This is a genomic window from Lentzea sp. NPDC051208 (genome assembly GCF_040682435.1).
GTDB classification, from domain to species: Bacteria; Actinomycetota; Actinomycetes; order Mycobacteriales; family Pseudonocardiaceae; genus Lentzea; species Lentzea kristufekii.
Genome location: NZ_JBFBAW010000017.1, coordinates 112,942 through 168,098, shown reverse-complemented (window position 1 = coordinate 168,098; position 55,157 = coordinate 112,942). Strand labels below are relative to the sequence as shown.

64 protein-coding genes and 2 pseudogenes (2 of these 66 only partly in view) are annotated in these 55,157 nt (G+C 70.2%); 44 read left to right on the top strand and 22 right to left on the bottom strand.

Annotated features, from left to right (window positions below):
• Positions 1-1,805, bottom strand: partial view of a glycoside hydrolase family 95-like protein gene (locus tag AB0M48_RS34675; protein WP_363849895.1) — the 5' portion only. The gene continues 322 nt to the left of window position 1, outside the view; the window shows 1,805 of its 2,127 coding nt (coding positions 1-1,805); the start codon lies at positions 1,803-1,805; its stop codon lies beyond the left edge, outside the window.
• A gap of 269 nt (positions 1,806-2,074) precedes the next feature.
• On the opposite strand from AB0M48_RS34675, the gene AB0M48_RS34670 reads away from it, so the two are divergent.
• From AB0M48_RS34670 to AB0M48_RS34655, 4 genes and pseudogenes are all read left to right on the top strand, one after another.
• On the top strand, positions 2,075-2,761 hold the full coding sequence (locus tag AB0M48_RS34670) for an energy-coupling factor ABC transporter permease (protein ID WP_363849894.1): 687 nt from the start codon (positions 2,075-2,077) through the stop codon (positions 2,759-2,761).
• On the top strand, positions 2,758-3,039 hold the full coding sequence (locus AB0M48_RS34665) for a PDGLE domain-containing protein (protein WP_363849892.1): 282 nt from the start codon (positions 2,758-2,760) through the stop codon (positions 3,037-3,039). The genes AB0M48_RS34670 and AB0M48_RS34665 overlap by 4 nt, the downstream gene beginning before the upstream one ends.
• A pseudogene (cbiQ, locus tag AB0M48_RS34660) lies at positions 3,039-3,677 on the top strand (cobalt ECF transporter T component CbiQ); the annotation flags it as partial. The gene AB0M48_RS34665 and the pseudogene cbiQ, both read left to right, overlap by 1 nt.
• Positions 3,666-4,454 carry an ATP-binding cassette domain-containing protein gene (locus AB0M48_RS34655; RefSeq protein WP_363849919.1) on the top strand — a complete coding sequence of 263 codons (789 nt, stop codon included), beginning with the start codon at positions 3,666-3,668 and terminating at the stop codon, positions 4,452-4,454. The pseudogene cbiQ and the gene AB0M48_RS34655, both read left to right, overlap by 12 nt.
• Here the strand turns inward: AB0M48_RS34655 and AB0M48_RS34650 are convergent.
• Positions 4,433-4,945, bottom strand: coding sequence for a helix-turn-helix domain-containing protein (locus AB0M48_RS34650; protein WP_258950395.1), 513 nt, complete (start codon positions 4,943-4,945; stop codon positions 4,433-4,435). The genes AB0M48_RS34655 and AB0M48_RS34650 overlap by 22 nt on opposite strands.
• Before the next feature lie 73 nt (positions 4,946-5,018).
• On the opposite strand from AB0M48_RS34650, the gene AB0M48_RS34645 reads away from it, so the two are divergent.
• Positions 5,019-5,435, top strand: a complete 417-nt coding sequence (locus tag AB0M48_RS34645; RefSeq protein ID WP_363849891.1) for a nuclear transport factor 2 family protein — start codon at positions 5,019-5,021, stop codon at positions 5,433-5,435.
• On the top strand, positions 5,432-6,337 hold the full coding sequence (locus tag AB0M48_RS34640; RefSeq protein WP_363849889.1) for a phosphotransferase: 906 nt from the start codon (positions 5,432-5,434) through the stop codon (positions 6,335-6,337). The genes AB0M48_RS34645 and AB0M48_RS34640 overlap by 4 nt, the downstream gene beginning before the upstream one ends.
• On the opposite strand, the gene AB0M48_RS34635 is transcribed toward AB0M48_RS34640, so the two are convergent.
• Positions 6,334-7,065, bottom strand: coding sequence for an RDD family protein (locus AB0M48_RS34635; protein ID WP_363849887.1), 732 nt, complete (start codon positions 7,063-7,065; stop codon positions 6,334-6,336). The genes AB0M48_RS34640 and AB0M48_RS34635 overlap by 4 nt on opposite strands.
• Positions 7,066-7,084: 19 nt before the next feature.
• Between AB0M48_RS34635 and AB0M48_RS34630 the strand changes: the two genes are divergently transcribed.
• A complete protein-coding gene (locus tag AB0M48_RS34630; protein WP_363849885.1) occupies positions 7,085-8,092 on the top strand; it encodes a stage II sporulation protein M in 1,008 nt (335 codons plus the stop codon).
• 16 nt (positions 8,093-8,108) lie between these two features.
• Here the strand turns inward: AB0M48_RS34630 and AB0M48_RS34625 are convergent, their stop codons facing one another.
• The 6 genes from AB0M48_RS34625 to AB0M48_RS34600 all read right to left on the bottom strand — a co-directional run bounded on the left by AB0M48_RS34625 (position 8,109) and on the right by AB0M48_RS34600 (position 13,662).
• Positions 8,109-9,398: a DUF58 domain-containing protein gene (locus AB0M48_RS34625; RefSeq protein WP_363849883.1), complete on the bottom strand. Its 1,290-nt coding sequence runs from the start codon at positions 9,396-9,398 to the stop codon at positions 8,109-8,111.
• A 1-nt stretch (position 9,399) separates the two neighbouring features.
• The gene (locus tag AB0M48_RS34620) at positions 9,400-10,362 is read right to left on the bottom strand and encodes a MoxR family ATPase (protein ID WP_363849881.1); all 963 of its coding nucleotides are present in this window, start codon (positions 10,360-10,362) and stop codon (positions 9,400-9,402) included.
• Positions 10,359-11,390 carry a DUF4350 domain-containing protein gene (locus AB0M48_RS34615; protein WP_363849880.1) on the bottom strand — a complete coding sequence of 344 codons (1,032 nt, stop codon included), beginning with the start codon at positions 11,388-11,390 and terminating at the stop codon, positions 10,359-10,361. Before AB0M48_RS34615 ends, AB0M48_RS34620 begins: the two co-directional genes overlap by 4 nt.
• A complete protein-coding gene (locus AB0M48_RS34610) occupies positions 11,387-11,986 on the bottom strand; it encodes a DUF4129 domain-containing protein (RefSeq protein ID WP_363849878.1) in 600 nt (199 codons plus the stop codon). The genes AB0M48_RS34615 and AB0M48_RS34610 overlap by 4 nt, the downstream gene beginning before the upstream one ends.
• Positions 11,973-13,013, bottom strand: a complete 1,041-nt coding sequence (locus AB0M48_RS34605; protein ID WP_363849876.1) for a glycerophosphoryl diester phosphodiesterase membrane domain-containing protein — start codon at positions 13,011-13,013, stop codon at positions 11,973-11,975. The genes AB0M48_RS34610 and AB0M48_RS34605 overlap by 14 nt, the downstream gene beginning before the upstream one ends.
• Before the next feature lie 70 nt (positions 13,014-13,083).
• Positions 13,084-13,662: a uridine kinase gene (locus AB0M48_RS34600; RefSeq protein WP_363849874.1), complete on the bottom strand. Its 579-nt coding sequence runs from the start codon at positions 13,660-13,662 to the stop codon at positions 13,084-13,086.
• Positions 13,663-13,699: 37 nt separating this feature from the next.
• On the opposite strand from AB0M48_RS34600, the gene AB0M48_RS34595 reads away from it, so the two are divergent.
• Both AB0M48_RS34595 and AB0M48_RS34590 read left to right on the top strand, forming a co-directional pair.
• The gene (locus tag AB0M48_RS34595) at positions 13,700-15,049 is read left to right on the top strand and encodes a replication-associated recombination protein A (protein ID WP_363849873.1); all 1,350 of its coding nucleotides are present in this window, start codon (positions 13,700-13,702) and stop codon (positions 15,047-15,049) included.
• 88 nt (positions 15,050-15,137) lie between these two features.
• A complete protein-coding gene (locus AB0M48_RS34590; protein ID WP_363849871.1) occupies positions 15,138-15,773 on the top strand; it encodes a maleylpyruvate isomerase N-terminal domain-containing protein in 636 nt (211 codons plus the stop codon).
• Here the strand turns inward: AB0M48_RS34590 and AB0M48_RS34585 are convergent.
• Complete coding sequence (locus tag AB0M48_RS34585; RefSeq protein WP_363849869.1) at positions 15,770-16,348, bottom strand: GNAT family N-acetyltransferase; 579 nt, start codon at positions 16,346-16,348, stop codon at positions 15,770-15,772. The genes AB0M48_RS34590 and AB0M48_RS34585 overlap by 4 nt on opposite strands.
• A 134-nt stretch (positions 16,349-16,482) precedes the next feature.
• Here AB0M48_RS34585 and AB0M48_RS34580 point away from each other — a divergent pair, with 134 nt between their 5' ends.
• The 8 genes from AB0M48_RS34580 (at position 16,483) to AB0M48_RS34545 (ending at position 23,341) form a co-directional block, all read left to right on the top strand.
• On the top strand, positions 16,483-16,977 hold the full coding sequence (locus AB0M48_RS34580; RefSeq protein WP_363849867.1) for a DinB family protein: 495 nt from the start codon (positions 16,483-16,485) through the stop codon (positions 16,975-16,977).
• Between the two features lie 93 nt (positions 16,978-17,070).
• Positions 17,071-17,463, top strand: a complete 393-nt coding sequence (locus AB0M48_RS34575) for a DUF948 domain-containing protein (protein WP_363849865.1) — start codon at positions 17,071-17,073, stop codon at positions 17,461-17,463.
• The gene (locus tag AB0M48_RS34570) at positions 17,460-17,729 is read left to right on the top strand and encodes a hypothetical protein (protein WP_266034646.1); all 270 of its coding nucleotides are present in this window, start codon (positions 17,460-17,462) and stop codon (positions 17,727-17,729) included. Before AB0M48_RS34575 ends, AB0M48_RS34570 begins: the two co-directional genes overlap by 4 nt.
• A gap of 59 nt (positions 17,730-17,788) precedes the next feature.
• A complete protein-coding gene (gene alaS, locus AB0M48_RS34565; protein ID WP_363849864.1) occupies positions 17,789-20,458 on the top strand; it encodes an alanine--tRNA ligase in 2,670 nt (889 codons plus the stop codon).
• The gene (gene ruvX / locus AB0M48_RS34560) at positions 20,445-20,933 is read left to right on the top strand and encodes a Holliday junction resolvase RuvX (protein ID WP_363849862.1); all 489 of its coding nucleotides are present in this window, start codon (positions 20,445-20,447) and stop codon (positions 20,931-20,933) included. Before alaS ends, ruvX begins: the two co-directional genes overlap by 14 nt.
• On the top strand, positions 20,930-22,159 hold the full coding sequence (mltG, locus tag AB0M48_RS34555) for an endolytic transglycosylase MltG (protein WP_363849860.1): 1,230 nt from the start codon (positions 20,930-20,932) through the stop codon (positions 22,157-22,159). The genes ruvX and mltG overlap by 4 nt, the downstream gene beginning before the upstream one ends.
• Complete coding sequence (locus AB0M48_RS34550) at positions 22,159-22,980, top strand: shikimate dehydrogenase (protein WP_363849858.1); 822 nt, start codon at positions 22,159-22,161, stop codon at positions 22,978-22,980. The genes mltG and AB0M48_RS34550 overlap by 1 nt, the downstream gene beginning before the upstream one ends.
• Before the next feature lie 235 nt (positions 22,981-23,215).
• Entirely contained in the window at positions 23,216-23,341 is a 126-nt protein-coding gene (locus tag AB0M48_RS34545; RefSeq protein ID WP_363849856.1) for a hypothetical protein, read from the top strand.
• Here the strand turns inward: AB0M48_RS34545 and AB0M48_RS34540 are convergent.
• From AB0M48_RS34540 to AB0M48_RS34530, 3 genes are read right to left on the bottom strand one after another with little or no spacing between them, the layout of a single operon-like run.
• Positions 23,338-23,733: a hypothetical protein gene (locus AB0M48_RS34540; protein WP_363849854.1), complete on the bottom strand. Its 396-nt coding sequence runs from the start codon at positions 23,731-23,733 to the stop codon at positions 23,338-23,340. The two genes, AB0M48_RS34545 and AB0M48_RS34540, sit on opposite strands and share 4 nt — an antisense overlap.
• Complete coding sequence (locus AB0M48_RS34535; protein ID WP_363849852.1) at positions 23,730-25,076, bottom strand: ATP-binding protein; 1,347 nt, start codon at positions 25,074-25,076, stop codon at positions 23,730-23,732. The genes AB0M48_RS34540 and AB0M48_RS34535 overlap by 4 nt, the downstream gene beginning before the upstream one ends.
• The gene (locus AB0M48_RS34530; protein WP_363849850.1) at positions 25,073-25,747 is read right to left on the bottom strand and encodes a response regulator transcription factor; all 675 of its coding nucleotides are present in this window, start codon (positions 25,745-25,747) and stop codon (positions 25,073-25,075) included. Before AB0M48_RS34530 ends, AB0M48_RS34535 begins: the two co-directional genes overlap by 4 nt.
• A gap of 57 nt (positions 25,748-25,804) precedes the next feature.
• Between AB0M48_RS34530 and AB0M48_RS34525 the strand changes: the two are divergent.
• Positions 25,805-26,341 (top strand): annotated as a pseudogene (locus AB0M48_RS34525) (phosphatase PAP2 family protein); the annotation flags it as partial.
• A 198-nt stretch (positions 26,342-26,539) separates the two neighbouring features.
• On the opposite strand, the gene AB0M48_RS34520 reads toward AB0M48_RS34525, so the two are convergent.
• From AB0M48_RS34520 to AB0M48_RS34510, 3 genes are read right to left on the bottom strand one after another with little or no spacing between them, the layout of a single operon-like run.
• Positions 26,540-26,806 (bottom strand): HPr family phosphocarrier protein, encoded by a 267-nt coding sequence (locus AB0M48_RS34520; RefSeq protein WP_363849918.1) that lies wholly within the window; start codon positions 26,804-26,806, stop codon positions 26,540-26,542.
• A gap of 29 nt (positions 26,807-26,835) precedes the next feature.
• Entirely contained in the window at positions 26,836-28,122 is a 1,287-nt protein-coding gene (locus tag AB0M48_RS34515; RefSeq protein WP_363849848.1) for a PTS transporter subunit EIIC, read from the bottom strand.
• Positions 28,119-28,874: a GntR family transcriptional regulator gene (locus tag AB0M48_RS34510; RefSeq protein ID WP_319983009.1), complete on the bottom strand. Its 756-nt coding sequence runs from the start codon at positions 28,872-28,874 to the stop codon at positions 28,119-28,121. Before AB0M48_RS34510 ends, AB0M48_RS34515 begins: the two co-directional genes overlap by 4 nt.
• A gap of 111 nt (positions 28,875-28,985) precedes the next feature.
• Between AB0M48_RS34510 and AB0M48_RS34505 the strand changes: the two genes are divergently transcribed.
• The 7 genes from AB0M48_RS34505 to aroQ all read left to right on the top strand — a co-directional run bounded on the left by AB0M48_RS34505 (position 28,986) and on the right by aroQ (position 33,480).
• Entirely contained in the window at positions 28,986-29,222 is a 237-nt protein-coding gene (locus AB0M48_RS34505) for a PTS glucose/sucrose transporter subunit IIB (RefSeq protein WP_090005969.1), read from the top strand.
• Positions 29,219-29,674, top strand: a complete 456-nt coding sequence (locus AB0M48_RS34500) for a PTS glucose transporter subunit IIA (RefSeq protein WP_363849845.1) — start codon at positions 29,219-29,221, stop codon at positions 29,672-29,674. Before AB0M48_RS34505 ends, AB0M48_RS34500 begins: the two co-directional genes overlap by 4 nt.
• A 106-nt stretch (positions 29,675-29,780) precedes the next feature.
• Positions 29,781-30,233, top strand: a complete 453-nt coding sequence (locus AB0M48_RS34495; RefSeq protein ID WP_363849843.1) for a prepilin peptidase — start codon at positions 29,781-29,783, stop codon at positions 30,231-30,233.
• A 13-nt stretch (positions 30,234-30,246) separates the two neighbouring features.
• A complete protein-coding gene (gene aroC / locus AB0M48_RS34490) occupies positions 30,247-31,446 on the top strand; it encodes a chorismate synthase (protein WP_363849840.1) in 1,200 nt (399 codons plus the stop codon).
• Entirely contained in the window at positions 31,443-31,949 is a 507-nt protein-coding gene (locus AB0M48_RS34485; RefSeq protein ID WP_363849839.1) for a shikimate kinase, read from the top strand. The genes aroC and AB0M48_RS34485 overlap by 4 nt, the downstream gene beginning before the upstream one ends.
• Complete coding sequence (gene aroB / locus AB0M48_RS34480; protein WP_363849837.1) at positions 31,946-33,055, top strand: 3-dehydroquinate synthase; 1,110 nt, start codon at positions 31,946-31,948, stop codon at positions 33,053-33,055. Before AB0M48_RS34485 ends, aroB begins: the two co-directional genes overlap by 4 nt.
• On the top strand, positions 33,052-33,480 hold the full coding sequence (gene aroQ, locus AB0M48_RS34475) for a type II 3-dehydroquinate dehydratase (RefSeq protein WP_363849835.1): 429 nt from the start codon (positions 33,052-33,054) through the stop codon (positions 33,478-33,480). The genes aroB and aroQ overlap by 4 nt, the downstream gene beginning before the upstream one ends.
• Here the strand turns inward: aroQ and AB0M48_RS34470 are convergent.
• Positions 33,470-34,024: a Long-chain-fatty-acid--CoA ligase gene (locus tag AB0M48_RS34470; protein WP_363849833.1), complete on the bottom strand. Its 555-nt coding sequence runs from the start codon at positions 34,022-34,024 to the stop codon at positions 33,470-33,472. The two genes, aroQ and AB0M48_RS34470, sit on opposite strands and share 11 nt — an antisense overlap.
• A gap of 178 nt (positions 34,025-34,202) precedes the next feature.
• Here AB0M48_RS34470 and AB0M48_RS34465 point away from each other — a divergent pair, with 178 nt between their 5' ends.
• A complete protein-coding gene (locus AB0M48_RS34465; protein ID WP_363849831.1) occupies positions 34,203-34,568 on the top strand; it encodes a VOC family protein in 366 nt (121 codons plus the stop codon).
• A gap of 19 nt (positions 34,569-34,587) precedes the next feature.
• Positions 34,588-35,196, top strand: a complete 609-nt coding sequence (locus AB0M48_RS34460; RefSeq protein ID WP_363849829.1) for a hypothetical protein — start codon at positions 34,588-34,590, stop codon at positions 35,194-35,196.
• Here the strand turns inward: AB0M48_RS34460 and AB0M48_RS34455 are convergent.
• Positions 35,180-35,590: a B-4DMT family transporter gene (locus AB0M48_RS34455; RefSeq protein WP_363849827.1), complete on the bottom strand. Its 411-nt coding sequence runs from the start codon at positions 35,588-35,590 to the stop codon at positions 35,180-35,182. The two genes, AB0M48_RS34460 and AB0M48_RS34455, sit on opposite strands and share 17 nt — an antisense overlap.
• 35 nt (positions 35,591-35,625) lie before the next feature.
• Here AB0M48_RS34455 and AB0M48_RS34450 point away from each other — a divergent pair, with 35 nt between their 5' ends.
• The 3 genes from AB0M48_RS34450 to nusB are packed head-to-tail and all read left to right on the top strand — an operon-like array spanning position 35,626 to position 37,722.
• A complete protein-coding gene (locus AB0M48_RS34450) occupies positions 35,626-36,702 on the top strand; it encodes a Xaa-Pro peptidase family protein (protein ID WP_363849825.1) in 1,077 nt (358 codons plus the stop codon).
• 31 nt (positions 36,703-36,733) lie between these two features.
• Positions 36,734-37,303, top strand: coding sequence for an elongation factor P (gene efp / locus AB0M48_RS34445; RefSeq protein ID WP_319983021.1), 570 nt, complete (start codon positions 36,734-36,736; stop codon positions 37,301-37,303).
• On the top strand, positions 37,303-37,722 hold the full coding sequence (gene nusB / locus AB0M48_RS34440) for a transcription antitermination factor NusB (protein WP_363849823.1): 420 nt from the start codon (positions 37,303-37,305) through the stop codon (positions 37,720-37,722). Before efp ends, nusB begins: the two co-directional genes overlap by 1 nt.
• Before the next feature lie 48 nt (positions 37,723-37,770).
• Here the strand turns inward: nusB and AB0M48_RS34435 are convergent, their stop codons facing one another.
• Both AB0M48_RS34435 and AB0M48_RS34430 read right to left on the bottom strand, forming a co-directional pair.
• A complete protein-coding gene (locus AB0M48_RS34435; RefSeq protein ID WP_363849822.1) occupies positions 37,771-38,400 on the bottom strand; it encodes an HD domain-containing protein in 630 nt (209 codons plus the stop codon).
• A gap of 12 nt (positions 38,401-38,412) precedes the next feature.
• Positions 38,413-39,114, bottom strand: coding sequence for an NAD(P)H-binding protein (locus tag AB0M48_RS34430; RefSeq protein WP_363849820.1), 702 nt, complete (start codon positions 39,112-39,114; stop codon positions 38,413-38,415).
• Positions 39,115-39,202: 88 nt separating this feature from the next.
• Between AB0M48_RS34430 and AB0M48_RS34425 the strand changes: the two genes are divergently transcribed.
• Entirely contained in the window at positions 39,203-40,012 is an 810-nt protein-coding gene (locus tag AB0M48_RS34425; protein ID WP_363849818.1) for a sigma-70 family RNA polymerase sigma factor, read from the top strand.
• A 34-nt stretch (positions 40,013-40,046) separates the two neighbouring features.
• Here the strand turns inward: AB0M48_RS34425 and AB0M48_RS34420 are convergent, their stop codons facing one another.
• A complete protein-coding gene (locus tag AB0M48_RS34420) occupies positions 40,047-41,210 on the bottom strand; it encodes an MFS transporter (protein ID WP_363849817.1) in 1,164 nt (387 codons plus the stop codon).
• Positions 41,211-41,312: 102 nt separating this feature from the next.
• Positions 41,313-41,801 (bottom strand): transcriptional regulator, encoded by a 489-nt coding sequence (locus AB0M48_RS34415; protein ID WP_030471611.1) that lies wholly within the window; start codon positions 41,799-41,801, stop codon positions 41,313-41,315.
• A gap of 257 nt (positions 41,802-42,058) precedes the next feature.
• Between AB0M48_RS34415 and pyrR the strand changes: the two genes are divergently transcribed.
• The 13 genes from pyrR to AB0M48_RS34350 all read left to right on the top strand — a co-directional run.
• A complete protein-coding gene (gene pyrR, locus AB0M48_RS34410) occupies positions 42,059-42,631 on the top strand; it encodes a bifunctional pyr operon transcriptional regulator/uracil phosphoribosyltransferase PyrR (RefSeq protein WP_319983026.1) in 573 nt (190 codons plus the stop codon).
• Positions 42,628-43,560 (top strand): aspartate carbamoyltransferase catalytic subunit, encoded by a 933-nt coding sequence (locus AB0M48_RS34405; RefSeq protein ID WP_363849814.1) that lies wholly within the window; start codon positions 42,628-42,630, stop codon positions 43,558-43,560. Before pyrR ends, AB0M48_RS34405 begins: the two co-directional genes overlap by 4 nt.
• On the top strand, positions 43,557-44,837 hold the full coding sequence (locus AB0M48_RS34400) for a dihydroorotase (RefSeq protein WP_363849813.1): 1,281 nt from the start codon (positions 43,557-43,559) through the stop codon (positions 44,835-44,837). Before AB0M48_RS34405 ends, AB0M48_RS34400 begins: the two co-directional genes overlap by 4 nt.
• Complete coding sequence (locus tag AB0M48_RS34395) at positions 44,834-45,340, top strand: transporter (protein WP_363849811.1); 507 nt, start codon at positions 44,834-44,836, stop codon at positions 45,338-45,340. The genes AB0M48_RS34400 and AB0M48_RS34395 overlap by 4 nt, the downstream gene beginning before the upstream one ends.
• Positions 45,289-46,449, top strand: a complete 1,161-nt coding sequence (gene carA / locus AB0M48_RS34390; protein WP_363849809.1) for a glutamine-hydrolyzing carbamoyl-phosphate synthase small subunit — start codon at positions 45,289-45,291, stop codon at positions 46,447-46,449. Before AB0M48_RS34395 ends, carA begins: the two co-directional genes overlap by 52 nt.
• Positions 46,449-49,751: a carbamoyl-phosphate synthase large subunit gene (carB, locus tag AB0M48_RS34385; RefSeq protein ID WP_363849808.1), complete on the top strand. Its 3,303-nt coding sequence runs from the start codon at positions 46,449-46,451 to the stop codon at positions 49,749-49,751. The genes carA and carB overlap by 1 nt, the downstream gene beginning before the upstream one ends.
• The gene (pyrF, locus tag AB0M48_RS34380) at positions 49,748-50,560 is read left to right on the top strand and encodes an orotidine-5'-phosphate decarboxylase (RefSeq protein ID WP_363849807.1); all 813 of its coding nucleotides are present in this window, start codon (positions 49,748-49,750) and stop codon (positions 50,558-50,560) included. Before carB ends, pyrF begins: the two co-directional genes overlap by 4 nt.
• A gap of 293 nt (positions 50,561-50,853) precedes the next feature.
• Complete coding sequence (mihF, locus tag AB0M48_RS34375) at positions 50,854-51,171, top strand: integration host factor, actinobacterial type (protein WP_030481817.1); 318 nt, start codon at positions 50,854-50,856, stop codon at positions 51,169-51,171.
• Positions 51,168-51,764: a guanylate kinase gene (gmk, locus tag AB0M48_RS34370; protein WP_363849805.1), complete on the top strand. Its 597-nt coding sequence runs from the start codon at positions 51,168-51,170 to the stop codon at positions 51,762-51,764. Before mihF ends, gmk begins: the two co-directional genes overlap by 4 nt.
• A 3-nt stretch (positions 51,765-51,767) precedes the next feature.
• Positions 51,768-52,052: a DNA-directed RNA polymerase subunit omega gene (gene rpoZ, locus AB0M48_RS34365; protein WP_090069070.1), complete on the top strand. Its 285-nt coding sequence runs from the start codon at positions 51,768-51,770 to the stop codon at positions 52,050-52,052.
• Between the two features lie 272 nt (positions 52,053-52,324).
• On the top strand, positions 52,325-53,578 hold the full coding sequence (gene coaBC, locus AB0M48_RS34360) for a bifunctional phosphopantothenoylcysteine decarboxylase/phosphopantothenate--cysteine ligase CoaBC (RefSeq protein ID WP_363849803.1): 1,254 nt from the start codon (positions 52,325-52,327) through the stop codon (positions 53,576-53,578).
• 39 nt (positions 53,579-53,617) lie between these two features.
• A complete protein-coding gene (gene metK, locus AB0M48_RS34355) occupies positions 53,618-54,820 on the top strand; it encodes a methionine adenosyltransferase (protein WP_363849801.1) in 1,203 nt (400 codons plus the stop codon).
• Between the two features lie 138 nt (positions 54,821-54,958).
• Positions 54,959-55,157 carry the 5' end (the start) of a hypothetical protein gene (locus AB0M48_RS34350; RefSeq protein WP_363849800.1) on the top strand. It continues 2,690 nt past the right edge of the window, so only the first 199 of its 2,889 coding nucleotides appear in the window; its start codon is at positions 54,959-54,961; its stop codon lies off the right edge, out of view.

Here is a 55,157-nt window from a genome sequence, read left to right as displayed (position 1 = left end):
GTGGACGAAACAGACGGGAAGACGCGCACGACGTCGTTGTGCGACTGGACCATCATCTCCAGCACGGCCTGGCCGGACATCAACGGCGACTCGATCGCGAGGTTGCCTCCCTCGCGGTAGAAGGTGTTCTCGGTCAGCACGGCGTTCGAGCCGACCTGCTTGCGGTCGAGGAAGTGGCGCAGGAACGACAGCGCCTCCTCCGGCCGTCCCATCGCCGACGCCATCGCGGACGCGGCGCCGTAGCTGTACCCGGCCCACGCCTGCTGCCGCGACACCCAGTGGTCGAACGTCCTGTCGATGAGCGCGCGGTGTTCCGGCATGTCGTAGGTGAGTTCGCGCAGCGGGTAGAACCACAGCATGTGCGAGAAGTGGCGGTGCGAGTCGTTGAGCGAGACGTCCTTGCCGATCAACGCGCCGTTCGGGCCCAGGTGGTACGGCACGAGCCGGTTGGCGATGTCACGCCAGCGCGCGTTCTCCTCGATGGTCAGCAGCGTGCGCACGCCCCAGCGGATCAGCGAGAGGTCGTACGTCGTGTCCGTGGCGTTCGCGTACTCCGGTGAGCGCGTCTCCGGCAGGTGCAGCTTCCCGTCCGCGCCCTCGACGAGGAACCGCGCGTAGTAGTTGACCGCCTTCGTCAGGATCGGGAAGAGGACGTCCTTGAGGATCTTCTCGTCCATCGTGTGCCGGTAGCCCAGCCAGACGTTGTGGCAGGCCCACAGAAGATTGCCCGTATGGTCGTTCGGCGCGACTCCCGGAACGCCGCAGTAGCGCGGCCCGGAGCGCAGCGTGCGGTCGCCGGGGTGGCAGATCGCGTACGAGTTGCCGTCGCGGTAAGCGGGGTTCACGTTGAGTTCGAGGTTGTGCTCGAACCGCTTCAACGTCGTCGTCACCGCGTCGAGCTCGTGGTGGTTCGAGCCGTTGACCAGCGGATACGAGATCTGGACGTTGAGGTTCCACCACACGGCCGTCCAGCTGTTGCCCTGCTCGGGGAACCACGGGCCCCACTCGGAGATGACCGGCGCGTCCGCGCGGGTCGCCGCCGCCATCTTGTAGAGCTGCAACCAGTAGAAGCGCTGCACGAGCTTGTCCGGCACCGAGACCAGCGACTTCGCGAAGTAGGCGTTCCACCAGCGGCGGTGCTGCAGCGTCAGCACCTCGAACGGGATCGCCAACGCCTGACGCACCTCGCGGATCGCGTCGGACGTGTGCGTGTTCGCAGGGTGTGTGTACGCCACGTGGGCCGCGAAACGGCCGTTGCGAGTCTGCCAGGCGGTTGTGTAGCCACCGCCCGCGAGCAGCGGCTGGGCGGCGTAGGAGACGCCGTTGGCGGTGCCCGGAGTCGGCGCCGGGTTGGCCGTGTAGTCCGCCGGCCTGCGGATCTGGCGGGTCGTCGACGACTCCAGCGGCTGGAAACCCCAGGTCACCTCACCCTTCACGGAGGCGAGGAACGTGCTGCGCGAGTTGTGCACGAGCATCGTGAACGTGGCGCTGCCCTGCGTGGTCGTCACGGAGCCGGTGAGCTCGGCGTTCCACAGGTCGAGGGTCCAGTCGACGGCGGTGATCGCGCCGGCGAACTGCAGGGTCAGGTAGCCGATCGGCAGCCGGGACAGGCCGACCGCCGCCTCCCAGTGCTCGCGCTGGTCCTGCACCTCGGAGTGGCTGAGCATGAGCTTCAGCTCGTTCGCGGTGCGGCCCGCGTAGACCTGGACTCCCAGGAAGCCGTTGGCGAGGAACGGGCTGTCACCCCAGTTCTGCGGCAGTCTCCGCCACTCCATGCGGGCGTCGCGGACGACGTCCCGGTGCACGTTGTGACCCGATGTTTCCGATTCCGCGACCGCGGTGCCCACCCCGAGTGCGGAGGCCCCGACGGCCGCGCCCGTCCCGTACAAAAAGGTTCTACGCGACAGCTCTGTCACTGTTCGTCCCTCCGTGCCGTGGCGGCGGCGGAACGGATCTAACCGCAGAAGTCATCCGATGACTAGCGGGCGCTGTGACGATCACCGCCTTCTTGCCCGCACATCGTTGTTGCAACGTTCTAGCCACAGCCGAGGTCCGGCAATTAGCGTGACTGCTCATGTCACCTGTTGCCATGCACATGAGCGACGGTCTGCTGAACGCGCCGGTGTCGGTCGTCTTCCTCGTCATCGCGGCGGCGGGCGTCGGGTTCGCGTTGGTCAAGGCCCGTGTGGACCTCGACGACCGCACGGCGCCGATGGCCGGCCTGGTGGCCACCTTCATCTTCGCCGTCCAGATGATCAACTTCCCGATCCTGCCCGGCGCCTCCGGGCACCTGCTGGGCGGTGCGCTCGCGGCGATCCTGGTCGGCCCGTACGTCGGCGCGCTGTGCGTGACGATCGTGCTCGTCGTGCAGGCGCTGCTGTTCGCGGACGGCGGCCTCACCGCGCTGGGCGCCAACGTCACCAACATGGCGCTGATCGGCACCGCGAGCGGGTTCCTCGTCGCCGTCGCGCTGCGCAAGGTCGCCGAGCGCGGCAAGGGCGGTCTCGCGGCCGTCGCGTTCGTCTCCGCGTTCGTGAACACCCTGCTGGCCGCCACCGGCTTCGTCGTCGAGTACGCGATCGGCGGCGCGGGCGGCGTGGAGATCGGCAAGGTCGCGTTGCTGATGTGGGGCCTGCACGCGCTGATCGGCATCGGCGAGGGCCTGATCACCGCCGTCACGGTCACCTCGGTCGCGTCGATCCGTCCCGACCTCGTGTACCTGCTCAAGGGCAGCCGCAAGCCGCTGGAGGTCCGGTCGTGAAGAAGTTCTTCATCGGGTTCGCGTTCGTGTCACTGCTGATCGCGGGAGTGCTGTCGTACTTCGCGTCGGGCGACCCGGACGGCCTGGACAAGACCGTCGAGGACACCGGCATCGCCGAGCACGCCCAGGAGCACCCGTTCTCCGGCAGCACGTTCGCCGACTACGCGTTGGGCGGTGACGACAAGTTCACCGGCCTCGCGGGCGTGCTCGGCGTGGTCGTGGTGCTGGCCATCTCGTTCGGCCTGTTCTGGGTGCTGCGCAAGAAGTCCGACGCGTAGTGAGCGGCGCCCACGACGTCCTGCACCACGCCGGCGACTCGCCGGTGCACCGCCTCGCGCCGCACGTGAAGATCCTCGTGGCGTTCGGGGCGGTGCTGGGCGTCGTCGCGACCCCGCGCACGATGTTCCCGCTGTTCGGCCTGTACCTGCTGCTGATCGTCGCGGCGTGGTTCGTGGCGCGGGTGCCCGTGCTGTGGTTCGTGAAGCGCGCGGTGATCGAGGTGCCGTTCGTGGTGCTCGCGTTCCTGCTGCCGATCTTCGGCACGGATCCGCGCACCGGCTTCCTCGGCTTCTCCGTGTCGGTCGAGGGTTCCCTGGCGGGCTGGAACATCCTCGCCAAGGGCACGCTGGGCGTCCTGGTCAGCCTGACCCTGGCCGCCACGACAGCGCCGGCGGACCTGCTGCGCGGCCTGCAGACGTTGCGGGTGCCGGCGCCGCTGATCATGATCGCCACGCTGATGCTGCGGTACGGCGAAGTCGTCGTGGGCGAGGCGAAACGCATGAGCGTCGCCCGCGTCTCCCGTGGTGACGACCCGCGCTTCCTGTGGCAGGCGGGCGCGGTGGCCCGGTCGGTCGGCACGTTGTTCATCCGGTCCTACGAACGCGGAGAGAGGGTGCATCTCGCGATGGTGTCGCGCGGCTGGACGGGCAGGCCGGGAGGCTCGGCGACGATCGTTCCCGAGACCCCTGCCGCCGCTGCCCTGGAGGTCTCGAAGCTCGCCTTCGCCTACCCGGACGGGCACCAGGCGTTGTTCGGCGTCGACCTGCGCGTCGAGCACGGCGAACGCGTCGCGGTGCTCGGCCCGAACGGCGCCGGCAAGACCACCTTCGCGTTGCACCTCAACGGAGTCCTCGGCGGCGGCTCGGGGTCGATCTCGGTCGCCGGGCTCGAGGTGCGCAAGCAGAACCTGCGGGAGATCCGGCGCCGCGTCGGGCTCGTCTTCCAGGACCCCGACGACCAGCTGTTCTCCCCGACCGTGGGGGAGGACGTCGCGTTCGGGCCGCGCAACTTCGGCATGTCCGATGTGGACGCCCGTGTGCAGGAGGCGTTGCGGTCGGTGGGAATGGAGTCCGTCGCGGACCGTTCGCCGCTGCACCTGTCCGGCGGTCAGCGGCGCCGGGTCGCGCTGGCCTCGGTGCTGGCCTGCTCGCCGGAGATCCTGGTGCTGGACGAGCCGTCGGCGAACCTCGAACCGGTGGCCCGCCGCGAACTCGCCGAGCTGCTGCTCTCGTTGGCCCCCACCATGCTGATGGTCACGCACGACCTGCCGTTCGCGCTGCAGATCTGCCCCCGCAGCGTGCTGATCGACGACGGTGTGGTCGTGGCGGACGGACCGACGCGCGAGATCCTCGCGGACTCCGCGCTGCTGGCCCGCCACCGCCTCGAACTGCCCTACGGCTTCCGGCTCGACTGAAGCCCGCTCAGCACGATCTCCAGCAGCACGGCCGGATTCGCGCCCTCGTGCATGCTCTGCAGCATCCCCTTCATCAACGCGACGAGGTCCTTCGTCGTGATGTCGGCGCGGACGGCCCCCGCCTCCTGGGCCCGGGCCAGCAGCCCGCCGAGGGTGGCGTGCAGGCTGTCGCGCAGCTCTGAGGGCACCGCGATCGCGTCGGACATGTCCCGCTTCGCCGTCGCCTCGTCCGCCATCTTGCCCAGGAACGCGAACAGGTCCGCGCCGGCGTCGGCCGACGGTTCCGCCGACGCGATCATGGCCGACACGCGCGCCTCCGTGACGGCCTGGAACAGCGCCTGCTTCGTCGGGAAGTGCCGGTAGACCGTGCCGGGGCCGACGCCCGCCTTCGCCGCGATCTCGTCCAGCGGTACGTCGAAGCCCTGTTCCGCGAACAGCTCCCGTGCCGCTACCAGCACCTTCTCACGATTGCGCGCGGCATCGGCCCTCATCGTTGCCAACCGGGGCGTGCGTTCCGCATGTTGCTAACCGGGGTCACCGTTCCAATTCTACGAGGGGCACACCATGACACGCACACCAGCACAGATCGTGGAGCACGTCCGGCGCCAGGTGGCGGGGGAGCAGGGCCACGACTCGTTCGCCGACCTGTTCACCGAGGACGGGGTGATGGCCTACCGCTTCCCCGCGCCGTTCCAGGAGCCGGAGATCAGGGGCAGGGCCGCGATCCGCGCCTACTTCGACAGGATGAGGGGCGCCCGCGTCCGCGAGAAGATCGAGGTCCAGCACGTGGAGGCGATCACCAGGCTCACCGACGACCCGGACGTCGTCGTCGCCGAGTTCACCCACCGCGGCTGGTCGAAGGTGAAGCAGGACTACTACACGTTCACCGCCGTCGGGATCATCCACTTGCGCGACGGCGAGATCGTCCGCTACGACGACTACATGAACCCGTTGCTGCTGCAGGAACTCCTCGGCGCATGACCTTCGGCCTGTCCGCCTGGTGCTCGTCGGAGCTGGGAAGTCCCGTGGCCGAGATCCTCTGCGAGAGGGTGTCGATCTCCACGGTCTCCGGCGTGCGCCTGGCCGACGGCCGCGAGGTCTACGTGAAGGCCCGCCCGGACGACGGCCGTGCCGCGTCGTGCGTGGCCGCGCAGGCGTCGCTGGCGTCGCGGGGGTTCCCGTGCCCCCGTCCGCTGACACCGGTCGTGGTCGCGGACGGGCTGGCCGTGCACGCCGAGGAACCGTTGCCCGGCGGGGAGATGCTGCCCGGCTCGACCCCGGAGGTCGCTCGCCGCTACGCGGCCGTGTTCGCGCGGCTGATGGCCCTGCTGGCCGACATCTCCGTCCCGCCGCCACTCCCGTCACCGCGCTGGGCCCGCTGGGACCACACCGATCCCGGTCTCTGGCCGGCGATCGACTTCCTCGACGCGCGGGACCAGAGCGTGGTGCCGTCCCTCGTCTCGGAGACGGCCTCCCGCGTGCGCCAGCGGTTGCTGGCCACCTCGCTGCCGTGCGTGCTGGGCCACGCCGACTTCGAGGCGCAGAACCTCCGCTGGCAGGACGGCGAGGTGCTGGCCGTGCACGACTGGGACAGCCTGGCGTGGCAACCGGAAGCGGCTCTGGCCGGTGCCGCGTCCGGCGCGTTCGCCAACACGCCGCCGCCGGGTCTGGTGCCGGTCGAGAGCTCGGCGGCGTTCCTCGAGACCTACCAGCACGTCCGCGGACGGGCGTTCTCCGCGGAGGAGGTGGAGATCGCGTGGGCCGGGAGCATGTGGACCGCCTTGCACAACGCGCGGTGGGAGGTCCTGCACGGCTCGGGCACGCCGTCAGGTGACGCCGTGCGCGAGCAAGCGGCCGAGCGCCTTCGTCTGGCGAACGCTTAGGCGGCCGCGCGGCGCCGGCGCTCCGCAAGCACCGCCGACAGGTACGGGTGCGGATGCGTCTGCTCGACCCGCGGCGACCGGATCGCCGCGCCGACATCGGCCGACAGCCGCGACCCCAGGTCCCACCGCGCCTGCTCGTTCAGCTCGCCATAGCGGCTCAGGTACTGCCGCGCCGCCAGCACCAGCTCCTCCGGCAGCTGCGACAGGTCGAGCCCCGACGCCCACTGCGCGAGCTGCGGCGGCATCGTGGCGAGCTCCACCTCCTGGTGCGGCACGCGGGTGTGGATCACCACGGTGCCGGCCAGGTAGTCGCCGACCCGCTTGCCCTGCGGCGAGAAGAGCGAGACGAACAGCGCGATCGAGCCGCCCAGGCCGAGGACCCAGAAGTCCACGATGAACCCGGTGAGCGAGCGCACCAGGGCGTGGCGGAAGCGGATCGCGCCGCCGTCGTCGCGCACCACGCGCAGGCCCATGGCGAGCTTGCCGAGCGAACGGCCCCGCGTCGCGGTCTCCATCGCCGTCGGAAAGCCGATCATCACGGCTATCAGCAGCGTGAGCGCGAGCGCGTCCTGCAGCGCGTTGTCGAGTTCGATCGGCGCGATCAGGAACAGGACGAACAGCAGGCCCAACTGCACCGCCACGTCGATCGCGTACGCGACCGCCCTGCTGGCGAGTTGTGCGACGCGCAGGTCCAGAACTACGGCTTCACCGGTGACGAGGTCCCCCACGCGGATAGTGTGACTCATCGTGGATCTGGACGTCTTCATCGATCGCCACCGCGAGTCGTGGCAGCGGCTCGACCACCTGGTCAGGCAGTCCGGGAAGCTCAGCGGGGCCGAGGCCGACGAGCTGATCGAGCTCTACCAGCGGGTGACGACGCACCTGTCGGTCGTGCGCAGCCAGATGCCGGACCCGGCCACGGTCGAACGGCTCTCGGCGCTGGTCGCCCGGGCGCGGTCGGTGCTGACGGGCACGCACACGCCGGCCTGGCGGACGTTCACGCGCTTCTTCACGCACCGGCTGCCCGCCGCGATCTACCTCGGCTGGCGGTGGTGGGTACCGGCCGGGGTCGCGTTCTACCTGGTCACAGGCATCATCGCGGCGTGGATCGCGTCCAGCCCGGACGTGCAGGCGAGCATCGCCGCGCCGGACGAGATCCGGGAGATGACGAGGGTCGGCGGCGGGTACGAGTCCTACTACTCCAGCGACCCCGCCGGCTCGTTCGCGGCGAAGGTGTGGACGAACAACGCCTGGGTCGCCGCGGCCTGCCTGTTGCTCGGCGTGCTGTTCGCGATCCCGCCGGTCTACCTGCTCTTCACCAACGCCCTCAACGTGGGCGTCGGCATCGGGCTGATGTTCGGTGCGGGCCGTGGAGGAGTGTTCCTCGGACTGTTGGCGCCGCACGGGCTCTTGGAACTCACGGCCGTGTTCGTCGCGGCGGGCATCGGCATGCGGCTGGGCTGGCAGGTGATCGACCCCGGCAAGCGCACCCGCGCCCAGGCCCTCGCCACGGAGGGGCGGTCGGTCGTCGCGGTCGCGCTCGGGCTGGTCGTGGTGTTGCTCGTGTCCGGTGTGCTGGAAGGGTTCGTGACGCCCTCCGGGCTGCCGACGTGGGCCCGCGTCGGCATCGGTGTGGTGGCCGAGATGCTGTTCCTGTTGTACGTCTTCGTGATCGGACGCCGGGCCGCGCGGCAGGGCGAGACCGGTGACATGGACGCGAGCGAACGCGAGGACGTCGCGCCCGTCGCCGTCTAAGCTCCCCTCATCAACCTCAGAGCTTGCCGGCGGCTTTCAGCGCGAGATAGCGGTCCGCGAGAGCGCGTGGCAGGTCGTCGGGCAGTGCGTCCACGACGTCGACACCGTGCCGTGCGAGCAACGCGGTGAGACGCCGGCGTTCGGCCAGAGTGCGTTCCGCGGCGGCGGCCCCGTACACGGCCTCCAGGTCGCCCCGTCCGGCCGCCATCGCGTGCACGGCCGGGTCGGACACCGACGCGATCAGCAGGTGGTGTCGCGTGGCCAACGCCGGCAGCAGCGGCAGCAGGCCGTGCTCGATCGACGGCTCCAGCGCCGTCAGCAGCACGACCAGCGAGCGGCGACCGGCGCGGCGGAGCACCTCGGCGACGGCACCGCGGGCGTCGAACTCGACCAGTTCGGCCTCCAGCGGTGCCATGGCCTGCACCAGGACGGGCAGCTTGGCCCGCGGTACCGAGGCACGCACCTGCTGGCTGAACGCCAGGAAGTCGACCTGATCGCGGGCCTGCGATGCCAAGGCGGACAACAACAACGCGGCGTCCATCGCCGTGTCGAGGCGCGGCAGGCCGCCGAGAGCGCCGTCCACGCGGCCCGCTGAGGTGCGAGCGGTGTCGAGCACGATCGTCACCTGCCGGTCGCGTTCGGGCCGCCAGGTGCGCACCACGACGTCCGACGAGCGAGCCGACGCCCGCCAGTCGATCGAGCGCACGTCGTCACCGATGACGTACGAGCGCAGCGAGTCGAACTCCGTGCCGGCGCCACGGATCAACGAGGCGCGGCGGCCGTCGAGTTCGCGCAGGCGTTCCAGCAGGGGAGGAAGGTGACGGCGGCTGTGGAACGGCGGCAGCGCGCGCACCGTCCACGGCACGACGTGTGAGCCCTGCCGTGCCGCGATGCCCAACGGGCCGTGGGAACGCACGGTCACGCGGTCCGCAACGCGATCGCCACGTCGCACAGGCCGTAGTTCGAAAGACAGCACACGCGAACCACCAGCGGGCACGTCGACCGCGACCCGATCGACGACCACACCGGCAGAAGGCGCCCATGCGTCACGAAGAACGCCACGCAGCCGACGGCCAGGGTTGTGCACGGTCAGCTGCACCACACACGGCTCACCTGTGCGCACCGAGGTCGCCCCCGCGCGCGAGAACGTCAACTGCCGCACACCGGCCGCCAACACCAGGTCGACGGCCACGCCCAGCACCAGAAGGCCGAACAGGACGAGAATCCCTTGCCACGACGGCAGGAGAAGCCCGACGACGAGAACCCCGATGAGCGCGAGCAGTCCCGCGCGGCCCGTGAGCGCCACGTCAGCGCGGCACCTGAACAGCGCCGAGCACGCCGTCCAGCACGCCGTCCGCCGTCACGCCCTCCAGTTCGGCCTCCGGGCGCAGCTCCAGCCGATGCCGCAACGCGGGCCGTGCGAGAGCCTTCACGTCGTCCGGCGTCACGTAGTCACGGCCCGAGAGCCACGCCCACGCGCGTGCGGCAGCCAGCAGAGCCGTTGCGCCACGGGGAGAAACGCCCAAACGCACCGCCGGAGACTGACGGGTCGCACGGCACACGTCGACGACGTACGCGATCACCTCAGGAGCCACGGTCAACGCGCGCACGGCCGCCGTTCCCGCCTCCAGGTGTGCCGCGCTCGCGACCGGGTTCAACGAGGACAGGTCACGCGGGTCGAAGCCGGAGGCGTGCCGCGTCAGCACGTCGATCTCGTGCTCCCGTGCCGGGATCGGCATCGTCACCTTGAGCAGGAACCGGTCGAGCTGCGCCTCGGGCAACGGGTAGGTGCCCTCGTACTCCACCGGGTTCTGCGTCGCCACGACGATGAACGGCGCCGGCAGCGGCCGGGTCTTGCCGTCGGCGGAGACCTGCCGTTCCTCCATCGCCTCCAGCAGCGCGGACTGCGTCTTCGGCGGCGTCCGGTTGATCTCGTCGGCGAGCAGCAGGTTCGTGAACACCGGGCCCTCGCGGAACGAGAACGCCGCGTTGTGCGAGTCGTAGACCAGCGACCCCGTCAGGTCGCCGGGCATCAGGTCCGGCGTGAACTGCACACGCGTCGTGGACAGGTCCAACGCGCGCGCAAGAGCACGCACGAGCAACGTCTTCGCGACGCCCGGAACACCTTCCAACAGCACGTGTCCCTTGCACAGCAACGCGAGGATCAACGACGTCACGGCGGCGTCGTTGCCCACCACGGCCTTGCCGATCTCCGCGCGCAACGCCACCAGCGCCGTACGGGCTTCCTCGGTGGTGACCACTGCCGTCATGCCTTGCGCACCTCGTTCTCCAGAGCATCGAGCGAGTGAGCCAGTGCGACCAACCCCCGGTCGTCCACCGGCTCCTTGTCGTAGAGCAGCGCCCGCACCGAAGTGACGGGACGCGAAGTCCTGCGGGCGATCTCCTCGGACGGATCGTCGCCGTGCGGCACGCCCAGCAGCGGTGCCAGCCGGTCCCGCGTGGCCTGCCGCAGCACGGAGGCGGCGTGCGGGGCGGCGTGCGAGCGGCGGTACAGCCGCGCCCTGCCCTCCACGGTCTCGGCGGCGCGCACCACGACCGGAAGCGGTTCGGGCACCACGCGGCCGAGCCTGCGCGCCCGCCACAACGCGATCAGCACGGCCGCGACACCGAGTTGCAGGGCGCCGTACTTCCAGCCGTCGGGGATCAGGTCGGTGAACGACTTCTGCTGCGACCGGTCCGCGGCCGACGGCACGTACCAGACCAGCCGTTCGTGCTGGCCCAGCAACGACAACGCGAGTGCCGCGTTGCCTTCCTCGTCGATGTCGCGGTTGGTGAAGATCCCGCCGTAGCCGATCGTCGTGACGGTGCCGGTGCGGACCAGCGTCGAGTCGTAGCAACTCTGCTCGCCCTCGTAGGTGAACCCGCCCATGGTCGCCGGACCGGCCCTGTCCGCCAGCGGGCAGCCGGGCTGACGGGTCTCGGGCTCCAGCCGGCTCGTCCCAGGAGCGGGCGCGAGGAGCACGGTCGCGGAGGCCCGGCGGCTCAGGTCCGCGAGCCGTTGCGGGTCGATCAGGTTCGGCTGCGTCACGAACAGCGTCGCACCGTCCACAGCGGACGCATTGTCGGTGAGCTCGACGCGCACGCCGTTCTGCTCCAGCAGCCGGGCGACCGCGTGGCTGCCCTCCGGCCGGAACGACCGGGGGTCGAGCGCGCCGCCCTCGCCGGCGCCGCGCAGCAACGTGATGACGATCGCCGCGAAGAGGATGATCACGCCGATCAGCACGGGTCCGCGCGCCGCGGTCCAGATCCTCGGGGCGTCGGGGGAGACCGCCGTCATCCGCGCACCTTGCCGTCCACGGAGACCACCCTCTGATACCCCTCCACCGTCGCGGGCCTGCCGCCGTACCAGACGTCGTCGAACTGCACCGCCGCGCCGCGCAGGTCGTCGGCGAGCACCGGAAGTGCCTGGCCCGCTTCGAAAGCGACCTCGTCCACGGTGCGACCGGCCCGTGCGTCGAGCACGCCGCGTTGCTCCAGTTCGCGCACCACCGCGCGGAAGCGTTCGCGCACGGCCTCGGCCAGATCACCGGCCGCCGCGGCCTTCTCGGCGGCGGCCCGGTGCTCCGCCGCGGTCATGGTGGTCGAGCCGAACACGGAGCCGTCCGGCCGCAGAGCGCGGGCGGTGGCCCCGACCCGGAGCCGGATGACGATCACGGCCAGCACCACCACGGCCACGACGACCGTGATCGCGGTGATGCCGCTCATGCCACCCGCCCCGGCGAACAGCTCGCCGAGGCGGGTCAGCACCCAGTCGATGGCGCGTTCGAGCGGGTTCAGGTCGTCGGAGACGTACGCCGGGTCGCGGAGCTCCCGGACGGCCGCCTCCCTCGCCTCGTCGCGGCCGAGATCTACCGGTACGTCAGCTGCCGCCATGCCCCGCGGCCCGCTGGAGTTCGATGTCCATGCCCTCGGACCTCATCCGCCTGTCGACGTAGACGAGCACGCTGACCGCGGAGCTGAACGGGAGCGCGATCGTCGAGGCGATGATGGAGCCCAGCGTGATCATGATCAGGTAGCCCGCGCTCACCAGGGCGGCGGGGTCGGTGTCGAAGCCGGTGGTCGCCCGGCCCAGCAACTCGAACGGCAGGCCGATGATCCAGCTGATCACCGCGGCGATCAGGCCGGCGACCAGCAGGATGCCGAAGGTGCGCCACCACGCGCCGGTCACGAGCTTCCTGGACCGGCCGAAAGCGGTGCCGACGCCGCAGCGCTCCAGCACCAGCGCGGGCGTGACCAGGGAGAACAGCACCCACAGCCACACCGCCAGCAGGAAGGCGACCAACAGGCCGAGAGCGAGCGCCCAGCCGGAGTCCGCCAGCACGCCGAGCAGGCCCAGCACGACCGGGGCGGCCATGATCAGGAGGCCGTAGAGCAGCGTCGCGCCGAGCAGCGGGAGCAGCCGGGGCTTGAACTCCTCCCAAGCCTGGGCGAACGTCACCTGCCTGCCCAGCACGGCGTGGCCCGCGACGACCGTGATGAAGCCCGACAGGAACACCGTGCCGACCAGCTGGAACACGACGCCGAGCAGCGTGCCGCCGAGAATGCTGGCGAAGACGCCGAGCACCTCGTCCCGCGACGGCGCCGCGTTCGGGTCGAGCGCGGTGGAGAGGTCGGCGAGGAACGGCAGCTGCACGAGCAGGGCGACGATCTGCGTGACGGCGGCGACGACCGCGGCCGCGCCGATGATCAGCTTCGGATAGCGCCGCATCGTCGTGACGGCACCGTCGATGATCTCGCCGAGCGCCAGCGGGCGCAGCGGGATGACGCCGGGCTTGATCGTCGGCTGCGCGGGAGGCAGAGGGGCGTTGTAGCCGTACTGCTGCTGCCCGTGCTGGGGCTGCTGCTGCTGCGGCTGGTTCTGCGGCTGGTCGGGTGAAGACCAGCCCGGCGTCTCGGACATCTCGGCTACCCCCGGTAGTGGTGTGAGCGGCATCCTGCCAGATCAGGGCCACCGGCACCGGGCAACCCGATCACGAAACGAGCTCGGTCCGCGCCCTGGCCGGCGTCGTGCGCCGCATGCCCGCGCTGACGCATCTCTTCACGACCTGCGGCTGCTCGCGCATGAGCCGAAGGCCGCGCCTGACCAGCGTCGGCACCGGCTTGCGGGCCTCGGCCACATCACGCGCGAACCGGCGCACGAACGTGACGGGCGGGCTCGGCGCGAGCACGATCGCGTCCCGGAGCACCCCGGCCTCTCTCGCGCCCTGGACCAGCAGGTCCGCGAACAGGCCCTCCGCGATGAACGCGGGCGCGCCGCCGAGCTCGATCGTCTGGGTGCCGACCGCGCGGTCCTCGCTGATCGAGTAGACCGGCGCCTCGACCCTGCCCGTGTCCGACAGCTCGATGACCGCCCGCAGCGCCTTGCCGGCGTTCCACGAGCCGACGTCGTCCCAGTCGGCCCTTCCGTGCTCGTCGCGGGGGAGCAGCGGGTCGTCGCCGTCGCGGTAGAAGTCGTCGAGGCGCAGCACCGGCCAGCCGAGGTGGGCGGCGAGTGTCGACTTGCCTGAGCCGGAGGGTCCGGCGAGCAGCACGGCACGAGGGATGGGCACGGAACGCGATCCTCGCACATGTCCTAGGCTCGAACGCATGAGCGAAGGTCTGTTCGACGAGGGCCTCTTCGGCGCGACCGACGAGGAGAAGGCCCAGCGCATCGCGGCCAACGCCCCGCTGGCCGTGCGGATGCGTCCGGCCACGCTGGACGAGGTCGTCGGCCAGGACCACCTGCTCGGGCCCGGCGCCCCGCTGCGCCGCCTGGTCGAGGGCGCCACACCGGCGTCCGTGATGCTCTACGGCCCTCCCGGCACCGGCAAGACGACGCTCGCGACCCTGGTGTCGAAGGCGACCGGCCGCCGGTTCGTCGCGTTGTCGGCGCTGTCTGCCGGGGTCAAGGAGGTGCGGGCGGTCATCGACGAGGCCCGCCGCCGCCTGGTCCGGTCCGGCGAGTCGACGGTGCTGTTCATCGACGAGGTCCACCGGTTCTCCAAGACGCAGCAGGACGCCCTGCTGGGCGCGGTCGAGGACCGGATCGTGCTGCTCGTCGCGGCCACCACGGAGAACCCGTTCTTCTCGGTCGTGTCACCGCTGCTGTCGCGTTCGCTCGTGCTGCAGCTCAGGTCGCTGACCGACGACGGCGTGCGCGCGGTGATCCAGCGAGCGGTGTCCGACGAACGCGGCCTGGGCGGGTCCGTGGTGCTGGAACCGGACGCGGAGGACCACCTGATCCGCCTGGCCGGTGGTGACGCCCGCCGGTCGCTCACGGCGCTGGAGGCCGCCGCGGACTCGGCGCTGGCGTCGAACGACGGCGTGATCACGCTGGAGCTGCTGGAGTCCACCGTGGACAAGGCGGCGGTGCGCTACGACCGCGACGGCGACCAGCACTACGACGTGACGTCGGCCTTCATCAAGTCGATCCGCGGCTCGGACGTCGACGCGGCCCTGCACTACCTCGCGCGGATGATCGAGGCGGGGGAGGACCCGCGCTTCATCGCACGGCGGCTGGTGATCCACGCCAGCGAGGACGTCGGCATGGCCGACCCGACGGCGTTGCAGACGTGCGTCGCGGCGGCACAGGCCGTGCAGCTCATCGGGCTGCCCGAGTGCACCCTGAACCTCGCGCAGGCCACGATCCACCTCGCCACCGCGCCGAAGTCCAACGCCGTGACCACCGCGATCTACGCCGCCATCGAGGACGTGCGCAAGGGCGCCATCGGCTCCGTGCCCGCGCACCTGCGGGACGGGCACTACGCGGGCGCGGCGAAGCTGGGCAACGCGCAGGGCTACCGGTACCCGCACGACGTGCCCGAGGGCGTGCTGACGCAGCAGTACGCGCCGGACGACCTGGTGGGGCGCGACTACTACGAGCCGACCGGGCGCGGCAACGAGCGCGCCGTGGCGGAGCGGCTGCCGCGGCTGCGCAGGGTGATCAGGGGCGAGTAGAACCGCTTGGCGGTCCGCGCGTGATCGACGTACACGCGTGCAGCGATTTCCGGCGACCAGCGCCCTCGTCACGAGTAACTTCGGCCAGGTGACGATCAGAGAAGACTTCCTGACCTCGGCCCGCATCGCCCTGGAACTCCTGCGCCACCAGCAGGTCGCGCGGCACTGGGACCAGCCGAGCGCCCTGCCGGAGTTCGGCGTGAGCGGCCTGGCCGGGCACGTGGCCTACCAGGCGCTGCCGTTGCCGGGCATGATCGCGACCCCGCCCGGTGACGAGCCGGTCGTCTCCCTGATGGAGCACTACGACCGGGCCAAGTGGACCGACCTCGACGTCGACTCCGAGTTCCACACCCGCATCCGCGCGGGCGGCGAGAAGCTCGCGGCGGAGGGGCACGGCGCCCTCTGCGACCGGTTCGAGCAGACCCTCGACGAACTCGCGAAGTCGTTGCCCACCATGGAGAACCGGGGCGTTCGCATGCCGCACTGGGGCCCCTGGGCGGTGCCGCTGGACGACTACCTCGTCAGCAGGCTGATGGAGTTCGTCGTGCACTCCGACGACCTCGCGGTGAGCGTCGGGCTGGACACGCCCGAGTTCCCCCGCCACGTCAGCGAAACGGTCATCGACCTGCTGACCCGCATGGCGCTCAACAAGCACCGCGCGATCGACGTGGTGCGTGCTTTGAGCCGCAAAGAGCGTGCACCGCAGGACATCACTGCTTTCTAACGCTTGCAGACCATCAGCAGTGCGAGCTTGCCGGGCAGCATGATCTCGTCCGCGGCCACGAACCCGCCGGCCTCGAACGAGCTGATGGCCCGTGTGTCGCGCACGTCCGGTTCGAGCACGATGCGCGTGCAGTGCGGGTCGGCCTCGAACAGCGCGTCGGTGAGCCTGGGGAGCAGCGACCGCACGAGTCCGCGGTCGGTCATCGCCAGCTCGCCGACGGCGAGGTCCAGCCCGAGGTCGTGCGGCCGCGCCTGGTAGCAGCGGGCGACGGCGTGCCTGGCCGCGCGGTAGATCTCGGTGTAGATCACCGGACGGCCGTGCCAGCCGATCAGCACCGGCCGGACGTCGTCCCCCGCCAGCAGTTCCGCCAGCCGGCGCTCCCACTGCGGCAACGTCCACGCCTGCCGCCGGAACGCCGCCACGTGCGGTGCCTGGTTCCAGCGGTGCACGAGGTGCAGGTCGTACCCGTCCGGCCGCGCCACGCGGGCGTCCCACGGCATCGGCAGGTCCGGGACCGGCGGGGCGTCCGCCATGAGCTGGAGCCGATAGGAGTCCAGGTGCGACACCGGCTTCACGAGGCCTCCTGCGCGGATCAACTTAGGATTGCCTAACTTCCATTGGCAAGGCCGCCGCTGTCAAGCCATGGGTGACGGGTATTTCACAGGCTGTGACGGCCGTGCGTCAATGAGCGGTCCCGTACGTTCTCGTCATGCAGGAGACCCAGCGCGAGCCGGTGCCCCGTGTCGACACCGGCGAACTCGACACCGCGCGCGCGTTCCTCACGTTCCAGCGGCACTGCATCCTCAAGAAGACGGAAGGCCTCACCGACGAGCAGCTGCGCAGGCCGCTCGTCGCCAGCGGCACCTCGATCCTGGGGCTGGTCCAGCACCTGGCCGGAGCCGAGCGCTACTGGTTCGCCCACACCCTTGCCGGTGGAGAGGATCCCGGGGACGACGCCCTGAGCATGACCGTGCCGCGGGACAGGCCGGCGGACGAGGTGGTCGGCGACTACCGCGCCGCCATCGCGGACAGCGACAGGGCGATCGAGGCCGCCGCCCGTCCCGAGGCCCCGACGGCGGTCCCGATCGACGGCGCGCCGAAGTCGCTGAGGTGGGTCGTCGCGCACATGACCGCCGAGACCGCCCGGCACGCGGGCCACGCCGACATCCTCCGCGAGCAGATCGACGGCACCACAGGTCGTTGAAGATCAACGACTGGTGCCGCCCAGCCGGGTGTCGGACCCACCCGGTAATCTCACCCGCAACCAAGCCCGAACGCCTGTTCACCAGGAGGATCCGTGTCGCCAGGGTGGCTCGCCGCCGGTGCTTTCGTGCTGCTCGTGCTCATCGTCGGGGTCGTGGCGATCAAGGCCGCGCGCTTCTTCGACGAGGCCACGATCGCGATGCGCAAGGCGCATGAGAACACGGACCCGTTGTTCACCGAGGCCAACACGACGCTCACACACGTGAACACGCAGCTCGAACGCGTCGACGGCATCACGGCCAACGCGCGCGCCGTCACGGGCAACGTCTCGGCGCTCACCAGCCTGTTCACCGCCACTCTCGGCGGTCCGCTGGTCAAGGCCGCCGCGCTGTCCTACGGCGTGAGCAAGGCCGTCAAGGCGCGCCGCAAGGCCGCCGAACAGCCGAACAAGCACTCCAAGCGCCGCCCCAGGCAAGGTGCGAAGTGAGCCGTCTCTTCTGGTTCGGACTGGGCGCCGCGGCAGGGCTGTTCGCCGCGAAGAAGGCCTCCGAGGTCACTAAGCAGGCGACTCCTGCCGGCATCGGCGCTAACGTGGGTGAAGGCCTGCGCGAACTCGCCGGCGCCATCGGTTCCTTCGGGGCCGAGGTGCGCGCGGGAATGGCCGAACGGGAACAGGAGTTGCAGGACACCGTGGAACGTCAGACGGGATTCACGCCGGGGCGCCGAGCGCCCAGGGCGAACGGGAAGCACTAGCACCGTTCGCCTCGTGACCATGCCCTGACTATTCCCCAGCAACACACAAGGAACTTCCCGTGCAGACCCACGAGATCATCAAGCGCTTCCGCGAGCACTTCGAGAACGCCGGGCACAAGTACATCCCCAGCGCCTCTCTCCTGCTCGACGACCCGAACCTGCTGTTCGTCAACGCCGGCATGGTGCCCTTCAAGCCGTACTTCCTCGGTGAGGCCCCGCCGCCCGCCCCGCGGATGACGAGCATCCAGAAGTGCGTGCGCACGCCCGACATCGACGAGGTCGGCAAGACCACGCGCCACCTCACGTTCTTCCAGATGGCCGGCAACTTCTCGCTCGGCGACTACTTCAAGGAAGACGCCATCCGGCTCGCCTGGGAGCTGATCACCAAGTCCCAGGACGAGGGCGGCTACGGCTTCGACCCCGAGCGCATCTGGGTGACGGTCTACCTGGACGACGACGAGGCCATCGAGCTGTGGCAGAAGGTCGCCGGCATGCCGCTGGAGCGCATCCAGCGCCGCGGCGTCGAGGACAACTTCTGGTCGATGGGCGTCCCCGGCCCGTGCGGCCCGTGCTCGGAGATCTACTACGACCGCGGCCCCGAGTACGGCAAGGAGGGCGGCCCGGTAGTCGACGAGGACAGGTACCTGGAGATCTGGAACCTCGTCTTCATGCAGAACGTCCGCGGCGAGGGCGGTGCCAAGAAGGACTACCCGGTCCTCGGTGAGCTGCCGTCGAAGAACATCGACACCGGCATGGGCGTCGAGCGCGTCGCCTACCTGCTGCAGGGCGTCGACAACGTCTACGAGACCGACCTGGTCCGCGCCGTCATCAACAAGGCCGAGGAGCTCTCCGGCCGCAAGTACGGCACCAACGAGGTCGACGACGTCCGCTTCCGCGTCATCGCCGACCACGCCCGCAGCGGCGTGCTCCTGGTCGGCGACGGCGTCACGCCCGGCAACGAGGCCCGCGGCTACGTGCTGCGCCGCCTGCTGCGCCGCATCGTGCGCAGCAGCCGCCTGCTGGGCGTGAACGAGCCGGTGCTGCAGCAGTTCGCCGAGGTCGTCCGCGACTCGATGGGCGAGGCCTACCCCGAGCTGGTCAGCGGGTTCGCCCGCATCCAGCAGGTGCTCAAGGCCGAGGAGGACACGTTCCTGCGCACCCTCGACGCCGGTTCGCGGATCTTCGAGGGCGCCGCCGCCGAGGTGAAGTCCGACGGCCGCGCCACGCTGCCCGGTGACAAGGCCTTCCAGCTGCACGACACGTACGGCTTCCCGATCGACCTCACGCTGGAGATGGCCTCCGAGGCCGGCCTGTCCGTGGACGAGGACGGGTTCCGCAAGCTGATGGCCGAGCAGCGCGCCCGCGCCAAGGCCGACGCCGCCGGCAAGAAGACCGGCCACGGCGACCAGTCGGTGTACCGCGAGCTGCTGGAGCAGGGCCCGACCGAGTTCACCGGCTACACCGAGCTCGCCTCCGAGGCCACGCTGCGCGGCATCGTGCTGAACGGCCAGCGGGTGAAGTCGGCTCGCGAGGGCGACATCGTCGAGGTCGTCCTCGACCGCACGCCGCTCTACGCCGAGTCCGGTGGCCAGGAGTCCGACGCCGGCAGCATCGTCACGGCCAACGCCGAGCTCGAGGTGCTCGACGTGCAGAAGGTCTCCCGCAAGCTGTGGGTGCACCAGGTGCGCGTCCGGTCCGGCGAGATCAGCGAGGGCGAGCACGTCGAGGCCCGCGTCGACCCGGAGTGGCGCGTCGGTGCCCGCCAGGGCCACTCGGGCACGCACGTCGTGCACGCCGCCCTGCGGCACGTGCTCGGCCCGTCGGCCCTGCAGAGCGGTTCGTACAACAAGCCCGGCTACCTGCGCCTCGACTTCGCCTGGACCGGTGGCCTGTCCGCCGAGGCCAAGAGCGAGATCGAGGAGGTCTCGAACCTCGCCGTGCGCAAGGACCTGCCGGTCAGCGTCGTCTACACCGACATGGCCGGTGCCCAGGACATGGGTGCCGTCGCCCTGTTCGGCGAGACGTACGACGAGACCGTGCGCGTCGTCGAGATCGGTGGCGAGTGGTCGCGCGAGCTGTGCGGTGGCACCCACGTCGAGCACTCGTCGCAGATCGGCCCGATCACCCTGCTGGGTGAGTCCTCGGTCGGTTCCGGCGTGCGCCGCCTGGAGGCCTACGTCGGCATCGAGGCCATGCGGTTCCTGGCCAAGGAACGCGCCATCGTGCAGAACCTCTCCGACATGCTCAAGGTCGGCTCCGACGGCCTGCCCGAGCGGATCGAGTCGCTGGTCGAGCGCCTGAAGTCCGCCGAGAAGGAGCTGGAGAAGGTCCGCGCCGCCGAGCTGCTGGGCAACGCCGGCGCCCTCGCCGACAAGGCCCTCGACATCCGCGGCCTGTCGCTCGTGGCCCTGGGCCTGGAGGGCGTGCCGGGCAACGACCTGCGCACGCTCGGCGGTGAGGTCCGCAACCGCTTGGGCAGCAAGCCCGGTGTGGTGGCCCTGTTCTCGGTCGACGGCGACAAGGTCAGCTTCGTGGTGGCCACCACGGCCGCCGCCCGCGACCTGGGGCTCGCCGCCGGCAAGCTCGTCCCGGTGTTCGGCCCGGCCATCGCCGCCCGCGGTGGTGGCAAGCCTGACCTCGCCCAGGGCGGCGGCACCAACCCGGCCGGCGTCACCGACGCCATCACGGCCCTGACGAACGAACTGGACAAGGTGCTTGAACAGCGCTGATGTTCCCGGTGTCGACGATCCGGGCCTCGGACGGAGGCTCGGCGTCGACGTCGGATCGGTTCGCGTGGGGGTCTCCCTCAGCGATCCGGCACCGTTCCTGGCGACGCCGCTGGTCACCCTGCAACGCGACCAGAAGAACGGCTCGGACCTCACGGAACTCGTACGTCTCGTGGCCGAGCATGAGGTAGTGGAGGTCGTGGTCGGCCTGCCGAAGACATTGGCCGGCAGACACGGCCCCGCGGCGGAGGCAGCGACGGCGTACGCTGCGGCCTTGGCCGGACGCATCGCCCCGGTGCCGGTGCGGCTCTGCGACGAACGCCTGACGACGGTCGTGGTGAGCCGGGTGCTGGCACAGCGCGGTGTGAAGGGCAAGAAGCAGCGAGCCGTGGTCGACCAGGCTGCTGCTGTCGAGATCCTGCAATCTTGGCTGGACGCACGGGCACGTTCGGTGCCCGCCCGAAAGGACGAGGCGTGAGCGGCGACGATCTCGGGTTGTTCACCGACCCCGAAGCTGATGAGCGGAGGCCGGTCAGGAAGCGCGAACGCGAGCGTGACAACGCCCGCGCCAAGGCGAAGAAGCGCAAGAAGACGGTCCTGTGGCTGGTCGTCGTGTTGATTCTCGCCGTGGGCATGGGCGGTGCCTACTACGGCTACCAGGAGCTGCGCGGCATCGGCTCGTTCGAGGACTACGAGGGCAGCGGCGAGGTCGACGCCATCGTCGAGGTCCAGGACGGCGACCCGGTCAGCAAGATCGCGTCGACCCTGTACGACAACGGCGTGGTCGCTTCCGCGCGCGCGTTCACCGAGGCCAGCAAGACCGACACCCGCGTGACGTCGATCCAGCCCGGCTTCTACCTGATGAAGACGAAGATGTCGGGCCAGAACGCGGTGGCCCGCATGATCGACCCGAAGACCAGGGTCCCGGCCGTCCAGATCGTCGGTGGCCTGAAGCTCACCGACATCCAGGCCGACGGCAAGACCGTCCCGGGCATCTACTCCAAGCTCGCCGCCGCGAGCTGCACGGAGAAGGACGGCGCGAAGGTCTGCCTGACCGCCGACGAGATCAAGGCCGCCGCCGAGCAGACCGACCCGGTCGCCCTCGGTGTGCCGGACTGGGCGCTGGCGGACGTGAAGCGCGCCGACCCGCAGTTCCGCCTCGAAGGCCTGATCATGCGCGGCGTCTACCAGGTCAAGCCCGGTGTCACGGCGGTGGAGCTGATCCGCAGCGTCATCGTGTCCTCGGCCCAGAAGCTGCAGGGCGCGGGCATTCCCGGCGGCACCATGAACACCGGCTTCCGTCCCTACGAGGTCCTCGTCATCGCCTCGTTGATCGAGAAGGAAGCCATCGAGAAGGACTTCGGCAAGGTCTCGCAGGTGATCTACAACCGGCTCGCGAAGCCGCAGCCGATGCCGCTGCAGTTCGACTCGACCATCAACTACAAGAACAACCAGCCGCACATCCGCACGTCCGACGCGGACCGCAACGCGCAGCAGCCGTACAACACCTACATCAACCCCGGCCTGACGCCGACCCCGATCGGCTCGCCGTCGCAGCAGGCGATCGCCGCGGCGATCAAGCCGGAGGGCGGCGAGATCCTGTTCTTCGTGAAGTGCCAGAAGGACGGCACGTCGTGCTTCGCGAACACGTTCGAAGAGCACAACGCGAACGACCAGAAGGCTCAGCGGGAGGGCGTCTACTAGTGGTGCGCAAGGCGGCGGTGATCGGTTCGCCGATCGAGCACTCGCTTTCCCCCGTCCTGCACAACGCCGCGTACGCCGAGCTGGGCCTCGACTGGGAGTACACCCGCCTGGAGTGCTCCGCGGCCGGCGTCCCCGCTCTGGTCTCGTCGCTGGGACCGGAGTGGGCGGGCCTGTCCTGCACGATGCCGACCAAACGCGCCGCGCTGGCGTTCGCGTCGGTCGTGACCGCGCGGGCGACGGCGGTGGGAGCGGCGAACACGTTGGTGCGCCACGGTTCCGAGTGGCACGCCGACTGCACCGACGTGGACGGTGTCGTGGGAGCGTTGCGGGAGAAGGGTTTCCCCGGCGGCTCGCACGGCGTCGTGCTGGGTGCGGGCGGCACGGCCACGGCGGCGCTGGCCGGGTTCGCCGAACTCGGGATCTCCTCGGCCTCCCTGGTGGTGCGCGATCCCGCGCGCGCGGCGGAGGCGGTGGAGACGGCGTCGCGGGTCGGTGTCTCCGTCGAGGTGCTGGAGTTGTCCTCTGTGGACCTGGCCGTGCTGGCCGGTGCGGCGGACGTGGTCGTGTCGACGGTGCCCGCCGAGGCCACCGTGCCGCTGGCCGGCTCGCTGGCGCGGGCGCCCTACGTGCTGGACGTCATCTACCACCCGTGGCCGACGCCGGTGGCGAAGGCCGTGGAGGCCTCCGGGAGCCGCCTGGCCACCGGGCTGGACATGTTGCTGCACCAGGCTTTCGGGCAGTTCGAGCAGTTCACCGGCAAGCCCGCGCCGCAGGAGGCCATGCGCGCCGCGCTGGCCGCGGCACTCGCCGCGCGGGCGTAACTTTCGGCTCGATCCGGCACCGTTCGGTACCGGCGTGCGCCGGTCGTGTGGTTGCCTACGTGCAACTCGTTTGACTCCGGACGATGTGCCACTCGGCTGGGGTCATCACATGCCGGTGTTCCTCGCCTTGGGAGGACCGGCGGGCGGGGACGCACGGGTGTGTCCGCCGGGGGCTCCGCTTGGGCGTGGGCCGACCGGTTCCGGCACCACGGCCGCCGGTGCGTCCCGCCTCCATATGATCGCCCCGTGGAGATTGCAGGACTCGGGGCCGTACCGCTTTCAGGTGGACGGCTACGCGGACGACCCGGCGCAGGAGGACTTCCACGCCGCGATCAGCGCGTTCCTGGCACTGGAACGCTAGGGGCAGTACTCGTCGGGAACCGGGGCCACCCCGGCCACCTTCGCGCGGCTCGCCAGCGCCGTGCAGTGCACCTGGAGGACCCCCCACTTCGTCGACGGTGGCGCGACGTCCTCCGGCATCACGATCACGTCCAGCACCGGAACCGCCTTGGAGGACGTCGCGGGCAGTTCGGTCACCAGGCCCAGCTTCTTCTCCTCGTCGTTCGGGCCGGCCAGCAGCAGGTTCATCGCGGTCGTGATGTCGACGGTGCCGGTGTAGTCGCGGGTGCGGCGCACCAGGCCGTCGCGGCCGGCCGTCACGAGGTAGATGGTCAGCGAGTGCGACGAGACCGTCGGTGCCTCGGCTCCGGTGAGGACCGGGGTCGGGCGGATGCCGCAGGCCGTGAGGGTCACGAGGGCAAGCGCAACGTGAAGACCGCGCCGCCCGAGGGCGCGTTGGCCGCCTCGATGGTGCCGCCGTGCAGGCGTGCGTTCTCCCATGCGATCGCCAATCCCAGTCCGCTGCCCTCGGAACGGGAGCGGGCCGTGTCTGCCTTGTAGAAGCGGTCGAAGATGTGGGGGAGGGCGTCCTCCGGGATGCCGGGGCCGTGGTCGGCCACCTCGATGACACCCGGCCGCACGGACACCCGCACCGGGACGCCGCCGTGCTTCAGCGCGTTGCCCACGAGGTTGGCGACGATGACGTCCAGACGGCGGCGGTCGACCCTGGCCACCACGCCCTCGGGCAGGGACGCCTCGACGGACGTGGCCCAGCCGCGGGCGGCCAGGGTGTCGCGGACCGCGGTGCCGATGTCCCAGTCGTCCAGTTCGAGGAGGTTGCGGCCCTCGTCGAAGCGGGAGATCTCCATCAGGTCGTTGACCAGGCGGGTCAGCTTGCGGGTCTCGGCGGAGACCAGGCGGGCCGCGACGGCCGTGTCGGGCGGCAGCGTGTCCGCGTCCTCGTCCAGCACGGCGGTCACGGCGTTCATCGCCGTCAGGGGCGTGCGCAGTTCGTGCGACACGTCGGCCACGAAGCGGCGGGAGGCGGCCTGGGAGGCTTCCAGCTGTTCGGCGGCCTGGTTGAACGTGCGGGCCAGGTCCGCGAGCTCGTCGGAGCCGCGCACGTCGACGCGGGTGTCCAGGCGGCCGGACCCCAGTGCGCGGGCGGCGGCGCCGAGACGGCGGACTGGGCGCAGCACGCCGCGTGCGGTGAACAGCGCGAGGCCCAGGGCCAGGGGGAGCACGAGGCTGACGCCCACCCAGGCGGCCGTGGAGAAGCTGTCGATGGCGGTCTGCGGGCCCCGCAGGTACAGCAGCGCCCACACCTCCACGCCGGTGGGCGTGCCGTCCGCACGGACCAGTGGAATGCCCACGACGACGTACGGATCGGTCAGGTCCGTGCGGCGCTGCCAGAGGATGGTCCTGCTCGTCTTGAGCATCTCGCGCATCTCGGCGGGGACGAACGACGGGTCGGGGCCGCTGGTGGAGCGCAGGCTCTCGTAAACGACGACCGCGGAGCCGCGCAGGTAGGAGCCGAAGCCGTCGAGGTCCTCCTGCGCCGGCGGCACGGTCAGGCGGTGCGCGTAGTCGCGGACGTCCTGCACGAGCGGGTTCATGAAGTTGTCCTGCGCGTCCTCCAGCAGCAACGTGCGGGCGGTCGCGTAGGAGGCGCCCGCGGCTCCCACCGCGCCCAGCACCGTCAGCAGCAGGAACGCGGCCATCAGCCTCGGGCGCAGGCCGCGCAGCAACGACCTCATCGGGGGCCGAAGCGGTACCCGAAGCCGCGCACCGTGTGGACGTAGCCGGGTTCGGAGGGCACGTCCTCGATCTTCGCGCGCAACCGCTGCACGCACGCGTCGACCAGCCGCGAGTCGCCGAGGTAGTCGTGCTCCCAGACCGCCTCGAGGATCTGCTGGCGGGTCAGCACGCGGCCGGGGGTGCGGGACAGTTCGAGCAGCAGCTTCAGCTCGGTCGGGGTCAGCCCGACCTTCACGTCGTTCTTGAGCACCTGCAAGCCTGCCCGATCGATCACCAGCGAGCCGTGCCGTTCGACCGACGACGGCTCGGCGACGGTCCGCCGCAGCACGGCGCGGATCCGGGCCTCCAGCACGCGCGGTTCCACGGGCTTGACCACGTAGTCGTCCGCACCCGCCTCCAGGCCCGCGACCACGTCGAAGTCGTCGCCGCGCGCGGTGAGCATGATGATCGGCACCTCTGCGTGCGAGCGCATCCGCCGGCACGTCTCGAAGCCGTCGATGCCCGGCAGCATGATGTCGAGGACGACGATGTCGGGGCGGGACTCGCGCAGCTTCTCGACGCCTTCCTCACCCGTTCCCGCTGCTCGGACGTCGTGTCCCTGACGGCGCAACGCCAGCCCGAGTCCTTCACGCACCGAGGGGTCGTCCTCGACCAGCAACACCATCGCCACGAGATCCATTATCTGCGGGAGACGGCACCGGCGCCGGATCTGTAGCGGAACCATGACATGGCGTGGACGTTCCCGTGGACCGGCTCGCGGAGTGTCGAACCCATGGCCGGAAGCTTGCTGGGATTCCTCTTCACGTACTTCGCGCTGGTGTGGACGTCGTTCGGGCAGAAGGCGGAGAACGCCGCGTTGCCCGAGTTGTCGCTCCAACGCTCGTGGGCGTCCAACGTGGACATGGCGATCATCGTCGCCGCCGTCCTCGTGGTTCTCTTCGCGCGCAAGAAGTCGCTCACGCCGTTGCTGCTGCTCGGCGGTTCGGTGCTGGGAGCACAGGTCCTGAAGCTCTACGTGCTGGTGCGGCCGCCGCTCGACGACGACGCGGTCCTGGTGCACAACAGCTTCCCGAGTGGGCACACGACGGCCGCGGTGGCCTCGGTGATCGCGGTGACGATGGCGGTGCCCAAGCGGTTCGCGCTGGTCGTGGCGGTGCCCGGGGCGCTCGGCGCGGGGGCGGTCGCGGCGGAGACGGTGTCGCTCGGCTGGCACCGGTTCAGCGACACGCTCGGCGCGGCGCTGCTGGTCTCGACGCTCGCGTTCCTGGTGCTGCGCAGGTGGACCGCGGGGCTGATCGTGCCGCCCGCGCTGGCCGTGGGAGGCGTCTGGCTGATGGTGAGCTACCCGCAGGCCACGCCGTCGGCCTCGGCCGGCGTCGTGACCGCGGGTGTGGTGCTGCACTTCGGGTGGGTCGTGAGTGGTCTCGGCCGTCGGGGCGATCAAGACCACTCACGACCGGGATCACTCGTCGTGATCGGTGGCGATCAGCTCGGCGATGGCGTCGAGAGCGGCGTCCGCTCCCTCTCCCTCGGCGCTGAGCACCACCTCGTCACCGTGCATGGCGCCCAGGGTCATCAGACCCAGAACACTCGCCGCGTCAACGGCTTCGCCGCCGTCCTTGGCGATGCTGACCGTCACCGGCTGGTCGGCGGCGGCCTTCGCCAGCAGTGCGGCAGGCCGGGCGTGCAGTCCGACCTTGCTGGCCACGGTGACCCGTCGCTCGGCCATGATGGTTCCTCCCGGTAGAGCTGGTTCGCTTACTGCTGTTCGTCGGTGGTGCGCTTCTGCTTCTCACGCACCGCCGTGTCGCCACTGCCGCCGACGATGCTCTCGTCGGCCTCAGGGGACTCGTCGTCCTCGCGGCCCGGCGTCTTCAGGTTCCACTTGGTGATGACGAAGCGGAACAGGAAGTAGTAGATCGCACCGTAGATCAGGCCCAGGATGATCAGCATCCACGGCTTCTGGGAGATGTTCCAGTTCAGGATGAAGTCGATCGCACCGGCCGAGAACGAGAAGCCCGAGTGGACGTCGAGCGCGTTCGAGATCGCGAGCGACGTACCGGTCAGGAACGCGTGGATCAGGTACAGCGGCCACGCCACGAACATGAACGCGAACTCGAGCGGCTCCGTCACACCGGTGATGAACGCGGTGAGAGCGGCGGAGCCCATGATGCCGCCGATGAGCTTGCGCTGGCTGGGACGCGCGGTGTGCACGATCGCGAGCGCGGCTGCCGGGAGGGCGAACATGAGGATCGGGAAGAAGCCGGTCTGGAACGTGCCGGCCGTCGGGTCGCCCGCCAGGAAGCGCGGGATGTCGCCGGTCTTCTCGTTGTACTCGCCGAACTGGAACCACACGACGTTGTTGACGATGTGGTGCAGACCCAGCGGGATCAGCAGGCGGTTCACGACACCGTAGATGAAGGCACCGATGATCGTGCTGCCGGTGACCCACTCACCGATGGCGGTCAGGCCCGCGTCGAACCACGGGTAGACCAGGCCGAGCAGGACGCCGACGATCGTCATGACACCGGCGACGATGATCGGGACGAACCGGCGGCCACCGAAGAACGCGAGGTACGGGGGCAGCTTGATGCGGTGGTACTTCTGCCACAGCAAGGCGGTCAACAGGCCTACGACGATACCGCCGAGGACACCGTAGTTGATCACCTCGGGCTTGGCGGCCGGGTCGGTCGGCTGGTCGAGGACCAGCGGCGACATCGCCTTGAAGACGCTCGTCAGCACGACGTAGCCGACGACGCCGGCGAGCGCCGTGGAGCCGTCACCGCGCCGTGCGAAACCGACGGCGATGCCGACGGCGAACAGCAGCGCGAGGTTGCTGAACAGCGCGTCGCCCGCCGCACCGATCACGGAGGCGACGGCGTTCCAGCCCAGGCCGTCCTTGCCCAGCATGTCGGGTTGACCGAAGCGGAGCAGCAGGCCTGCCGCGGGCAGCACGGCGATCGGCAGCATGAGGCTGCGACCGAAGCGTTGCAACGTGGCGAGGCCCTTGATCTCACGACCACCGGTTGCGGCGTCCGTGCTCATCGGGTTCCTCCCTTGGCGGAGTTGGGTCCGGTACCCGGGACGGTCCGGTCCAGTTGCATGGTCACCTGGTAGAGATCGCCCCGGTACCAGGAGGTCACGTCTTCGCAGGGCCGCCCGTCGGAGCTGGCGACCCTCCTGAACACGAGAAGCGGACTGCCCTTGCGGACGTCGAGCGCCTTCGCGGTCTCCGCGTCGGCGGTCTCGGCCCACACGGTCTGCCGCGCGTGGTCGAGCTGAATTCCGTACCGGGTCGCGATGATCTCGTAGATCGATCCGGTCAGGTCGCAGCGGTCCAGTTCGGGAAGCATGTGCGGGCTGTACCAGCCGGCTTCGAGCGCCAACGGTGCACCGTCGGCCTTGCGCAGCCGCACGACGCGGTACGCGTACTCGTCGGACTCGAGGCCCAGCGAGGCCTTCGAGCCGGGTGCCGCCTGGCCGCAGCTGATCACCTCGGTGCTGGGTTCGACCCCGCGCGCCTTCATGTCCGAGGTGAACGAGGCCAGGAACAGCTGCAGGTCGTAGCGCCGCTTGGCGGTGAACGTCCCACGTCCCTTGGCCCGCGTGAGCAGGCCTTCGGCGACCAGCTGGCCGACCGCGGCCCGCACGGTGATGCGAGAGACTCCGTACCGCTCGGCGAGATCGCGCTCGGACGGGATCGGTGAGCCGGGAGCGAGATCCTGCTCTGCCAGCCGCCGCAGGATCTCGCGCAGCTGCGCGTGCTTCGGCTTGGGCCCGTCCACGATCTCGTTCATCCGCTCACCTCCTCGCTAGTGGTACTTTCCGGTCTAGACCAGTTGGTGCGGGAGAATGCTCCGCGCACCGAGCGGGTGTCAACCGCTGTTACGGGAACGAGAGGTACGAACGTGGCTGACGAGAAGGCTCAGAAGATCCTCGAGGCGCTGGGCGGGCGCGACAACATCATCGAGATCGAGCCCTGCATCACCCGCCTGCGGTGCGAGCTCGAAGACGGTTCCGTCGTGGACGAGAAGGCGCTGAAGGCGTTGGGAGCGCACGGAGTCATGCGTTCCGGCAACGTCGTCCAGGTCGTCGTCGGCCCCGAGGCGGACACCATCGCGTCGGACATCGAGGACCTGCTGTGAGCCTGCGCGTCGGCAGCCCCGTGGCGGGCCGGGTGGTCGCGCTCTCCGCGGTTCCGGACCAGGTCTTCGCCGAGGCGATGGTCGGACCCGGCGTGGCCGTCGAACCGGTTCGATCGAAGGCCGATGTGGTGTCACCGCTCGACGGCACCGTCGTCACGCTGCACCCGCACGCGTTCGTGGTCGCCAACGGTGACGGGGCGGCCATCCTGGTCCACCTCGGCATCGACACCGTGAAGCGCAAGGGCGAGGGCTTCGAGCTCCACGTCGTCAAGGGCGAGCAGGTCCAGGCCGGTCAGAAGATCGTGACGTGGGACCCGGCCGAGGTCGAGGCGGCCGGGTTCGCGCCGATCTGCCCGGTGGTCGCGCTCGACGCGTCCGCCGAGGTGCTCGGCGACCTGGCTCTCGACGCGGACGTGGTGGCGGGCGACGCCCTGTTCGACTGGTCTCGCTGAACCGTTCTCCCAGCCCTGACCGGGGCGGTGTGAAGGCCAGCGTGAACGGACCGTTCACGACGGGTCGGAACTCGTACCCGGTCGCCCCGAGCAGGACCGTGGTGTCATGACCACGGTCCTGCTCGCGTTCGTCCTGGGTTCGCTGTGGACGGTCGCCGCCGTCCTGGACGCTCCACCCTCGTCGTACCTGCTGGCCTGGTTCGGCATCGTGCTCGCGACGATCGACCTGCGACACCACCGGTTGCCGGACGCGCTGACCCTCCCGTTGGGTGCCGCGCTGCTGCTCCTGCAGTTCCACGGGCTGGGAGCCGCGGCGTTGTCGGCGCTCGTCTTCGGTGGCGCACATCTCGCCGTGCGGCGGCTGCGGCCCGCACTGATGGGCGGCGGCGACGTGAAGCTCGCTTTCGGACTCGGTGCGGCGCTTCCGTTGCCGGCGCTCCTACCTGCGGCGATCCTGTCCAGTGCGGTCACCCTGGCCGTCGCCGCGCTCCGGCGCCGGCGCGCCGTGCCGCACGGGCCTGGCCTGCTGGCCGCCACCTGGGCGTTGACGACGCTGTGAAAGGATTGTGAACGTGCTGCGCTGGATCACCGCTGGAGAGTCACACGGCCCCGCCCTCGTCGCCGTCCTGGAGGGCATGCCCGCAGGGGTGGAGGTGACCACCGACGACCTGGTCGCCCAGCTCGGGCGCCGCAGGCTCGGGTTCGGTCGCTCGCCGCGCATGGGCTTCGAGCAGGACGAGGTCGAGATCCTCGGCGGCGTCCGCCACGGCAAGACCCAGGGCGGTCCGGTCGCGGTCACGATCGGCAACTCCGAGTGGCCCAAGTGGCAGACGGTCATGTCGCCGGACCCGGTCGACCCGAGCCTGCTCAAGCCCACCGGCCGCAACGAGGCGCTCACCCGCCCGCGCCCCGGCCACGCCGACCTGCCGGGCATGCAGAAGTTCGGCTTCGACGAGGCCCGTCCGGTGCTGGAGCGCGCCTCCGCCCGTGAGACCGCGGCCCGCACCGCGCTGGGCACGGTCGCCCGGCAGTTCCTGCAGCAGCTGCTCGGCGTGCAGATCGTGAGTCACGTGGTGTCCATCGGCAAGGCCGAGACGCCCGAGGACGCCGCGCTGCCCACGCCCGACGACCTGGCCGCGATCGACGAGTCGCCGGTGCGGTGCTTCGACCAGCGCGGCACCGAGGCGATGGTCGCCGAGGTCGAGGCCGTCAAGGAGGCCGGTGACACGGTCGGCGGCGTCATCGAGGTGCTCGTCTACGGGTTGCCGCCGGGCCTGGGCTCGCACGTGCACTGGGACCGCCGCCTCGACGCGCGCCTGGCCGCCGCCCTCATGGGCGTGCAGGCGATGAAGGGCGTGGAGATCGGCGACGGCTTCACCTCGGCGAAGCGCTGGGGCTCGCAGGCGCACGACGAGATCGACCGCGGCAGCGGCCCGGTCGGCGTGACGCGCCGCTCGAACCGCGCCGGTGGCCTCGAAGGCGGCATCACCAACGGCGAGATCCTGCGCGCCCGCGTGGCGATGAAGCCCATCTCGACCGTGCCGCGCGCACTGTCCACTGTGGATGTCCGCACCGGTGAGCCCGCGGTCGCGATCCACCAGCGTTCGGACGTCTGCGCCGTGCCGCGCGCCGGTGTGGTGCTGGAGTCCGTGGTGGCGCTGGTGCTGGCCGAGGCCGCGCTGGAGAAGTTCGGCGGCGACTCGCTGGACGAGACGCGCCGCAACGCCCACGCGTACCTCAAGGCGCTGGAAGCCCGCTGGGAGGGCATGTGAGCCCCCGGTACGTGGTGGTCGGTCCTCCCGGAGCCGGGAAGACCACCGTCAGCGAACTGCTGGCCGCACGCCTCGGCGTGCCGTTCCGCGACGTCGACGCGGACATCGTCGCGCTCGCCGGCAAGCCCATCTCGGACATCTTCACCACCGACGGTGAGCCCGCTTTCCGCGCCATCGAAGAGGAAGCGGTCGCGAAGGCGCTAGTCGAGCACGAGGGCGTGCTGGCCCTGGGCGGGGGAGCGGTCCTGTCCGCGACGACCCGCGAGCGCCTGCGCGAGCACACCGTCGTGTTCCTGAACGTGGGCATGGCGGAGGGCGTGCGCCGCACCGGGCTGTCGTCCTCGCGGCCGCTGCTGTCCGGCATCAACCCGCGCGCCACGTTCAAGGCGCTGCTCGACGCGCGCCTGCCGCTGTACCGCGAGGTCGCGACGATCGAGGTCCTGACGGATTCGCTGGACCCGCACCAGGTGACCGACGCGGTGATCAAGGGAGCTGAAGCATGACCGAGCCCGTGCGCATCCGGGTCGCCGCGGAGAAGCCCTACGACGTGGTGGTCGGCCGCGGCCTGCTCGGCGACATCGTCGAGTTCCTGAAGGGCACCGCCAAGATCGCGATCGTGCACCAGCCGACCCTCGCTGAGACGGCCAAGGTGCTGGTCGACGAGCTCAAGGCCGTGGGCGCCGACGCGCACCGCGTCGAGGTCCCGGACGCCGAGGACGGCAAGGACCTCGCCGTCGCCGGCTTTTGCTGGGACGTGCTCGGCAAGATCGGCCTGTCGCGCTCGGACGTCGTCGTCGGCCTCGGCGGCGGCGCGGTGACGGACCTCGCGGGCTTCGTCGCGTCCACGTGGATGCGCGGCGTGCGGCTGGTCAACATCCCGACGACGCTGCTCGGCATGGTCGACGCGGCGGTCGGCGGCAAGACCGGCATCAACACCGACGCGGGCAAGAACCTCGTCGGCACGTTCTACGAGCCGGACGCGATCTTCGTCGACCTCGCGACGCTGGAAACGTTGCCGCGCAACGAACTCATCGCCGGCATGGCCGAGATCGTGAAGGGCGGCTTCATCGCCGACCCGGTCATCCTCGACCTCATCGAGGCCGACCCGGCCCTGGCCCTCGACCCGACCGGCGAGGTGCTGGCCGAGCTGGTCCGCCGCAAGATCCAGATCAAGGCCGACGTCGTGACCTCGGACCTGCGCGAGTCGTCGTTGCGCGAGATCCTGAACTACGGCCACACCCTCGGCCACGCCATCGAACGCCGCGAGCGCTACCGCTGGCGCCACGGCGCCGCGATCAGCGTGGGCCTGGTCTTCGCCGCCGAACTGGCCCGCCTCGCCGGCCGCCTCGACGACGAGACGGCCGACCGCCACAAGCGCGTCCTGCAGCTGCTCGGCCTGCCGACGACGTACGACCCGGAGGCCCTCCCGCAGCTCATGGAGGGCATGAAGGTCGACAAGAAGAACAAGGCGGGCGTGCTCCGCTTCGTCGTCCTCGACGGCCTCGCCAAGCCCGGCCGCCTCGAAGGCCCGGACCCGGCCCTGATCGCCGCCGCGTACTCGGCCGTCGCCGCCGAGCCGACCACCGGCTCGGGGAAGGTGCTGCTGTGAAGGTCCTCGTCCTGAACGGCCCGAACCTCGACCGCCTCGGCACCCGCGAGCCGCTCATCTACGGCAGCACCACGCACGCCGACCTCGTCGACATGTGCGTCGCCGAGGGCAAGGAGCTCGGCTTCGACGTCGAGGTCCGCCAGACCGCCTACGAGGGCGAGATGGTCAAGTGGCTGCACGAGGCCGCCGACGCGTCGATCCCGGTCGTCCTCAACGGCGCCGCCTGGACGCACTACTCGATCGCGGTGCGCGACGCGTGCTCGCAGCTGACCGCGCCGCTGGTCGAGGTGCACATCTCGAACATCCACCAGCGCGAGGAGTTCCGGCACCACAGCGTCATCTCGGCGGTCGCGAGCGGCGTGATCGTCGGCCTGGGCGTCGAGGGCTACCTGCTCGCCCTGCGCTGGCTGTCTTTCAAGAAGTAGCGCGCACCGGGTGGCGCATCCAGAGGTTCGTCTCCTCGTAGACGCCCTGGTCGCGCTCCCGGTCGATCGCGACGAGGTCCAGCCCGCCCGCGACGACGTACCGTCCGCTCTGCGGGAACGCCATCCCGGTCCACCGCTCCCACTCGGCAACGCTCCCGGTCACCACCATCGACCGGGGCGCGGGCCCGAGGATGGTGGCGCCGAGCCGCTGGTGCGTGCGGATCCACGGGTCGAGGTGCAGGCCGTCCGCACGTGACCAGCGCTGGAAGTCCTCCATCGACGTCACCGGGTAGGTCGCCTTGAGCGTCGGCCGCACGGGCACGATCACCCGGAGCAGTCCGTCGTCCGCGGCCCGCTCACGCAGAGCGGTGAGCACCTTTCCCGCCAGTCCGCCTCCGGTGCGATCGGCCCGCACGGTCGCCGCCACGACGCACAACGAGTCGGGCACGACGCCGCTCTCGTGCTCGGTGACCGCCGCGACCAAAGCACCGTCGTACCCTCCGCAGGGCAGCGCCGACGTCTCGCCGTCCCAGCTCAGAGCCACCGCCGTCGCGCGTGCCAGCCGTCCCGCAGCGAGGCCTGGGCGGGGCCCTGGAGGTCGGGGCGCTCGGTGTTCGAGACGATCTTCATGAAGCCGATCCTCGCGCAACCAACGTCGCCCGCGTCGAGCGTGTACCTTCCCGATCTGGCCGGACACGGAAGGGAAACCGTTGCTCCACCACGTGGAACTGTGGGTCCCGGACCTCGCCCGCGCCGAGGCCACGTTCGGGTGGATCCTCACCCAGCTCGGCTGGACCGAGCACCAGCGCTGGGACGCCGGGGTCAGCTGGAAGCTCGGCGGCACCTACGTCGTCGTCGAGCAGTCCCCGGCCATGACCGGCCCGTACGACCGGATGAGAGCGGGCCTGAACCACCTCGCCCTGCACGCGGGAACCCGGGAGGACGTCGACCGCCTGACCCGGGAATCCGAGGCGAACGGGTGGAGGCTCATGTTCGCGGACAGGCATCCTCACGCGGGAGGACCGGACCACTACGCGGCGTTCCTGGAGAATTCCGACGGCTTCGAAATCGAGCTGGTAGCCGCCTGAACGTGTGAGGATGCCGCTCGTGCCGAGACTGCTGATCGCCGCGTTCGCCCTGCTCCTGGCCGGCTGCGCGGCCGCGCCGGAGCCCACACCCGTCAGCAGTGAGGCGACGACGCTCACCAGCGAGCAGTTCTCCGATCAGGAACTGCAGGCGAAGTGGTGGACGTGGGCGGCGTCGAGCCCGGAGAACCGCAACCCCGTGGTCGACGACACCGGCCAGTGGTGCGCGGAGAACCAGCCGGAGGACGTGTGGTTCTTCGCGGGCACGTTCGGAGGCGCCGTGCACCGCCGGTGCCCGGTGCCCGCCGGTCGCCCGCTCGCCGGTCCCGCGCTCAACCTCGCCTCCACGGACGCGAACTGCGCGGCGTTCATGGAGGCCGCCAAGGGCTCGGTGACGCTCGACGGACAGCTCGTCGAGCTGCGGCGGATCGCGCCGGTCGCGATCACCTACCAGGCCGCGAAGGGCAACGTCATGGGGCAGCGCGAGGGACGCGTGGCCGCGCAGGGGTGCGGGCTGTGGGCGTGGATCCCGCCGCTCAAGCCGGGCGAGCACGAACTGGTGGTCAAGGGCGCGTCGGGCGATTTCAGCACCTCGGCGCGCTACCTGCTGACCGTCAGTTCCGCGGACTAGCCGGGTCCTTCTTCGCGAGGAACCCGCCGAGCAGCATCCCGAGTCCCGCCGGAGCCAGCACGAGCAACGCCGTGAACGCGGCCCCGCCCGTCAGCGCCACCCACAGCGCCTCCTGCCCGGTCTGGTCGACCAGCAACGCCGACCCGATCACGCCCAGCGCACCCGCGAACGGGCCCGCGATCAGCGACGCGATGAACCACTGCATGCCGCGCCCGTCGAGATCGCGCAGCGTGTCGACGGCACCCCAGAGGACCGCGGCGACGATCAGGAGGCCGAGAGCGATCGGCCGGATCGAGGAGGCCTCGGGGCTGCGCACGCCCACGGCCGCCACGCCGGTCTGCACAGCTCCATGCAGGAGCCCCATCCACAACGCACGGACGAACCAAGGACGCATGCGGACAGCTTAGGACTGGCCGTACGCTGCGAGACATGTCGTCGTACGCCGCACGCCGCACCGCATTGCGCCAAGCGCTCCAGACCGCAGATCTGGACGCACTACTGGTGACGAACCTGCTGAACGTCCGGTACCTCACCGGGTTCACCGGATCGAACGCCGCCGTGCTGATCGGCGCGAGCGGCGACGACACCACGGTGTTCTGCACCGACGGCCGTTATCTCACCCAGTCGGCGAAACAGGTGCCGGACCTGGAACGGGTGATCGACCGGCCGTGCGACACCGCGCTCGCGAGCAGGGCGAAGGGCAGGCTCGGGTTCGAGAGCCACCACGTCACGGTCGACGGCCTGGACGAGCTGACGGCGGCCGCCGGCAAGGCGGAGCTGCACAAGGCCGGTGGCCTGATCGAGAAGCTGCGGCTGGTCAAGGACGAGGTCGAGATCGAGGCGCTGCGGATGGCGTGCGCGGCGGCGGACCGCGCGCTCGCGGCGCTGATCGGGCACGGCGGCCTGCGCGCGGGCCGCACCGAACGCGAGGTCGCGCGCGAGCTGGAGAGCCGCATGCTCGACCACGGCGCCGAGGGCCCGTCGTTCTCCTCGATCGTGGCGTTCGGCGCGAACTCGGCCGTGCCCCACCACTCGCCGACGGACGCGACGCTGCACACCGGCGACCTCATCAAGCTCGACTTCGGCGCGCTGGTCGACGGCTACCACTCCGACATGACCCGCACGTTCGTGCTCGGCAAGCCCGCGGACTGGCAGCGCGACCTGTACGACCTGGTAGCGCGCTCGCAGGCGGCGGGCCGCGACGCGCTCGAGCCGGGCGTGAAGGTGAGCGACGTCGACCACGCGTCGCGCGAGGTGATCGAGAAGGCCGGGCACGGGGGCGACTTCCTGCACGGCCTCGGTCACGGGGTCGGGCTGGAGATCCACGAGGCACCGGCGTTGTCGAAGGCGGGTGCCGGTACACTTTCGGCCGGTATGGCGGTCACCGTCGAGCCCGGCGTCTACTTGCCGGGGCGGGGCGGGGTCCGCATCGAGGACACCCTCGTGGTCCGCGAAAGCGGCCCGGAGCTCCTCACCCTGACCACGAAGGAACTCGTGGTCGTCTGACACCCCCGTCCTACACAGGAGAAATCCCACCGTGGCCACCACGAACGACCTGAAGAACGGCCTGGTGCTGAACCTCGACGGCCAGCTCTGGACCGTCACCGCGTTCCAGCACGTCAAGCCCGGCAAGGGTGGCGCCTTCGTGCGCACGACCCTGAAGCACGTGCTGACCGGGAAGGTCGTCGACAAGACCTTCAACGCGGGCACCAAGGTCGAGACCGCCACCGTGGACAAGCGCGGCATGACCTACCTGTACAAGGAAGGCACCGACTTCATCTTCATGGACGGTGACACCTACGACCAGATCCCGGTTCCGGCCGAGACCGTCGGTGACGCCGCGAACTACATGCTGGAGAACCAGGAAGCGATGGTCGCCACGCACGAGGGCGTCCCGCTGTTCATCGAGCTCCCGACGTCGGTCGAGCTCGTGATCGAGCACACCGACCCCGGCCTGCAGGGCGACCGCTCCACCGGTGGCACCAAGCCCGCCCGCCTCGAGACCGGCGCCGAGATCCAGGTCCCGCTGTTCGTCACGACCGGCGAGAAGATCAAGGTCGACACCCGCGACGGCCGCTACCTCGGCCGCATCAGCGACAAGTCCTGATGGGTGCTCGGAGCAAGGCCCGAAAGCGCGCGGTCGACTTCCTCTACGAAGCCGACCTGCTGGGCAGCGACGCAGTGACGCTGCTGGCTTCGCGCGTCGGGTCCCCTGACGTCCCGCCGGTGAACGACTACACCGTCACGCTGGTCGAGGGCGTCACAGCGAACCGCTCGCGCATCGACGACCTCATCTCGGAGCACGCCGAGGGCTGGACCCTGCAGCGCATGCCGGCGGTCGACCGCGCGATCCTGCGCCTCGGCCTGTACGAGCTGCTGTGGGCGTCCGACGTGCCGGACGCGGTCGCCATCGACGAGGCCGTGGAGCTCGCCAAGGGCCTGTCCACGGACGACTCGCCGCGCTTCGTGAACGGTGTGCTCGGCCGGATCGCGGTCATCGCGGACAAGCTGCGCGCCGTTCTGTAGTTCTGCTGCCGAGGGGGCCACGTCAACGGCGACGTGGCCCCCTCGGTGTCAGCTCCGGGCCCAGCCGCGCCGCTCTCCCTCGTCGATCAGCTGCAGCGCCGCCTGCCACAGCGCCGTCGAGCCTTCGCCGATCACGGCCTTGCGAGCGCGTACGTCCTGCGCCGTCACGCCGGGTGTCCGCCAGGTCCCGCCCTTCGCCATCCAGTTGAGCAGCAACGGTTGCAGCCGGTCCATGGCCTTCGCGAACCGCGACTCCGGCGTCTCCCGCGCCTCGAACTCGTCCCACAACGCCCGCAGCGCGCGGCCCGCGTCGTCGGGCAGGATGCCGAACAGCAGGTCGGCGGCGGCCTCCTCGCGTTCCTGCTGGCTCTCGCCCAGCGCGGTGTCATAGATCGGCGTGTCACCCGCGTAGATCTCGACGAGGTCGTGCACCACCACGAGCTTCATCGTGTGGCCGACGTCGATCGGTTCGTCGGCGTACTCGGCGAGCGTCATGACCATCAACGCGAGGTGCCACGAGTGCTCCGCGTCGTTCTCGCGCCTGTCCGCCGCCGCGAGAGGAGACGCGCGCAGCACGGTCTTGAGCCGGTCGACCTCGATGAGGAACGTGAGGTGCTCACGCAGCCGGGAGTCCACACCGGACGGCAGCGGGTTCTGATCAGCGAGAAGTTCGGTCACGTTGCCAGGACACTACCGACCGGCCAGGAACTCCTCCCACGTGCGGGTGCCGCGGTCGCCGTCCAGCGTCAGGTTCCGCCCGCCCCGGTACGCCTTCCCTGCCTGGCCCGGCAGCCGCACCGGCACCGTGAGCCGGCGCTTGCCCGCGACGGTCAGGTAGTCGCGCACGAGCTCGCGCAGCTCGAAGTCCGCGGGCCCGGCGAGGTCCGGCACCCGTCCGGCGGGCTGTCGCAGCGCCAGTCCGGCGATCCGCGCCGCCACGTCACGCGCGTCCACCGGCTGCAGCCGCATTCCCGGCACCGGTACGACCGGCAGCTTCGCGAGGCCGCGCACCATCGTCAGCGTCAGGTCGTGGAACTGGGCCGCGCGCAGGATCGTGAACGGGATGCCCGACGCCTCGACCGCCTCCTCGCACGCGTGCTTCGTGCGCAGCCACGCCAGCGGCACGGCATCGGCACCGATCACCGAGATGTACACGAAATGCCGGACGCCCCGGCAGGCCGCGAGCAGGTTGCGGGTCGCGACGTCGTCGCCCTTCTGCCCGCCGGCGAGGTGCACCACGACGTCCGCCTCGATCGGCGGGACGTCACCGAGCAGGTCGCAGGCGATGTCGCCGTGCCTGCTCAGCACCACCACGTCCGCCCCGGCTTCGCGCAGCCGCGGAACCACGTGCCTGCCGAGAGTGCCGGTGCCGCCGGTCACGAGGATCTTCACGATTACCCTCCTGGATAAGTCGTCGCACCGTCGACCCGGCGGCGCCGGGGAACGTGACAGGCTGTGCGCCAGGCCACAGGGGGAAGCTGTGATCGCGGAGTTCGAGCAGGAGCGCACACGCTTGCGCGCCATCGCCCACCGCATGCTCGGGTCGTTCGCCGAAGCCGACGACGCGCTGCAGGACGCCTGGCTGCGCGTCGAGCGCGCCGACACCTCGCAGATCGAGAACCCGGCCGCGTGGCTCACGACCGTCGTCGGGCGGGTGTGCCTGAACATGCTGCGCGACAGGCGGGAGCACGCGTTCGAGATGCCCGACCCCGTGATCGAGACGGGGGAGGAGCCCGAGCAGCAGGCCGTCGCGAAGGACCAGGTCGGGCTCGCGATGCTGATCGTGCTCGACTCGCTCAAGCCCGACGAGCGGCTGGCGTTCGTGCTGCACGACATGTTCGCCGTGCCGTTCGACGACATCGCGCCGCTGATCGACAAGACCCCGGCGGCGGCCCGGCAGCTGGCGTCCCGCGCCCGCAAGCGCGTGCAGGACCGGCCTCAGCCGAACGTCGACCTGCCCGCCCAGCGCGAAGTGGTGCGGGCGTTCCTCAAGGCGTCCCGGGAGGGCGACCTCGAAGGCCTGGTCGCGGTGCTGCACCCGGACGCCGTGCTGCGCGCGGGCGCCCTGGAGGTCATCGGCGGGCGCACCGTCGCCGGCCGGGCCGCCCTGTTCAGCAGGTACGCGACCATGGCGGCCGCCGAGTTCGCGGTCATCGGCGGCGAGGCCGGCTTCATCGCGCGGGTGGACGGCGTGCCGTTCTCGCTCATGGCCTTCACCGTGCGCGACGGGCAGATCGTCGCGATCCACGTGATCCAGGACAAGGAGCAGCTCGCCGCCCTTGTTCCGTGAGCAGTCCGACGACCCTCGCTCGAGCCGGCGGCGATCACGGTCCGTCGGCTCGGGGCACCAGTGCCCACACCGCCACCGCGCTGAGCACCGCCGCGACCGCCGCCGTCGCGAACGCCGGCACGGGTGACCTCTCGAGCAGCAAGCCCCCGACGGCCGAACCGATAGGCATGCCCAGCACGTTGAGGCTGATCGACACCGCCAGCACCCGCCCGAGCCTGCCCGGATCCGTACGACGCTGACGCAGCGTCAGCAGACCCACGTTGACGAGCCCGGACACCAGTCCGACCACGACCAGCCCGACGGCCAGCCCGATCATGCCGATACTCGCGACCAGCACCGCGACCGCCGTGGCCGCGGTGCCGATGATCATCGCCACGCGTTCGCGGCCTTCGCGCAGGACGTGCCCCGCGATCAGGGCGCCGACGAGCCCGGCGAGTCCGGCCGCACCCCACAGCACACCCGCCCACGCCTCACCGGCCACCGTCGGCACCGCCACCACCAGCACACCCCAGGCGACCTGGTAGAGGCCGTAGGACACGACCAGCGCCCGGAGCACGGGATGAGTCAGGACGTAGCGCACGCCGTCCAAAGTGGAACGCAGCAGCGGCGGATGCACCGCGTGCGAGGGACGGTCCGGCGGCAGCAGGAGCATGAGCGGGCAGGCCGCGAGGTAGAGCGCGGCGACGACGAGCAGGGCCGTCCGCCCACCGGCCAGCACGAACACCGTGCCCGCGAGCACCGGCCCCAGCACCTCGACCAGGTTGAACAGGCCGGAGTCCAGCGCGTTCGCCCGTTCGGCGGCGGGACGGGGCACCAGCCTCGGCAGCAGCACGCGCGCCCCGGCGATGTTCAGCGGGCTGGTGAGCGAGTACAGCGCCGCCAGCACCAGGACCAGCGCGACGGAGGCCGGCGCGAACGCCAGCGCGGCCACCAGCACCGCGCTCGCCACGAGGTCGGCCACGATCGACCGCACCACCCCGGCGCGGTCGAGGAGGGCACCCGCCAGCGGGCTGATGATCAGGCCCGGCGCGACCGCGGCGAACACCACGACACCGGCGAGTGCCGCCGACCCGAACACGTCGAGCACGTGGAAGACCAGCACCAGCGTGAACATCTGCTCGGCGAGCCGGGAGCACAGCGCGGCGCCGAGCAGGGGCGCGACCCGCGGCGTGAGCAGGACTTGGCGGTAGGTCGTCACGCTGGGTACCTCACCCGAAATGCAGCAGTGGCTCCCCCGACGTCCTCAGGGCGACTGGCAGGACGTCGGGGGAGCCACTGCTTGAGAAAGCGGAGGTGAAGCTCAGTCTTCCTTCGCGGGACGGGCCTCGGGAGGCAGCACACCCCAGTCGATCAGCTGCTCGGTGAGCTCGCCCGGCGTCATGTCGTAGATGATCGCCAGTGAACGCAGGTCCTCGGTGCGGATGGAGAGGACCTTGCCGTTGTAGTCACCGCGCTGCGACTGGATGGTCGCGGCGTAGCGAGCCAGCGGACCGACCTTCTCGACCGGCAGCTGCTGCAGCCGTTCGAGGTTGATCACGATCTTGGTGGCCGGCTCGGCACCGGAGGGCACCCGGCCCTCGGGCAGCAGCTCGGCGACGGGAACCCCGTAGAAGTCGGCCAGCTCGGCCAGCTTCTGCACGGTCACCGCGCGGTCGCCACGCTCGTAGGAGCCGACGACCACGGCCTTCCAGCGACCGCCGGACTTCTGCTCGACGCCGTGCAGGGACAGACCCTGCTGCTGGCGGATAGCGCGGAGCTTGGCCCCCAGCGCCTTGGCGTAGTCGCCCATGTGGCGGTTCTCCGTTCATTCGCCCCGTCAGCAGTACGTGCGTGCTGCGGGGAGGCTTAGATCGATACGCAGAGTAATGATTACTCGCCGTGGTCGGCAGGTCAAGCTGATCTCGCGGAGAGACGCGCGCCACGCCTGGCCTACCACTCGGATGGTTGACCGCCCGTAGGTGATACCGTGCAGGTCAGCCTAGTTGTTACCAGGTGTCCGACGTCCTTTAAGGACCCGTCCAGTGAGGCGGGGAAGGAGGTCCAGCCGTGGCGTCACGTCAACGTGGCGCGACGGATCCGGCCGGGGATCGCGAGATTCTTTCGGCCGGTGACGTTGCGCGCACTGTCGCCCGAATGGCCCATCAGATCATCGAGAAGACCGCTCTCGATGCACCCAGCGCACCCGACGTCGTCTTGATGGGTATTCCCAGCCGGGGAGCCCCCCTCGCACGACGTCTAGCCGCTAAGATCGCCGAATTTTCCGGCCGGACGGTGCACGAGGGCACGCTCGACATCACCCTCTACCGCGACGACCTGCGCCGAGGCCCCACCCGGCCGCTGGAGGCGACGAAGCTGCCCGAGGGCGGCATCGACGACAAGCTGGTCGTGCTCGTGGACGACGTGCTGTTCTCCGGCCGCACCATCCGCGCCGCCCTCGACGCCCTGCGCGACCACGGCCGGCCCCGCTCCGTCCAGCTCGCCGTGCTGGTCGACCGAGGCCACCGCGAGCTGCCGATCCGCGCGGACTACGTGGGCAAGAACCTGCCGACGTCCAAGACCGAGGACGTCGTCGTGATGCTCGAGGAGTTCGACGGCCGCGACGGAGTGGTGCTGAAGTGAAGCACCTGCTCTCCACCGACGGCCTCGGCCGCGACCAGGCGATCGCGATCCTCGACACCGCGGACCGGCTGAAGCAGGCGCTGCTCGGCCGCGAGGTCCGCAAGCTGCCGACGCTGCGCGGCCGCACGGTGATCACGATGTTCTACGAGAACAGCACCCGCACCCGCGTCAGCTTCGAGATCGCCGGCAAGTGGATGTCCGCCGACGTGATCAACGTCAGCAGCTCCGGTTCCAGCGTCAGCAAGGGCGAGTCGCTGCGCGACACCGCGCTGACCCTGCAGGCCGCGGGTGCCGACTGCGTGATCGTGCGGCACCCGGCGTCCGGTGCGGCGCACCGGCTCGCGGGCTGGCTCAAGCACACCAGCACGTCCGTGGTGAACGCCGGCGACGGCATGCACGAGCACCCCACCCAGGCGTTACTCGACGCCGCCACGCTGCGCGACCGCCTCGGCAGCCTCGACGGCCGCCGCGTCGCGATCGTCGGCGACGTCCTGCACAGCCGGGTCGCCCGGTCGAACGTGCACCTGCTGACCACGCTCGGTGCCGAGGTCACGCTGGTCGCCCCGCCGACCCTGCTGCCCACCGGCGTCGAGAACTGGCCGGTCGCGGTCTCGCACGAGATCGACGCCGAGCTCGCCTCGCAGGACGCGGTGATGTTGCTGCGCGTGCAGGCCGAGCGGATGACCGGCGGGTTCTTCCCGAGCTCGCGCGAGTACTCGATCGCGTACGGCCTCAACGAGCGCCGCTTGAAGCTGCTGCCCGAGCACGCCGTCGTGCTGCACCCCGGCCCGATGCTGCGCGGCATGGAGATCGCCTCCGTCGTCGCCGACAGCCCGCAGGCCGCCATCACCGAGCAGGTCCGCAACGGTGTCCACGTGCGCATGGCCGTGCTGTACCACCTGCTTGCCCACGAGGAGGAAAACGCGTGAAGCCCTTGCTTCTCAAGGGAGTTCGGCCCTACGGCGAGGGTGAACCGATCGACCTGCTGATCCGCGACGGCGTGATCGCAGAGGGCACGGACGAGAACGCCGAGATCATCGAAGGCAACGGGGCGGTTCTGCTGCCCGGTTTCGTCGACCTGCACACCCACCTGCGTGAGCCGGGCCGCGAGGACACGGAGACCATCGAGACCGGCTCCAAGGCAGCCGCCCTGGGTGGTTACACCGCCGTCTTCGCCATGGCCAACACGGATCCGGTCGCCGACAACGCCGTCATCGTCGAGCACGTCGCCCGCCGCGGCCAGGAGGTCGGCCTCGTCGACGTCCACCCGGTCGGCGCCGTCACGGTCGGCCTCGAGGGCGAGAAGCTCGCCGAGCTCGGCACGATGGCGAAGTCCAAGGCGAACGTCCGCGTCTTCTCCGACGACGGCCACTGCGTGCACGACCCGCTGATCATGCGCCGCGCGCTGGAGTACTCGAAGTCCCTGGGCGCCGTCATCGCCCAGCACGCCGAGGAACCGCGCCTCACGGTCGGTGCCCAGGCGCACGAGGGCGAGAACGCGTCCAGGCTCGGCCTGCAGGGCTGGCCGGCGGCGGCCGAGGAGTCCATCGTCGCGCGTGACTGCATCCTCGCGAAGCAGGTCGGCGCGAGGCTGCACGTCTGCCACGTCAGCACCACCGGCACGGCGGACGTCCTGAAGTGGGCCAAGGCGCGTGGCACCGAGGTCAGCGCCGAGGTCACCCCGCACCACCTGATCCTGACCGACGACCGGCTCTCCACCTACGACCCGGTCAACAAGGTCAACCCGCCGCTGCGCACGCAGGCCGACGTCGACGCGCTGCGGCAGGCTTTGGCGGACGGCACGATCGACTGCGTCGCCACGGACCACGCCCCGCACGCGGTCCAGGACAAGGACTGCGAGTGGTCGGCGGCCCGTCCGGGCATGCTCGGCCTGCAGACCGCGCTCGGCATCGTCGTCGAGACGATGGTGAAGACCGGCCTGCTGGACTGGCGCGGCGTCGCGCGGGTGATGAGCGAGAAGCCCGCCGAGATCGCCGGGCTGACCGACCAGGGCCGTCCGATCGCGGTCGGCGAGCCCGCGAACCTCGTGCTGGTCGACCCGGACGCGTCGTGGACGGTGCACGGCGCGCAGCTCGCGAGCATCGCCGGCAACACCCCGTTCGAGGGCATGGAACTGCCCGCGGCGGTGACGGCCACCATCTTGCGTGGCCGGGTGACCGCGGTGGCGGGGAGGATTGCGGAATGACCCGCATTCTCCTGTCCCTCGCGGTCTTCGTCTTCTTCGCCCTGTGCGTCTACGGCATGTGGCACGGCTGGAAGCGACGCCAGCGCAAGCAGGCGGACCTGCCGGCGTTCCCCTCGACGCCGGCCGCGCTGGGCGCGCCGAAGCTCACGACCACGGGCGTCTACATCGGAACGACGAACGCGGGCAACTGGCAGGACCGCATCCAGGTCGGCGACATCGGCCACCGCGCCGAGGCCACGCTGAGCCTGGTCCCGGAGGGCGTCGCCATCGATCGAGCCGGCGCGTCCCCGATCTTCATCCCCGCCGGGGCCGTCCGGGACGCCCGCACCGACCGGGGCCTCGCCGGGAAGGTCATGTTCAGCGAGGAAGGCCTTCTGGTGGTCCAGTGGGAGAACGAAGGCCACCTCTTCGACACCGGTTTCCGCGGTGACGACAAGGACGTTTACGACGAATGGGTTGCGGCACTCAGTCAGCACCCGATCAACACGGAGGGCAAGGCGTGACGAACGCGGCATTGGTGCTGGAAGACGGACGTGTCTTCCGCGGTGAGGCGTACGGAGCGACCGGCGTCTCGCTCGGCGAGGTCGTGTTCTCCACGGCCATGACCGGGTACCAGGAAACCCTGACCGACCCCTCCTACCACCGCCAGATCGTGGTGCAGACCGCACCGCAGATCGGCAACACCGGCTGGAACGACGAGGACGACGAGTCCTCGAAGATCTGGGTCGCCGGTTACGTGGTCCGCGACCCCGCGCGCACGCCGTCGAACTGGCGGTCCAAGCGCGGCCTCGACGAGGAACTGGCCGACCAGGGCGTCGTCGGCATCGCGGGCCTCGACACCCGCACCCTGACCCGCCACATCCGCGAGCAGGGCGCCATGCGCGCCGGGGTGTTCTCCGGCTCCGGGCTCACCGACGACGCGTCGATGGTCGAGCAGGTCAAGGCCTCCGCGGAGATGGTCGGCGCGAACCTCGCCGTCGACGTCACCGCGGCCAAGCCGTACGTCGTCGAGGCCATCGGTGAGAAGAAGTTCACCGTCGCCGCGCTCGACCTGGGCATCAAGTCGAACACCCCGCGGATGATGGCGGCACGCGGCATCGAGGTGCACGTGCTGCCGCTGACGAGCTCCTTCGAGGACGTCCTGAAGGTCAGCCCGGACGGCCTGTTCCTGAGCAACGGCCCGGGCGACCCGGCCACGCAGGACCACGCCATCGCGCTGACGAAGGAGGCGCTGGGCCGCAAGCTGCCGCTGTTCGGCATCTGCTTCGGCAACCAGATCCTCGGCCGCGCGGTCGGCCGCGGGACGTACAAGATGCGCTACGGCCACCGAGGCATCAACATCCCGGTCATCGACGTGACCACGGGCAAGGTCGCCATCACCTCGCAGAACCACGGGTTCGCGCTGGAAGGCACGCCGGGCGAGGAGTTCTCCTCCGAGTTCGGCCGCGCCGTGCTGTCGCACTACTGCCCGAACGACGGCACCGTAGAGGGCGTCCGGCTGCTCGACGCGCCGGCGTTCTCCGTGCAGTACCACCCCGAGGCCGCGGCCGGTCCGCACGACGCCGCGCCCCTGTTCGACGAGTTCGTGACGCTGATGAATGAGGCCCGCTGATGCCGAAGAGGACTGATCTCAAGCACATCCTGGTGATCGGCTCCGGCCCGATCGTCATCGGTCAGGCGTGCGAGTTCGACTACTCCGGCACCCAGGCGTGCCGCGTGCTGCGCGAAGAGGGCATCCGGGTCAGCCTGGTGAACTCCAACCCGGCGACGATCATGACGGACCCGGAGTTCGCGGACGCCACCTACATCGAGCCGATCACGGCCGAGTTCGTGGAGAAGGTCATCGCACAGGAACGCCCGGACGCGATCCTGGCGACGCTGGGCGGTCAGACGGCGCTCAACACGGCCATCGCGCTGCACGAGCGCGGTGTGCTGGAGAAGTACGACGTCGAGCTGATCGGCGCGGACATCGACGCGATCCAGCGCGGCGAGGACCGGCAGATCTTCAAGGACCTGGTCCGCAAGATCGGGTCCGACGTCCCGCGTTCCGCCGTCTGCAAGACGATGGACGAGGTCCGCGCGACGGTCGCCGACCTCGGCCTGCCGGTCGTCATCCGGCCGTCGTTCACCATGGGCGGCCTGGGTTCCGGCATGGCGTACACCCCCGAGGACCTGGAGCGCCTCGCGGCGATCGGCCTGGAGGAGTCCCCGGTCACCGAGGTGCTGATCGAGGAGAGCGTGCTCGGGTGGAAGGAGTACGAGCTCGAGCTGATGCGCGACCGCAACGACAACGTCGTCGTCATCTGCTCGATCGAGAACATCGACCCGATGGGCGTGCACACCGGTGACTCGGTGACGGTCGCGCCCGCGATGACCCTGACCGACCGCGAGTACCAGCACATGCGCGACGTCGGCATCCAGGTCATCCGCGAGGTCGGCGTCGACACCGGTGGCTGCAACATCCAGTTCGCGATCCACCCCGAGAACGGCCGCATGGTCGTCATCGAGATGAACCCGCGGGTGTCGCGGTCCTCCGCGCTGGCGTCCAAGGCGACGGGCTTCCCGATCGCCAAGATCGCCGCCAAGCTCGCGATCGGCTACACGCTCGACGAGATCACCAACGACATCACGGGGGAGACCCCGGCGTCGTTCGAGCCGTCGCTCGACTACGTGGTCGTGAAGGCCCCGCGGTTCGCCTTCGAGAAGTTCCCCGGCGCGGACCCGACGCTGACGACCACGATGAAGTCGGTCGGCGAGGCCATGTCGATCGGCCGGAACTTCGTGGAGGCGCTGGGCAAGGCGCTGCGTTCGCTGGAAACGAAATCGGTCGGTTTCTGGACCCAGCCGGACCCGGAGGGCACTACTCTGGAGTCCACGCTGAAGCAGCTGGAGCGCGGCCACGACGGGCGCCTCTACACGGTCGAGCGTGCTCTTCGACTCGGCGCGTCCATTGAGGACGTGTACAACGCGTCGAAGATCGACCCGTGGTTCATCGAGCAGATCGCGTGGCTCGGCACGTTGCGGCAGGAGCTGCTCGACGCGCCGGTGCTCGACGAGCCGTTGCTGCGCAAGGCGAAGCGGGCGGGTCTCTCCGACCGCCAGATCGCCGTGCTGCGCTCGGAGCTGGCCGGTGAGGACGGCGTGCGCAGGCTGCGGCACCGCCTGGGCGTGCGCCCGGTCTACAAGACGGTCGACACGTGCGCGGCGGAGTTCAAGTCCGAGACGCCGTACCACTACTCCGCGTACGAGCTCGACCCGAACGCGGAGACCGAGGTCGCGGAGCAGCGGGAGAAGCCCAAGGTCCTGATCCTGGGCTCCGGCCCGAACCGCATCGGTCAGGGCATCGAGTTCGACTACTCGTGCGTGCACGCGGCCATGGCGCTGCGGGCGGCCGGGTACGAGACCGTGATGGTCAACTGCAACCCGGAGACGGTGTCGACGGACTACGACACCTCCGACCGCCTGTACTTCGAGCCGCTGACGTTCGAGGACGTGCTGGAGGTCGTGCACTCCGAGCAGCGCTCCGGCACCGTCGCGGGCGTGATCGTCCAGCTCGGCGGCCAGACGCCGCTGGGCCTGGCGCAGCGCCTGGCCGACGCGGGTGTGCCGATCGTGGGCACGACGCCCGAGGCGATCCACCTCGCCGAGGACCGCGGCCAGTTCGGCAAGGTGCTCAACCAGGCCGGTCTGCCCGCGCCGAAGTTCGGCACGGCCACGTCGTTCGACGAGGCCAAGGAGATCGCGGACGAGATCGGCTACCCGGTCCTCGTGCGACCGTCCTACGTGCTCGGTGGGCGCGGCATGGAGATCGTGTACGACGAGGAGTCGCTGTCGGGCTACATCGCCCGCGCGACCGAGGTGACGCCCGAGCACCCGGTGCTGGTCGACCGGTTCCTCGACGACGCCATCGAGATCGACGTCGACGCGCTGTGCGACGGCGACGAGGTGTTCATCGGCGGCGTGATGGAGCACATCGAGGAAGCCGGCGTGCACTCCGGCGACTCGTCGTGCGCGCTGCCGCCCATCACCCTGGGCGCCTCGGACATCGAGAACGTCCGCCGCTCCACCGAGGCCATCGCGAAGGGCATCGGCGTGAAGGGGCTCCTGAACGTCCAGTACGCGCTCAAGGACGACGTGCTGTACGTCCTGGAGGCAAACCCGCGTGCGTCGCGCACGGTGCCGTTCGTGTCCAAGGCGACGGCGGTGTCGATGGCCAAGGCCGCGTCCCGCGTGATGCTCGGTGCCACGATCGCGGAACTGCGCGCGGAGGGCATCCTGCCCGCCACCGGTGACGGTGCGCGGCTGCCCGAGCACGCGCCCGTCGCGGTCAAGGAAGCGGTCATGCAGTTCCACCGCTTCCGCACGCCCGAAGGCCACGGCGTCGACTCGTTGCTGGGCCCGGAGATGAAGTCGACCGGCGAGGTCATGGGCATCGACTCGTCGTTCGGCAAGGCGTTCGCGAAGTCGCAGACGGCCTCGTACGGCTCGCTGCCGACCTCCGGCAAGGTGTTCGTGTCGTTCGCGAACCGCGACAAGCGCGCGATGATCTTCCCGGTCAAACGCCTGGCCGACCTCGGGTTCCAGATTTTGGCGACCTCGGGCACCGCGGAGGTGCTGAAGCGCAACGGGATCCCGTGCACCGAGGTGCGCAAGCACTTCGAGGGCGAGGGCAACGTCGTCGACATGATCCTGGCCGGCGAGATCGACATGATCTTCAACACGCCCTACGGCAACAGCGGCCCGCGCATCGACGGCTACGAGATCCGCACCGCCGCCGTCGCGAAGGACATCCCGTGCGTCACCACGATCCAGGGCGCCGCCGCGGCCGTGCACGGCATCGAGGCGCTCATCCGGGGTGACATCGGGGTCCAGCCGCTGCAGGCCCTCCAGGCCGCCCTGCGGGGTGACGCGTGACGTTCGGCGAGAAGCTCGCGAAAGCCGTTGCGGCGCACGGACCTCTGTGCGTCGGCATCGACCCGCACCCGAGCCTGCTGGACGCCTGGGGCCTCTCCGGGACCGCCGAGGGCCTCGAACGGTTCGCGCTGACCGCCGTGGAGGCGTTCGGCGGCAGGGTGGCGATGGTGAAGCCGCAGGCGGCGTTCTTCGAGGCCTACGGGTCGCGGGGCGTCGCCGTGCTGGAACGGGTGATCGCCGGCCTGCGCGACTCGGGCACGCTGGTGCTCGTCGACGCCAAGCGCGGCGACATCGGCTCCACCATGGCCGCCTACGCCCAGGCGTACCTGGGCGACGGCTCGCCGCTGGCCGGTGACGCGGTCACGCTCTCACCGTTCCTCGGCTTCGGCTCGCTGCAGCCCGCCCTCGACACGGCGCGGGAGACGGGCCGGGGCGTGTTCGTGCTCGCCCTCACGTCGAACCCGGAGGGCGCCCAGGTCCAGCGGGTGGTTGCTCCGGACGGGCGAACCGTGGCGCAGACGATCATCGATTTCGCCGCGGCTCGGAATTCAGGCATTTCCCCGTGCGGCGATGTCGGTCTCGTCGTGGGCGCCACGATCGGGGAAACGGATGTAGACCTCAGCCGGTTCAACGGACCGATCCTGGCCCCGGGTTTCGGCGCTCAGGGTGGCTCGGTGGCTGATCTAAAACGGCTCTTCGGACCCGACATGCGCAACGTCTTTCCGACTTCTTCACGAGATGTTCTCAAGCACGGCCCCGACGTGTCGTCGCTGGTCAGCGCGGTGCAGAGGGTCCAGCAGGGCCTCTGAGGAGGGGCGCGCCACGTCTTTTGGGGTGTGGCGCGCTCACCTGGGCAAACATGTGTTGGTAGGGTCCACGCCACCGGCTGCCCCGCTGGTCACCGGCCTCATAGCACACCTAGAGTGGGCGACGAGTTGCCGGAGGGCAGTGATCAGGCCGCCGGAGGGTGTTGGTACTACTACCACCCGCCGCAATCATGACCGCTGAAGATTTACCTGACTGGGTCACGTTGTACTCAGGCAATTGCGGTCTGTACGGTCGCGGCACCGATCCGAAAAGAATCCACACCACGGAGGAAATCGTGGCTCTTCCCCAGCTTACCGAGGAGCAGCGGGCCGCAGCGCTGGAGAAGGCTGCTGCCGCTCGTCGCGTTCGGGCTGAGCTCAAGGAGCGCCTCAAGCGTGGCGGCACGACCCTGACGGACGTGCTGAAGTCCGCCGAGAGCGATGAGATCCTTGGCAAGATGAAGGTGTCCGCGCTCCTCGAGGCCCTCCCGGGCGTCGGCAAGGTGCGCGCGCAGCAGATCATGGAGCGCCTCGAGATCGCTCCCAGCCGTCGCCTGCGCGGTCTCGGTGACCGCCAGCGCAAGGCCCTGCTCTCCGAGTTCAGCGGAGAGTGATTGGCACCGAGGCGGGAACGGGCTCTGCCCGTTCCCGCCTCACCGTCTTGTCCGGGCCGTCCGGCGTTGGCAAGTCCAGCGTTCTGGCGGAGCTGCGCAGGCAGCAGCCCGATGTCTACTTTTCCGTCTCGGCGACCACCAGGAAGCCGAGGCCGGGCGAAGTCGACGGAGTGCACTACCACTTCGTCGACCACGAGAAGTTCCAGCAGATGGTCGAGGCGGGCGAGTTCCTCGAACACGCCGAGTTCGCCGGAAACCACTACGGAACCCCTCGCAGGCCCGTCGAAGAAGCTTTGGCCGCGGGCCGTCCCGCGCTCCTGGAGATCGAACTCCAGGGCGCGCGACAGGTCCGCGTGGCCATGCCAGACGCTCAGCTGGTCATGCTGGCGCCCCCGTCCTGGGAGCACCTGGTCGACCGGTTGACCGGCAGAGGTACCGAACATCCGGACGTCGTCGAACGCCGGCTGGCCATCGCCCGCGAGGAGCTGGCGGCCGAAAAGGAGTTCGACGAGGTCGTCGTGAACGCCGACGTGCAGTCGGCCGCGGCCGACTTGCTATCCTTGATGGTCGGACCACGAAATTCAGGAGATTGACGAGTGATCACCCACACCGAGCTCGGTCACCTGACCGGTTCTCCGGAGGGCATCACCAACCCGCCGATCGACGACCTGCTTGAGCAGGTGAGCTCGAAGTACGCGTTGGTGATCTACGCCGCGAAGCGTGCCCGCCAGATCAACGACTACTACGCGCAGCTCGGCGAGGGCCTGCTCGAGTACGTCGGCCCGCTCGTCGAGCCGGGCCCGCGTGAGAAGCCCCTCTCGATCGCGCTCAGGGAGATCCACGCTGGTCTCCTCGAGCACACCGAGGGAAGCGAAGGGTAGAAGGCTCTGGGAGAGGTCTGTCTGCGGAAAGCGCAGACCTGGATCGCCTTCTAGTGTCCTGTGGGGGCCGAGCCCCCACACCCCAGCCGGAGGGCTTCGCCCCCGGACCCCCAAGGCCAGAGGCTTCGCCCCTAGGCCCCAGGGCCGGAGGCTTCGTCCCCGACCCCCGAACCGGGGACTTTCCCCGGACCCAGCGGGTCTACTTCTTGGACTCGGCGGGAGTGGCTTCTCGCGAGGGGTGACCTCGCGGTCGTTCCTTCACAGGAGAGCTGTTGACTTCCGCTGCATCTGACGCTGATGCCCCCGTCAAGCCCCGGATCGTTCTCGGGGTTGGTGGGGGCATCGCCGCGTACAAGGCCTGTGAGGTGCTGCGGCGGCTGACCGAGTCCGGTCACTCGGTGCGGGTCGTTCCCACCGAGGGCGCGCTGAAGTTCGTGGGAGCCGCCACGTTCGAGGCGCTGTCCGGCCAGGTCGTGTCCGCCGACCCGTTCGACGACGTGCACGAGGTGCCGCACGTCAAGCTCGGGCAGAACGCCGACCTCGTCGTGGTCGCCCCGGCGACGGCGAACCTGATCGCGAAGGCCGCGCACGGCCTCGCGGACGACCTCCTGACGAACACCCTGCTGACCGCGCGCTGCCCGGTCCTGCTGGTCCCGGCGATGCACACCGAGATGTGGGAGCACCCGGCCACCCAGCACAACGTGCAACTGCTGCGCAGCCGTGGCGTGACCGTCGCCGAACCGGCCTCCGGCCGGCTGACGGGCAAGGACACGGGCAAGGGCCGCCTGCCCGACCCCGCCGAGATCGTCGAACTCGCCCGGCTGCTGCTGGTGCGGCCCGACGCCCTGCGGCGGACGCTCGAAGGCGTGCACGTCGCCATCTCCGCCGGTGGCACGCGGGAACCACTCGATCCGGTGCGGTTCATCGGCAACCGCTCGTCCGGCAAGCAGGGCTACGCACTCGCGCGTGTGGCGGCGCAACGCGGTGCCCGAGTGACTTTGGTCGCCGGCAACACCGCGGACCTGGCCACGCCGGCGGGTGTCGACCTCGTCCGCGTGGGCTCCGCGGTCGAGCTGCGCGACGTCATGCACAAGGTGTCGGCGGACGCGGACGTGGTCGTGATGGCCGCCGCGGTGGCCGACTTCCGGCCGTCGTCGCTCACCGGACACAAGATCAAGAAGACCGACGGCGACCCCGACCCGATCACGCTGACGAAGAACCCCGACATCCTCGTGGAGCTCGTTTCCGCACGTAGGACGGGCCAGCTGATCGTCGGATTCGCGGCGGAGACCGGCGACGAGACGACGTCGGTGCTCGACTACGGACGGGCGAAGCTGCGGCGCAAGGGCTGCGACCTCCTGGTGCTGAACGCGGTCGGCGACGGCAAGGCGTTCGAGCAGGACGACAACGCGGGCTGGCTGCTGTCCCCGGACGGCGACGAGACGCCTATACCCCACGGACCCAAGACGCAAGTGGCGTCCGCGGTGTGGGACGCGGTTAGCGCTCGCTTGACTGACTCTCAGTAGAATTTTCCCTCAGACCAACCCCGCACCTAAGGAGTGTCCGTGAGCCAGCACAGCAGCAGGCTGTTCACCAGTGAGTCGGTGACCGAGGGACACCCGGACAAGATCTGCGACGCGATCAGCGACTCGATCCTGGACGCGTTGCTGGCCAAGGACCCGCGTTCCCGCGTCGCCGTGGAGACGATGGTCACCACCGGCCAGGTCCACGTCGCGGGTGAGGTCACCACCGAGGCGTACGCGGACATCCCCACGATCGTCCGCGAGAAGATCCTGGAGATCGGCTACGACTCGTCCGCGAAGGGCTTCGACGGCCACTCGTGCGGCGTGAACGTCGCCATCGGCGCGCAGTCCCCGGACATCGCGCAGGGTGTCGACACCGCCTTCGAGAACCGCGTCGAGGGCGCCGACGACGAGATCGACAAGCAGGGCGCGGGCGACCAGGGTCTGATGTTCGGCTACGCGTGCACCGACACGCCCGAGCTCATGCCGCTGCCGATCGCGCTGGCCCACCGCCTGTCCCGCCGCCTCACCGCGGTCCGCAAGGACGGCACCGTCCCGTACCTGCGCCCGGACGGCAAGACCCAGGTCACCATCGAGTACGCGGGCGACCAGCCCGTGCGCCTCGACACCGTCGTCATCTCGACCCAGCACGCCGACGGCATCGACCTGGAGAAGCTCCTCGGCGTCGACCTGCGCGAGCACGTCGTCCAGCCCGAGATCGACGCGCTGTCGCTGGACACCACGGGTGTCCGCCTGCTGACCAACCCGACCGGCCGCTTCGTCATCGGCGGCCCGATGGGCGACGCCGGCCTCACCGGCCGCAAGATCATCGTCGACACCTACGGCGGCATGGCCCGCCACGGCGGCGGCGCCTTCTCCGGCAAGGACCCGTCGAAGGTCGACCGCTCCGCCGCCTACGCCATGCGCTGGGTCGCCAAGAACACCGTCGCGGCGGGCCTCGCCACCCGCGTCGAGGTCCAGGTCGCCTACGCCATCGGCAAGGCCGCCCCGGTAGGCTTGTTCGTCGAGACGTTCGGCACCGAGACCGTCGACCCGCAGAAGATCCAGCAGGCCATCACCGAGGTGTTCGACCTCAGGCCCGCCGCGATCATCCGCGACCTCGACCTGCTCCGCCCGATCTACGCCCCGACCGCCGCCTACGGCCACTTCGGCCGCACCGACGTCGACCTCCCATGGGAGTCGACGGACCGCGCCGAGGCCCTGCGCAACGCCGCCGGCGCCTGATCGTTCGCTGACACGGCCCGCTTCCCTTCCGGGAGGCGGGCCGTTCTGCTGTCCGTCGGCGCGCGCCCTCTCGTGGCCCGTGTGCGCGAACGGCTCGCCCCAGGAGTATCTCCCCGGTGCCGCACGACTCCGCAGTGCATGGGGGACAACACGACCCTGCCGTTGCACGGGGTGCCGCGACCGCTGGACGTCGAGCTGCCGCGGTGGCGGCTGGTCGACCGCCTGCGCCGGCGCTGGACCAGCCCGATCACGCTGGTCGTCGCGGGTCCCGGCTTCGGCAAGACCACCGCGCTGGCCCAGGCCGTCCGCGCGAACCTCCTCGAACCCCGCGGCATCG

Bases quoted from the DNA above. Each gene is read 5' to 3' on its own strand.
- AB0M48_RS34670 (WP_363849894.1), top strand. From the start codon at position 2,075: ATGTCACCTGTTGCCATGCACATGAGCGACGGTCTGCTGAACGCGCCG.
- AB0M48_RS34655 (WP_363849919.1), top strand. From the start codon at position 3,666: ATGGTGTCGCGCGGCTGGACGGGCAGGCCGGGAGGCTCGGCGACGATC.
- AB0M48_RS34650 (WP_258950395.1), bottom strand. From the start codon at position 4,945: ATGAGGGCCGATGCCGCGCGCAATCGTGAGAAGGTGCTGGTAGCGGCA.
- AB0M48_RS34645 (WP_363849891.1), top strand. From the start codon at position 5,019: ATGACACGCACACCAGCACAGATCGTGGAGCACGTCCGGCGCCAGGTG.
- AB0M48_RS34640 (WP_363849889.1), top strand. From the start codon at position 5,432: ATGACCTTCGGCCTGTCCGCCTGGTGCTCGTCGGAGCTGGGAAGTCCC.
- AB0M48_RS34620 (WP_363849881.1), bottom strand. From the start codon at position 10,362: ATGACGGCAGTGGTCACCACCGAGGAAGCCCGTACGGCGCTGGTGGCG.
- AB0M48_RS34615 (WP_363849880.1), bottom strand. From the start codon at position 11,390: ATGACGGCGGTCTCCCCCGACGCCCCGAGGATCTGGACCGCGGCGCGC.
- AB0M48_RS34610 (WP_363849878.1), bottom strand. From the start codon at position 11,986: ATGGCGGCAGCTGACGTACCGGTAGATCTCGGCCGCGACGAGGCGAGG.
- AB0M48_RS34605 (WP_363849876.1), bottom strand. From the start codon at position 13,013: ATGTCCGAGACGCCGGGCTGGTCTTCACCCGACCAGCCGCAGAACCAG.
- AB0M48_RS34595 (WP_363849873.1), top strand. From the start codon at position 13,700: ATGAGCGAAGGTCTGTTCGACGAGGGCCTCTTCGGCGCGACCGACGAG.
- AB0M48_RS34580 (WP_363849867.1), top strand. From the start codon at position 16,483: ATGCAGGAGACCCAGCGCGAGCCGGTGCCCCGTGTCGACACCGGCGAA.
- AB0M48_RS34545 (WP_363849856.1), top strand. From the start codon at position 23,216: ATGATCGCCCCGTGGAGATTGCAGGACTCGGGGCCGTACCGCTTTCAG.
- AB0M48_RS34535 (WP_363849852.1), bottom strand. From the start codon at position 25,076: ATGAGGTCGTTGCTGCGCGGCCTGCGCCCGAGGCTGATGGCCGCGTTC.
- AB0M48_RS34520 (WP_363849918.1), bottom strand. From the start codon at position 26,806: ATGGCCGAGCGACGGGTCACCGTGGCCAGCAAGGTCGGACTGCACGCC.
- AB0M48_RS34515 (WP_363849848.1), bottom strand. From the start codon at position 28,122: ATGAGCACGGACGCCGCAACCGGTGGTCGTGAGATCAAGGGCCTCGCC.
- AB0M48_RS34510 (WP_319983009.1), bottom strand. From the start codon at position 28,874: ATGAACGAGATCGTGGACGGGCCCAAGCCGAAGCACGCGCAGCTGCGC.
- AB0M48_RS34495 (WP_363849843.1), top strand. From the start codon at position 29,781: ATGACCACGGTCCTGCTCGCGTTCGTCCTGGGTTCGCTGTGGACGGTC.
- aroB (WP_363849837.1), top strand. From the start codon at position 31,946: ATGACCGAGCCCGTGCGCATCCGGGTCGCCGCGGAGAAGCCCTACGAC.
- AB0M48_RS34455 (WP_363849827.1), bottom strand. From the start codon at position 35,590: ATGCGTCCTTGGTTCGTCCGTGCGTTGTGGATGGGGCTCCTGCATGGA.
- AB0M48_RS34450 (WP_363849825.1), top strand. From the start codon at position 35,626: ATGTCGTCGTACGCCGCACGCCGCACCGCATTGCGCCAAGCGCTCCAG.
- nusB (WP_363849823.1), top strand. From the start codon at position 37,303: ATGGGTGCTCGGAGCAAGGCCCGAAAGCGCGCGGTCGACTTCCTCTAC.
- AB0M48_RS34415 (WP_030471611.1), bottom strand. From the start codon at position 41,801: ATGGGCGACTACGCCAAGGCGCTGGGGGCCAAGCTCCGCGCTATCCGC.
- AB0M48_RS34395 (WP_363849811.1), top strand. From the start codon at position 44,834: ATGACCCGCATTCTCCTGTCCCTCGCGGTCTTCGTCTTCTTCGCCCTG.
- carA (WP_363849809.1), top strand. From the start codon at position 45,289: ATGGGTTGCGGCACTCAGTCAGCACCCGATCAACACGGAGGGCAAGGC.
- carB (WP_363849808.1), top strand. From the start codon at position 46,449: ATGCCGAAGAGGACTGATCTCAAGCACATCCTGGTGATCGGCTCCGGC.